At 35.9% G+C, this 57,671-nt stretch carries 53 protein-coding genes and 1 pseudogene (2 of these 54 cut by a window edge); 8 read left to right on the top strand and 46 right to left on the bottom strand.

Annotation, left to right across the window (positions count from 1 at the left end):
* The 3 genes in view from FD31_RS02245 to FD31_RS02235 are tightly spaced (at most 55 nt apart) and all read right to left on the bottom strand, a layout consistent with a single transcriptional unit that may run on beyond the window.
* A protein-coding gene (locus tag FD31_RS02245) for a lactose/cellobiose PTS transporter subunit IIB (protein WP_057891144.1) crosses the window boundary here: on the bottom strand, nt 1-1,268 show its 5' portion. It extends 472 nt beyond the left edge of the window; 1,268 of the gene's 1,740 nt are visible here — the first part of the coding sequence; it begins with the start codon at nt 1,266-1,268; its stop codon lies off the left edge, out of view.
* A 55-nt stretch (nt 1,269-1,323) separates the two neighbouring features.
* Nucleotides 1,324-1,674, bottom strand: a complete 351-nt coding sequence (locus FD31_RS02240) for a PTS lactose/cellobiose transporter subunit IIA (protein WP_057891143.1) — start codon at nt 1,672-1,674, stop codon at nt 1,324-1,326.
* 13 nt (nt 1,675-1,687) lie between these two features.
* On the bottom strand, nt 1,688-2,542 hold the full coding sequence (locus FD31_RS02235; protein ID WP_057891142.1) for a PRD domain-containing protein: 855 nt from the start codon (nt 2,540-2,542) through the stop codon (nt 1,688-1,690).
* Nucleotides 2,543-3,131: 589 nt separating this feature from the next.
* Here FD31_RS02235 and guaD point away from each other — a divergent pair.
* Entirely contained in the window at nt 3,132-4,469 is a 1,338-nt protein-coding gene (gene guaD / locus FD31_RS02230) for a guanine deaminase (protein WP_057891141.1), read from the top strand.
* Entirely contained in the window at nt 4,459-5,802 is a 1,344-nt protein-coding gene (locus FD31_RS02225; RefSeq protein WP_057891140.1) for a uracil-xanthine permease family protein, read from the top strand. Before guaD ends, FD31_RS02225 begins: the two co-directional genes overlap by 11 nt.
* A gap of 171 nt (nt 5,803-5,973) precedes the next feature.
* Here FD31_RS02225 and FD31_RS02220 read toward each other — a convergent pair whose 3' ends face one another.
* The 16 genes and pseudogenes from FD31_RS02220 to FD31_RS02140 form a co-directional block, all read right to left on the bottom strand.
* Nucleotides 5,974-6,720: a CPBP family intramembrane glutamic endopeptidase gene (locus FD31_RS02220; protein ID WP_057891139.1), complete on the bottom strand. Its 747-nt coding sequence runs from the start codon at nt 6,718-6,720 to the stop codon at nt 5,974-5,976.
* Nucleotides 6,720-6,932 (bottom strand): hypothetical protein, encoded by a 213-nt coding sequence (locus FD31_RS02215; RefSeq protein WP_057891138.1) that lies wholly within the window; start codon nt 6,930-6,932, stop codon nt 6,720-6,722. Before FD31_RS02215 ends, FD31_RS02220 begins: the two co-directional genes overlap by 1 nt.
* Nucleotides 6,933-7,237: 305 nt before the next feature.
* A complete protein-coding gene (locus tag FD31_RS02210; RefSeq protein WP_057891137.1) occupies nt 7,238-8,365 on the bottom strand; it encodes a GGDEF domain-containing protein in 1,128 nt (375 codons plus the stop codon).
* A gap of 134 nt (nt 8,366-8,499) precedes the next feature.
* A pseudogene (locus tag FD31_RS14360) lies at nt 8,500-9,303 on the bottom strand (GGDEF domain-containing protein).
* Nucleotides 9,304-9,809: 506 nt separating this feature from the next.
* Nucleotides 9,810-10,760, bottom strand: coding sequence for a GNAT family N-acetyltransferase (locus FD31_RS02200; RefSeq protein ID WP_057891136.1), 951 nt, complete (start codon nt 10,758-10,760; stop codon nt 9,810-9,812).
* A gap of 297 nt (nt 10,761-11,057) precedes the next feature.
* Complete coding sequence (locus FD31_RS02195; protein WP_057891135.1) at nt 11,058-12,143, bottom strand: DUF871 domain-containing protein; 1,086 nt, start codon at nt 12,141-12,143, stop codon at nt 11,058-11,060.
* 25 nt (nt 12,144-12,168) lie between these two features.
* The gene (celB, locus tag FD31_RS02190; protein ID WP_057891134.1) at nt 12,169-13,470 is read right to left on the bottom strand and encodes a PTS cellobiose transporter subunit IIC; all 1,302 of its coding nucleotides are present in this window, start codon (nt 13,468-13,470) and stop codon (nt 12,169-12,171) included.
* 139 nt (nt 13,471-13,609) lie between these two features.
* Nucleotides 13,610-14,383, bottom strand: a complete 774-nt coding sequence (locus FD31_RS02185; protein WP_057891133.1) for a MurR/RpiR family transcriptional regulator — start codon at nt 14,381-14,383, stop codon at nt 13,610-13,612.
* A gap of 618 nt (nt 14,384-15,001) precedes the next feature.
* Nucleotides 15,002-16,459 carry a 6-phospho-beta-glucosidase gene (locus tag FD31_RS02175; protein WP_057891131.1) on the bottom strand — a complete coding sequence of 486 codons (1,458 nt, stop codon included), beginning with the start codon at nt 16,457-16,459 and terminating at the stop codon, nt 15,002-15,004.
* Between the two features lie 22 nt (nt 16,460-16,481).
* The gene (locus FD31_RS02170; protein ID WP_057891130.1) at nt 16,482-17,927 is read right to left on the bottom strand and encodes a 6-phospho-beta-glucosidase; all 1,446 of its coding nucleotides are present in this window, start codon (nt 17,925-17,927) and stop codon (nt 16,482-16,484) included.
* Nucleotides 17,928-17,932: 5 nt separating this feature from the next.
* A complete protein-coding gene (locus FD31_RS02165; RefSeq protein WP_057891129.1) occupies nt 17,933-18,268 on the bottom strand; it encodes a PTS lactose/cellobiose transporter subunit IIA in 336 nt (111 codons plus the stop codon).
* Between the two features lie 96 nt (nt 18,269-18,364).
* Nucleotides 18,365-18,673: a PTS sugar transporter subunit IIB gene (locus tag FD31_RS02160; RefSeq protein WP_057891128.1), complete on the bottom strand. Its 309-nt coding sequence runs from the start codon at nt 18,671-18,673 to the stop codon at nt 18,365-18,367.
* A 531-nt stretch (nt 18,674-19,204) separates the two neighbouring features.
* Nucleotides 19,205-20,032 carry a Cof-type HAD-IIB family hydrolase gene (locus FD31_RS13860; protein WP_083483564.1) on the bottom strand — a complete coding sequence of 276 codons (828 nt, stop codon included), beginning with the start codon at nt 20,030-20,032 and terminating at the stop codon, nt 19,205-19,207.
* Nucleotides 20,033-20,112: 80 nt separating this feature from the next.
* The gene (gene aroA / locus FD31_RS02150) at nt 20,113-21,417 is read right to left on the bottom strand and encodes a 3-phosphoshikimate 1-carboxyvinyltransferase (RefSeq protein WP_057891127.1); all 1,305 of its coding nucleotides are present in this window, start codon (nt 21,415-21,417) and stop codon (nt 20,113-20,115) included.
* Nucleotides 21,418-21,595: 178 nt separating this feature from the next.
* Nucleotides 21,596-22,930: a M20 family metallopeptidase gene (locus FD31_RS02145; RefSeq protein WP_057891126.1), complete on the bottom strand. Its 1,335-nt coding sequence runs from the start codon at nt 22,928-22,930 to the stop codon at nt 21,596-21,598.
* Between the two features lie 30 nt (nt 22,931-22,960).
* Complete coding sequence (locus FD31_RS02140; protein WP_057891125.1) at nt 22,961-24,466, bottom strand: YfcC family protein; 1,506 nt, start codon at nt 24,464-24,466, stop codon at nt 22,961-22,963.
* 166 nt (nt 24,467-24,632) lie between these two features.
* Between FD31_RS02140 and FD31_RS02135 the strand changes: the two genes are divergently transcribed.
* Nucleotides 24,633-25,175: a hypothetical protein gene (locus FD31_RS02135; RefSeq protein WP_057891124.1), complete on the top strand. Its 543-nt coding sequence runs from the start codon at nt 24,633-24,635 to the stop codon at nt 25,173-25,175.
* Nucleotides 25,176-25,214: 39 nt separating this feature from the next.
* On the opposite strand, the gene FD31_RS02130 is transcribed toward FD31_RS02135, so the two are convergent.
* The 3 genes from FD31_RS02130 to FD31_RS02120 all read right to left on the bottom strand — a co-directional run bounded on the left by FD31_RS02130 (nt 25,215) and on the right by FD31_RS02120 (nt 27,541).
* Nucleotides 25,215-26,567: a DUF4097 family beta strand repeat-containing protein gene (locus tag FD31_RS02130; RefSeq protein WP_057891123.1), complete on the bottom strand. Its 1,353-nt coding sequence runs from the start codon at nt 26,565-26,567 to the stop codon at nt 25,215-25,217.
* Complete coding sequence (locus tag FD31_RS02125; RefSeq protein WP_083483563.1) at nt 26,560-26,910, bottom strand: PadR family transcriptional regulator; 351 nt, start codon at nt 26,908-26,910, stop codon at nt 26,560-26,562. The genes FD31_RS02130 and FD31_RS02125 overlap by 8 nt, the downstream gene beginning before the upstream one ends.
* Before the next feature lie 133 nt (nt 26,911-27,043).
* Nucleotides 27,044-27,541 (bottom strand): acyl-CoA thioesterase, encoded by a 498-nt coding sequence (locus tag FD31_RS02120; protein WP_057891122.1) that lies wholly within the window; start codon nt 27,539-27,541, stop codon nt 27,044-27,046.
* Nucleotides 27,542-27,822: 281 nt separating this feature from the next.
* Between FD31_RS02120 and FD31_RS02115 the strand changes: the two genes are divergently transcribed.
* From FD31_RS02115 to FD31_RS02105, 3 genes are all read left to right on the top strand, one after another.
* Complete coding sequence (locus FD31_RS02115; protein WP_057891121.1) at nt 27,823-28,086, top strand: hypothetical protein; 264 nt, start codon at nt 27,823-27,825, stop codon at nt 28,084-28,086.
* Between the two features lie 105 nt (nt 28,087-28,191).
* Entirely contained in the window at nt 28,192-29,778 is a 1,587-nt protein-coding gene (locus FD31_RS02110; protein WP_057891120.1) for an L-lactate permease, read from the top strand.
* Nucleotides 29,779-30,232: 454 nt separating this feature from the next.
* Nucleotides 30,233-30,604: a hypothetical protein gene (locus tag FD31_RS02105; RefSeq protein WP_057891119.1), complete on the top strand. Its 372-nt coding sequence runs from the start codon at nt 30,233-30,235 to the stop codon at nt 30,602-30,604.
* 16 nt (nt 30,605-30,620) lie between these two features.
* Here FD31_RS02105 and FD31_RS02100 read toward each other — a convergent pair whose 3' ends face one another.
* The 8 genes from FD31_RS02100 to tyrS all read right to left on the bottom strand — a co-directional run bounded on the left by FD31_RS02100 (nt 30,621) and on the right by tyrS (nt 39,037).
* Nucleotides 30,621-31,400, bottom strand: coding sequence for an ABC transporter permease (locus FD31_RS02100; RefSeq protein ID WP_057891118.1), 780 nt, complete (start codon nt 31,398-31,400; stop codon nt 30,621-30,623).
* A gap of 9 nt (nt 31,401-31,409) precedes the next feature.
* Entirely contained in the window at nt 31,410-32,303 is an 894-nt protein-coding gene (locus tag FD31_RS02095; RefSeq protein WP_057891117.1) for an ABC transporter ATP-binding protein, read from the bottom strand.
* Between the two features lie 164 nt (nt 32,304-32,467).
* On the bottom strand, nt 32,468-33,619 hold the full coding sequence (locus tag FD31_RS02090; RefSeq protein ID WP_057891116.1) for a quinone-dependent dihydroorotate dehydrogenase: 1,152 nt from the start codon (nt 33,617-33,619) through the stop codon (nt 32,468-32,470).
* Nucleotides 33,619-34,257, bottom strand: coding sequence for an orotate phosphoribosyltransferase (gene pyrE / locus FD31_RS02085; protein WP_057891115.1), 639 nt, complete (start codon nt 34,255-34,257; stop codon nt 33,619-33,621). The genes FD31_RS02090 and pyrE overlap by 1 nt, the downstream gene beginning before the upstream one ends.
* Nucleotides 34,257-34,949 carry an orotidine-5'-phosphate decarboxylase gene (pyrF, locus tag FD31_RS02080; protein ID WP_057891114.1) on the bottom strand — a complete coding sequence of 231 codons (693 nt, stop codon included), beginning with the start codon at nt 34,947-34,949 and terminating at the stop codon, nt 34,257-34,259. Before pyrF ends, pyrE begins: the two co-directional genes overlap by 1 nt.
* A 17-nt stretch (nt 34,950-34,966) precedes the next feature.
* Nucleotides 34,967-36,238: a dihydroorotase gene (locus tag FD31_RS02075; protein WP_057891113.1), complete on the bottom strand. Its 1,272-nt coding sequence runs from the start codon at nt 36,236-36,238 to the stop codon at nt 34,967-34,969.
* Nucleotides 36,198-37,145: an aspartate carbamoyltransferase catalytic subunit gene (locus FD31_RS02070; RefSeq protein ID WP_057891112.1), complete on the bottom strand. Its 948-nt coding sequence runs from the start codon at nt 37,143-37,145 to the stop codon at nt 36,198-36,200. The genes FD31_RS02075 and FD31_RS02070 overlap by 41 nt, the downstream gene beginning before the upstream one ends.
* Nucleotides 37,146-37,792: 647 nt before the next feature.
* Nucleotides 37,793-39,037 (bottom strand): tyrosine--tRNA ligase, encoded by a 1,245-nt coding sequence (tyrS, locus tag FD31_RS02065; protein ID WP_057891111.1) that lies wholly within the window; start codon nt 39,035-39,037, stop codon nt 37,793-37,795.
* Nucleotides 39,038-39,370: 333 nt separating this feature from the next.
* Between tyrS and FD31_RS02060 the strand changes: the two genes are divergently transcribed.
* On the top strand, nt 39,371-39,946 hold the full coding sequence (locus tag FD31_RS02060; protein WP_057891110.1) for a histidine phosphatase family protein: 576 nt from the start codon (nt 39,371-39,373) through the stop codon (nt 39,944-39,946).
* Between the two features lie 127 nt (nt 39,947-40,073).
* On the opposite strand, the gene yihA is transcribed toward FD31_RS02060, so the two are convergent.
* The 7 genes from yihA to rpsO form a co-directional block, all read right to left on the bottom strand.
* Complete coding sequence (gene yihA, locus FD31_RS02055; protein ID WP_057891109.1) at nt 40,074-40,658, bottom strand: ribosome biogenesis GTP-binding protein YihA/YsxC; 585 nt, start codon at nt 40,656-40,658, stop codon at nt 40,074-40,076.
* Nucleotides 40,659-40,706: 48 nt separating this feature from the next.
* Nucleotides 40,707-41,954, bottom strand: a complete 1,248-nt coding sequence (gene clpX, locus FD31_RS02050; protein ID WP_057891108.1) for an ATP-dependent Clp protease ATP-binding subunit ClpX — start codon at nt 41,952-41,954, stop codon at nt 40,707-40,709.
* A 138-nt stretch (nt 41,955-42,092) separates the two neighbouring features.
* Nucleotides 42,093-43,379, bottom strand: a complete 1,287-nt coding sequence (gene tig / locus FD31_RS02045; protein WP_057891107.1) for a trigger factor — start codon at nt 43,377-43,379, stop codon at nt 42,093-42,095.
* A 210-nt stretch (nt 43,380-43,589) separates the two neighbouring features.
* On the bottom strand, nt 43,590-44,780 hold the full coding sequence (gene tuf, locus FD31_RS02040; protein ID WP_057891106.1) for an elongation factor Tu: 1,191 nt from the start codon (nt 44,778-44,780) through the stop codon (nt 43,590-43,592).
* Nucleotides 44,781-44,985: 205 nt separating this feature from the next.
* The gene (locus tag FD31_RS02035; RefSeq protein WP_057891105.1) at nt 44,986-45,927 is read right to left on the bottom strand and encodes a hypothetical protein; all 942 of its coding nucleotides are present in this window, start codon (nt 45,925-45,927) and stop codon (nt 44,986-44,988) included.
* 37 nt (nt 45,928-45,964) lie between these two features.
* Nucleotides 45,965-47,662, bottom strand: a complete 1,698-nt coding sequence (locus tag FD31_RS02030) for a ribonuclease J (protein WP_057891104.1) — start codon at nt 47,660-47,662, stop codon at nt 45,965-45,967.
* A gap of 173 nt (nt 47,663-47,835) precedes the next feature.
* Nucleotides 47,836-48,105, bottom strand: a complete 270-nt coding sequence (rpsO, locus tag FD31_RS02025) for a 30S ribosomal protein S15 (RefSeq protein WP_057891103.1) — start codon at nt 48,103-48,105, stop codon at nt 47,836-47,838.
* A 705-nt stretch (nt 48,106-48,810) separates the two neighbouring features.
* Between rpsO and rpsT the strand changes: the two genes are divergently transcribed.
* Nucleotides 48,811-49,059 carry a 30S ribosomal protein S20 gene (gene rpsT, locus FD31_RS02020; protein ID WP_057891102.1) on the top strand — a complete coding sequence of 83 codons (249 nt, stop codon included), beginning with the start codon at nt 48,811-48,813 and terminating at the stop codon, nt 49,057-49,059.
* Between the two features lie 108 nt (nt 49,060-49,167).
* Here the strand turns inward: rpsT and holA are convergent, their stop codons facing one another.
* The 9 genes from holA to typA all read right to left on the bottom strand — a co-directional run.
* Nucleotides 49,168-50,190, bottom strand: a complete 1,023-nt coding sequence (holA, locus tag FD31_RS02015; protein ID WP_235805318.1) for a DNA polymerase III subunit delta — start codon at nt 50,188-50,190, stop codon at nt 49,168-49,170.
* Nucleotides 50,156-52,411, bottom strand: coding sequence for a DNA internalization-related competence protein ComEC/Rec2 (locus FD31_RS02010; protein ID WP_057891100.1), 2,256 nt, complete (start codon nt 52,409-52,411; stop codon nt 50,156-50,158). Before FD31_RS02010 ends, holA begins: the two co-directional genes overlap by 35 nt.
* Nucleotide 52,412: 1 nt before the next feature.
* On the bottom strand, nt 52,413-53,027 hold the full coding sequence (locus FD31_RS02005; protein WP_057891099.1) for a helix-hairpin-helix domain-containing protein: 615 nt from the start codon (nt 53,025-53,027) through the stop codon (nt 52,413-52,415).
* Nucleotides 53,028-53,387: 360 nt separating this feature from the next.
* The gene (locus tag FD31_RS02000) at nt 53,388-54,443 is read right to left on the bottom strand and encodes a SepM family pheromone-processing serine protease (RefSeq protein ID WP_057891098.1); all 1,056 of its coding nucleotides are present in this window, start codon (nt 54,441-54,443) and stop codon (nt 53,388-53,390) included.
* Between the two features lie 6 nt (nt 54,444-54,449).
* Nucleotides 54,450-54,941 (bottom strand): pantetheine-phosphate adenylyltransferase, encoded by a 492-nt coding sequence (gene coaD / locus FD31_RS01995; RefSeq protein WP_057891097.1) that lies wholly within the window; start codon nt 54,939-54,941, stop codon nt 54,450-54,452.
* 1 nt (nt 54,942) lies between these two features.
* Nucleotides 54,943-55,494, bottom strand: a complete 552-nt coding sequence (gene rsmD / locus FD31_RS01990; RefSeq protein ID WP_057891096.1) for a 16S rRNA (guanine(966)-N(2))-methyltransferase RsmD — start codon at nt 55,492-55,494, stop codon at nt 54,943-54,945.
* Nucleotides 55,494-55,757: a DUF2129 domain-containing protein gene (locus FD31_RS01985; RefSeq protein WP_083483562.1), complete on the bottom strand. Its 264-nt coding sequence runs from the start codon at nt 55,755-55,757 to the stop codon at nt 55,494-55,496. The genes rsmD and FD31_RS01985 overlap by 1 nt, the downstream gene beginning before the upstream one ends.
* 4 nt (nt 55,758-55,761) lie before the next feature.
* A complete protein-coding gene (locus FD31_RS01980; protein ID WP_057891095.1) occupies nt 55,762-56,940 on the bottom strand; it encodes an FtsW/RodA/SpoVE family cell cycle protein in 1,179 nt (392 codons plus the stop codon).
* A 494-nt stretch (nt 56,941-57,434) separates the two neighbouring features.
* Nucleotides 57,435-57,671: the 3' end of a translational GTPase TypA gene (gene typA / locus FD31_RS01975; RefSeq protein ID WP_057891094.1), read on the bottom strand. Its footprint extends 1,605 nt past the window's final position; only the last 237 of its 1,842 coding nucleotides appear in the window; its start codon lies beyond the right edge, outside the window — the gene reads right to left on this strand; the stop codon is at nt 57,435-57,437.

Genomic DNA, 57,671 nt, shown 5'->3' with positions numbered 1-57,671 from the left:
TCAGCAACTTTTTGCATATCATAAGCCTTAAAGAATGGGTAATAAACAACTGTATCCATAGCTAGCAATGCAACAACCAAAATCAAAGCTTGAATTGAGAATCCGACACCCATGTACAATCCGATAGGACCTGGTGTTGTCCATGGCAAGTTATAAATGAATCCATTCATTCCAAAATGATCAACAAATATCTTGAATAACCAAACGTTCAAAATAGGAGCACCAATAAATGGAATGAAGAATACAGGGTTCAAAATTAATGGAGCACCGAACAAAATAGGTTCGTTAACACCAAATGTAACAGGAATTGCTGCGGCACGACCAACGGCCTTCAATTCTTTTGATTTTGCCCAGAGAGCAAACATGTAAGTAATAACTAATGTAGCACCAGTACCACCTAATGTAGCAACGAAATATTGTGTACCTTGTGCAAGGATATTTGTAGCGTGTCCACCGGCTTGGAAGACCTTCATATTTGTTTCAACGTTTGTTAAGTAGATAGCTGTAACAGCAGGTTCAACAATTGATGGTCCTTGAATACCAATGAACCAGAAGAATGCCATAGCACCATAAACAATTGCTAATCCAAAGTAACCATCAGCAGCTGTGAACAATGGTGCAAGAACTTGGATAATCCATGCAGCTAAGTTAGTACCAGTTGCCATTCTGAAGAAGACATCAAATAGTCCAAAGAATGATGTTGATAATGCGAATGGAATAATATTAGCGAAAGCTGATGAAATATTCTGTGGTACTTGATCAGGCATCTTAATAGTGATGTGATTCTTGAAACAGAAGTAATAAAGGTTTGGAACAATAAAGCCAACTAAGAAAGCGGCTAGCAAACCTTTTGTACCCATGTAGCCTTCTGTAAAGTATAGACCTAATTTATTTGTAAATGGGTCTACAGCAACAAGCAAGAAAGCAATTTGTGAAGCAAACATTACAGATGCCGTTGGAATTTGATTAATCTTTGGCAAGCGTAAGTTTAAACTCTTAGTTAATGCTCTAGCAACATTGGCAGCAGCCATAAGTGATAGAACACCCATTGAGTAGTTGTAAATCTTCATCAATCCATCATTAACATTTGTAGGCCAATAAAAACCCCAAATATTAGGAACAGCCGAAACAAGAATGAACAATGACGAGAAGATGATGATTGGCATTAGAGAAATGAAACCATCACGAACCGCTTGTAAATAAATGTTGGCTGAGAGTTTCTTAAAAAACGGTTGTGCTTTTTCAATTTGTTTAACGATCGTATTCATAAGTACTAACCCCCCAGAGTTTGTTTTATTCGAATACTAAAATATTTCTAAATAATTAACGCTTGATATCTAATTTCTTTTCAATATTATTGATACGTTCATACTCATCGATAAAGAATTTGCATTGATCCATCAACATCATTGTTGTCATTAAAGTATCTTGACCATGAACCATGATGAATGTAACGTCCATATCCATACCACCTGCTTCATTAGCAAGTAATTTAGTTTGTTCATTGTGAGCATCGACAATTGATTGGTTAGCTTCTTCAACTAATTTCTTTGCTTCTTCAATCTTTCCTTCACGAGCATTGTCCAAAGCTTTAATCAAAGCTGTCTTAGCATCCCCCGCGTAAGCAACAATTGCGAATCCTGTCATTGAAATTTCTTCTTTTGTAACTGCCATAATAATTTACCTCTTACTTCGTAGTTTTTTCTTGTGTTAATCGTTGAATGTGAATTATGAAATACAACAGTTCATTACTACTGAGATTGGTACCTAACTTTTCTTGCAGATTGCTATAAATCTCCTTAGCAATCTTTGACGAACGTGGATACTCTTTTCTCATTTCTGATTCCAACTTATCGCTGAAATCTCTATCTTCACTGTCCTCATTATCAAGGCGTCCTGCTAAATACTGTAAATGAATCATAAAACGATCAAAATAATTTCCATTTCCGTCCATTCGGTAAATCTTATTCTTATTTAAAATCGTTGTAACAATATCGTTAACTTCTTTGGTGGTGTCTTCTTTTAAGTCACCAGCCGTTGATTCCTCACCTTTAGCATTGATGAAATGTAGAGCAATACTTTTAATTTCTGACTTTGGAAAGTGAACTCGTAAATTATGATTGATTACATCTAGTCCATGACTTGCAATCAAGTATTCGGTTGGATATTGGTCACTCATGTCGGGAATCAAGCTTTCTTGATATGTGTTAGCTAATAACCTTTGATACGATCCAAAAATATGATCACTCAATGTTATGTAGACATAATCTAAAATATTATAATTAAATTCTTTCTTGGCATAATCGATAATTTCGTAAGTAGTAGTAACAACATCAATGGGAATATCTTTGAGCAAAAAATATAAATTTTCCTGCGATGATTTTGTATTTAAATAAAAGATATTCTCAACTTTACTCGAATCAACTTGTCCACCTTTGGTCTTCTTAAAAGCGATTCCTTTGCCCTTTACAATTGCTTGGCGATTATCTCCTAGGTTGACTAACGCACTGTTATTGTTAAAGACTTGGGCAATCTCTACCATCCCATTACCCCCTTTCTGACAACAAAAAAGAGACCACCAACGTTTTTCTCCAAGATAGTCTTTTGACATATCATGGAAGAAAATACGTTGAGTGATCTCGCCTAATTTAATAGTAACAATTCACTGAAAATATATTCATCTTTCAACACAAATTAGTATATGACAGATATTTCATTTTGTAAACGGTTTCAGAGAATTATTTTCTAAATCATTTATTTATGATTTTCGAACCTCTTTGATAAACAGCTTAGGAGTACGCTTTGGATTGCTTTTTAATTACAAATATTTTTTATTATTTTTGAACCGTTATAACGGTATATTTTCTTTATTAAGCTTAGACATTTTATCGTTTCATCAAAATATTCTGCCTCATTTTTATAAATCATTATTTTAAAAGTACTTTTTACTAGATACCTATACATTAGATAATGAAACGGTTTCACAAAATACAGTTCCCTCAAATTAATAATTTTATCCATCAAAATTTAGCATCAGTTTTAAATAGTCAAGCAAAATACGAACTATTTACTATTTATTTACATAAACATTCATGTTATTCTTAAACATATAAAATTTAAGGAAGTGTTAGATTATCACCTATCAATTAGTTATTGAGGGAAGTTATTTTTCTTCAGCTAGCTTTGACAAGGCGGATTTCACACCAGAATCACTTATATGTGTAGACCAGTCAGGCATTATTGACCGTGTTATATCCGTTTCTGAGAACGATTATCAGACCGTCAAACAAGCTGCAATAGATAATGACATCCTCAAAAAAGTTCCATCAGGAAGTTATCTTTTACCAGGATTTACTGATTTACATATTCATGCGCCCCAGTGGCCTCAAGCTGGATTAGCCTTGGACAAACCATTGAACGAATGGCTCAACACTTATACATTCCCATTGGAGGCTAAGTTTAAAGATTTAAACTATGCCAAAAAATTTTACCAAAGTTTAATCAAGGAACTACTTGCCAACGGAACAACAACCGGTTTGTTCTTTGGCTCAGTCGATACCAATGCTAACTTAGTTTTAGCTAAAATCTGTGCTAAATTAGGCCAACGTGCCTTTATTGGAAAAGTTGCGATGGATAATCATGATCAAACACCTGATTATTATCGTGACGAAACATCTCAAGCTGCTTTATCTGAAACAGAGAGTTTTATCACGCAACTTCAAAAATTACAACAAGAAACTGGTGCTGACTTAACTCCTGTTATCACACCTCGTTTTGTCCCTAGTTGTACTGACGAAACATTACAAGGTTTAGGGGATTTGGCTCAAAAATATAATCTTCCCATTCAATCACATTGCAGTGAAAGCATTTGGGAAGATCAATATGCCATTGACCGATTTAACTTACGCGACGCTGAAGTTCTCGCTAAGTTTGGCCTTTTAACTGACAAAGCTGTCATGGCTCACGGAACACAATTAAGTGACAGTGATTTAGAACTTTTTGAACAGAAACAAACAGCTATCGCCCACTGCCCGATTTCCAATGCATACTTTGGAAATTCAGTCATGCGTGTGCAGGCTGCTCAACAGCATCATGTCAAAGTCGGTCTAGGAACCGACATCTCCGGAGGATTTTCTCCTAGTATTTATCGTAATATGCAACAAGCTATCATGTCATCGCAAATGCTACAAGATTCAGGTCAAGCAAATACTCGTTTATCAGCAAGTAATGCTTTCTATCTCGCAACAGTTGGTGGTGCTAAAGCTTTACATATCAAATCAGGTCAAATTAAAGCTGGTTTCAAAGCTGACTTACAAATTGTCCAAGATCAATACTTCGAACTCTCTTCAAATCAAGCGTCAGAAATATTTGAGAGACTTGTGTATCACACAAATAAAGAAAATATCAAACAAGTATATGTAGCCGGTAAATTGGTACATAACAATCAAGGAGAAAATAATGGCAAATAACAAAAGTACCCTTCTAGTTGGTCCAGACGATAAAATTGGTATGGGTGAAGCAGGTTTCTTAGGACTTCAACACGTCTTAGCAATGGATATTTACGTTCCACCAATTATCTTAGCTGGAATGATGGCAATGGGTCTCAGTGACCAAATGGGCTTATTACAATCAACTTTCTTGGCTGCAGGTATTGGTACGATTCTTCAAACCTTTGTTTTCATGAAGATGCCAGTTTCTCAAGGTCCTTCATTTGTTCCACTTGGTGCCGCTGCCGGAGTTGTACTTGCTTCTGGTGGTCTCAAAGGTAACGGTATGGGTACCTTAATTGGCGCTTTACTGGTTGGTTCGGTTATTTTGATTATCTTAGGTGCCACCGGTCTTTTCCAAAAAATCATCAATCGCTTAGTTCCTGCTTTAGTTGGTGGTACGATCATTACTTGCGTTGGTCTTTCATTGATTCCAACTGCTTTAAATAGCAATATCTTCAATGCTCCTGGCAAGATTGATAACAACATTATCTTAGCTTCAGTTACTGCACTAACACTACTTGTTTCAGTCGGAATAAGTTTGAAATTTCCAAGTGTTCGTCGTTTCTTCAGAACTAGTTCAATCATTTTAGCTCTAGGTGTTGGGACAATTGTTTCAACTATGATGGGTCTGTTCGATTGGAAGGCTGTTTCTGATGCTGCTTGGTTTGGTTTACCACAACGTACTGTTTTCCACTGGGGTATCAACTTCAGCCCTTCAGCTATTATTACTTTCATTATCATCTACGCTGTTATTACAACAGAAACAACTGGTACATGGTTTGCCATGGGTGCCGTTACAAATCACGAAATTACTAATAAACAATGGAACCACGGTATTATTGGTGAAGGTTTAAGTTGTATGATAGCAGCATTGCTTGGAACAACTCCTGTAACTGGTTATTCAACTAACGCCGGTGTTATTTCCATCACTGGTGTTGCAAGTAAACGTGTCTTCCTCTTTGCTGGTATCTGGTTCTCAATCTTGGGATTCTTCAGTAAATTATCAGCCTTTCTAGCTGCCATCCCTGCTCCAGTTATTGGTGGAGTTTTCGCCATTATTACAGTAACAATCATGTTGAATGGCTTAAACGTTATCCGTGGATTAGAAACAACTGATCGTGATCTTTACATCATTGGTATTCCAATCATTTTGACACTAGCTTTGGTTCTTCTACCAGCTAACGTCACAAAGAATGCTCCACAAATTTTACAATACCTACTAGGTTCACCAATCGCTATGGCTGCCATTGCGGCAATCATTTTGAACCTAGTAATGCCTAAAACAAAGCAACTCGATACAAAAGCTGCTTAATCAAAATAAAGATAAGTGAAACTTGGCTTAAAAATAACCAGGTCTTACTTATCTTTTTTTGTATCTTTCTGAATAGTAACTATACTAAATTGTTAAAAGTAGCAGGTGGCATGACAACATATGAACCACTCACAATATAAATCTCCTTGTAAAAATCAGCTTAAAAAACAATTAATAATCCACTTTTGTTTTACGTATTTGTAAGTATGCCACTAAACAACTAATCAAGAATAGTCCAAACATAAAAATCACCATCAATGGACGTTGGTTACCCGTCAATTCACTAGCAGCATTAGCCGTCCCTGGACGAGGGAAGAAAATTGGTAAATCGGTTATCACATGCAAAATAATTGGTAAAGTTAAATTATGAGTTTTAACATATAATGCACCATATAGCATGCCAGTTGCAGCAGCCATGAAAACTTGAGCACCAATTAAGTACATTGGAAAATGATTTAATAAATTGATTAAATGAATCGAGCCAAAACCAAAGGCACTAATAATCAGGGCAATAAACAAATGCTGATTAACCAATTTGTACATTACTGGAATCAACAAGCCTCTAAAAACAAACTCTTCAGCAATTGCGACCATCAAAACTGTTGCGATAGCTAAGATAACATTTTTAGCCGTTCCTAACGGAGAAAATTTACCCGTTATAGCAAGCATAACGATGCCAGGAATCATATTTAAGAATTGTGATACTGGTTTTTTCGTGTTAAATGGATCAACCTTCACCTTTATCCAATAATGATTTAAGACAAAAGCCACCATAAACATTGCCGCATCAACTATTAGTTGACTGTAAGCCGCGTCTAATCTGAAAAGGGTATAAACAGTATTTTCACTTAAAATAACTGCAATTGGTAATAAAACTAAAATTACAGCCGTTCCAATTTCCAGTCTTTTCTCCCTCATTATGCGAATGCTCCTTTAACAACCATTAAGTAAATTCCTACTAAAAATAAAATCAATCCGATAACAAAACCGTCCCAAATAGCATACCCGACGAAATAAGACGTCGATTTGCCACCATGTTTCTGAGTCGTTCGTAAATATTTATATGAAATAATCATTTGATAAGTCCCTAAGAAAATCGCTACAACTCCAAAAACGTATTTCCAGATCATTTTTAACGCTCCCTTTCGTTCATATCGTCAATATAGCATTCCCAATTTATTTCAAAAAAAAATATCCTGAACGACTATTTTTTAATCCTGAATACGCTTTCAATAACCGATTTGTTCGAGCTCAAGACATTCCTCATAACCACTAGTTCATTCTTTCTTAAATTGAACATAAACAAAACAAAAAATAAGAGTTAATAAATCCTAATAAAAACAGAATTTATTAACTCTTATTTGCTAGGTAACTAAGCATGAGAAAGGAACAGAAATTATTTCGGTTACTTTTTATTAAAAAACTATAAGACCATTTATTTAGCCGTAATTTGCATTCGACCATTTTTCTTAGAGTAATAAAGATTTCCATCTACTCGTGAATAAAAATCATTTGGTTCCAAATCAGCCTTAGAAATCGTTGAAACACCAACTGATATTGTCAATGCAATTGTTTTGTCATTAACTTTAACATCTAAATGATTGATTGCCATAAAGATTTGTCGAACGATGGCTTCTGTTGACTGAAGATCATAGCCTGGGAAAATGACATTAAATTCTTCTCCTCCAGTTCGATAAAGCTTAACATGCGGATCATTCTCGGCAATAACTGTCTGTACGACGTCCGCTACATGACGTAAAACTTTGTCCCCTGCCAAATGGCCATATGTGTCATTAACATGCTTAAAGTGATCGATATCAAACATCATCATGGACAATTGCAAGTTATTCTCGGTACTCAGATCAAACAAGTTTCTAATTTCAGCCACATATGCTGCATAATTCTCAGTCTTGGTCAGAGCATCATGATTGGCAAATTCCAACAAGTGCATTCTCAATTTACTGTCACGAAGAATCATGTCAACGTAACTATACAATAACGTTCCAAAAATGACGAAATATGACAGTTCTTCCCAGTATGTTGACATTGAAAAGCCAAATTTGATTTTCATAAAGAACCAGAGTAATGAGCCGAAGAATATACCACTTAAGATATAAGCTAGGAAGGGATGGTCGTTATGCTGACGCCGACGAATCATGTTCAAAGTACTATAAAAAGCTACCAATGTAACGCCGTGACACCAGGACTCCCAGTAGCCAATTGACCCATTGAAAAGCATATAAACAACCATAATTGGAAAGAAGATATAATACGGTACTCGAATATTCAAAAAATAGGCACAAAAAACTAGAGCTATCAATTGAAAGTTCATAAACTGCCAAGAAATCGGTGTTCCAACTAATATAGCCTGCATACTAATGATAAAGATGCCCATATATGTTACGCCAAAATATGCATTGACTTTATCTTCATCAACTTTAATCTTTTTCGCACGCAATATCGTTTTGAGTTCGTCATACATTACTTGATATAGTGTAAAAACTCCCAAAATGAAGAAGATACCCGTAATAAATGGCGAAACGCGCCAGACAGACCATGTCAAGAATTCAAGCCTCCTATCAAACTTCTTTGTCTTTTTAATAAATTATAATTTTTTTTATAAATAATACTAACCCAGCTATCTTAGCACAAAAAAATCCCACTGTTCCACTTAATTGGTAGAATAGTGAGTTTTGTTTAAATTGCAGTTATTTGCATTCGACCATTCTTCTTTGAATGATACAAATTATCGTCAACACGATTATAGAAGTCATCTGGAGTCTTATCAGTTGAAGAAATCCCTGACACACCCATTGAGACTGTAAAACTAATTTCTTGGTCCTTATTTCTGACTGTTAAATGATTTAACGCATTAAAAATTTGACTGACAATGGGTTCAGTTGCCGGCAAATCATAGCCAGGGAAAACAACATTAAATTATTCCCCACCAGTACGATAAAGCTTAACCTTAGGATCATTATCATCAATTACTGTTTGCGTTGTTGAGACGGCTTTTTGTAAGACTTTATCACCAGCTAAATGACCATACGTATCATTAACTTGCTTAAAGTGATCAATATCAAACATCATCATCGATAAGCCCAAATTATTACGTAAACTATTGGCAAACAAATATTTAATTTCTGAACTATATGCCGCATAATTTTCCGACTTAGTCAAAGCATCATGATTAGCAAAGGCCTCCAAATGACCTTTAAGTTCACTTTCACGCAACAACATCCGGACATAGCTGTACAATAAAACTTCAAAAATCACTAGGTAACTCCATTCTTGCAAGAAGACGCTCATTGTCAAATTAAACTTGAGTGCAACAAAGTACCACATTATTCCACCCCAAATAATACCGACAATGATATACCCGATAAAAGGATGTGATTTTGTTGGATGTCCTTGGATATAGTTGAAAGACCAATAACTAAGCATAATAGTTAAAGCATGGCACCATGATTCCCAGTATCCGATTGAGTGATTAAAAACCATATAGACTAAGATTATCGGAACAAAAAAATAAATTGGAACACGAATATTTAGGAAGTAGGCGCAGAAGATTAAAGCAATAACGATAAAATTCATAAATTCCCAAGAAATGCTTTTACCAACAATCGTGGACTGCATAGTAAAAATAAATACTAGCATGTAAATAACACCAAATAATGATTTGACAGTATTGTCACTAATCGACATCTTTTTCTCATGCACTACTGTCTTCAACCAGTCAAAAACAACTTGATAAAGTGTGAAAACACCTAAAATGAAAAAAATACTAGTAATTACCGGTGAAACGTGCCATACACTCCATGTCATACACTTTTTGGCTCCCCTCTCGAATCAATACTTTCATACAATCGTTTTCACATTTTAGAATACTCTTATTATAATAATATTCAAATAAAATTTTACTATTTTATTTATTATTTTTCGAATATTTTTTGGACTAAGCATAAAAAAACGCTTGGATTTTACTCCAAACGTCCACAAACTTTATTTTAGAAATAATCGATTAATTGGGGCTTTTCTTGAACAAAAACATCATTTAACAGGTTAACTTTTTCGGCAGTACCAGTTATGCGATTATATTTCCATAACGACTTCAATGATCGATAACCAAACATTGCCTTGGTTAAAGTCTGAATCGTCATTTCCATATCTGGTGTTGCCTCATCTGCAATCTCAAAGTTAACAATGCCGTTTTCGATTGAAAGTTTCCAAACATGATTGTTCCAGTCTAAATCATCGGTGATTTTTAAATAAGTTTTTGGCAAAACTGATATTTGTACAGGATAGCGTTTCATGAAGTCATTTAAATCAACAATTCGTGCCATCATATATGGTTTAACAACTATTTCTGCGGAATTAGGATCTTCCAAAATATCAGCCTTGAAGTCTGGATCTGGTACCTCATAGACAAATTTTCGAAAAATTGATTGGTGCTTCGTAACAAGTTTACCGAGTAATTGGCGGCTGAGCGGTGTTTGATTGAACCACTCATGAATGTAAAAGGTTTCCCCATCATTGTAATAAATTAAATAACCAATCAAATTATCGGTATCGTCGTATGCAGTAGCTACTTGATAATTGACGTGTTTATTAATCATATGATCCCACCACCACTTAGCACGAACAACTCCACCACGATGGTTATGGCTGAGATACATCAGTTTGATGTCATCATGTAAATCTTTAATAGCATTCCGTTCAACCCGACCATGTTCACTGTTTTTAATTCGAGGTAAATTAGTATTTTCCATCGAAATAACTGCGTGGTCAAAGACTTGCTCAAAACCAAACTGACGATAATAACCGTATGAGAATGGCGCTAAGTATGAGAGCGTTACGTGATTATGGTACATGTCACTCAAGGCCGCATTTAGTAAAGATCCTGCTCCACCACGGCCACCAAACTCAGGGGCACTCATGACATCGCCGATTCCATTCATTTTAAATCAAATCTATTAAATACACTTCAACCATTTCAAGACATTTATATTTATGTAAAGACTTTAGACGGAAGAATCGAGAATAGTTACTGGCTGTGACAGTGGTGTTAGTGCGGGTGGTTTTCCCGTACTTACAGCACCGGGCGTGTTTGGAGACTCGCTTGCGAGGCTTCAAACCGAGGTCTGAGACCTTGGCTCAGACCGGTCCGCATAGCCAGTTAAAGTTTTCTTGGTTCTGGAGACGGCATATACCCTATAAAAAAATACTATTCAATTGAGAATAGTATTTCTTTATTTTTATTCAGCTAATTTGAAGCTGCTCCAAGGCTCGATGTAATTCAACAAGAAAGCCTCATTAGAATTCAAGTGTCCCACAACGTTACGACGACCATCGTTCTTTATATCTCTAAGGGCAATTTGCGTCTCACCTTTGTATTGACCGTAGCTCTCATTAACAATGATGATATCACCGCGTTTGATATCTTGAGTATCATGGGCGGGAAAGTTCCCATCTTTATAAACAACTCGAGTCATTGTACTACGTAACAAATAGTCAGATGCATCACCACGATATACGTGAGTAGATTTCAAAATAACTTCTTTTTCAAGGTCAGTCGCATTATCTGAGAAATCAACCTTCAATACTGGATATGGTGCAAAGAATGCTTCTGCTGCATCCTTGAGTTCTTCATCAGATGCGTATGTATTACCAATGATGACATCGTCAACTACACCACTTAATAGTAAATGTTTTACTTGAGTAGCAATTGGCAAATCACGATCATCTTCAAGCGTTGGCAAACCATCTTGAACAGGCCAAGGACCAAATGTTGCACTATGTGAGCTGACAAAAGCAGCTGAGTGAATATTGCGATCCTTGAAGAAGTTTGACCACTTAATGAAGAAGTCTTCACCTAAACCAGTATATCTTTGAGGATAAAAGTTATGACAACCTAAGAGGTTATTTGTATCAGGATGATATGAAATAATATTATCTAAGTAGTGTGTACCAGAGCTCATATTAATTTCAATCTTCAATCCATAAGGATTACGAGTCATCTTAGCCTCTTCCATACCTGAGAAGCCTTCATCAAGTCTGACACCGGCAGCTCCAAGATCGTGGAAGAATGATAAATCATCGTAACTAATATCAAGTGCTTTAAATAATCTAGGGTTCATATCAACAATTGTGACAAAGCCTAACTTGTTACCATAGGCAATAGTTTCTTTGAAACGATTGATTGTTTTATCTTTATCATCACCCAATTCGAGTAATGAAGCAAAGATCCGTGAATAACCTAACTTACTAGCAGTATCAAGATATTTTTTATCTTCTTCTAAAGTTGAATGCTCTGGATATAATGACAATCCAAGTCTTCTCAAAACATGACCTCCAAAAAGTTAATTATTATTTAGCAAGTTTTGCTGAATCTAATTCTTCTGCCAATTTTTCTCTATCCATTGACTTGAAGAAGTAGAAGTAAATCAAAGTATCAATAACGATATTAATAATTTGCAATACAGCACCGGAAATGTGACCAGTTGCAATAAATCCTGATAGGATTGGTGGAGTTGTCCATGGAATATAGACACCCATTGGTCTTGCAACTAAGTTAGTAGCCATTGCGATATATGTTGTTGTTACGTTAACAAGTGGAGTTAGAATAAATGGAACAGCCATCTTGTAGTTCATAACAATAGGTAGACCGAAGACGATAGGTTCGTTAATGTTGAACAAAGCAGGTCCAGCAACAAGTTTACCTAATGTCTTTAATTCCTTACTCTTAGCAGCGAATGCTAGAAGCATAGCCAAACCGATTGTGGCACCAGAACCACCCATGTGAACGAAGTTATCGAAGAATGATGTTGTAACGATATTTGGTAGAGCTTTACCAGCAGTAAAGGCTGCGTGGTTTTGGTTCAAAGCTGTTAACCAGATAGGCATCATAACACCAGAAACAACGTTAGCACCGTGAATACCGAATAACCATAGGAATGAAACAAGGAATTCAGCAACTAGAGCACCAGGTAATGTGTTACTCAAGTGACTCAATGGTGTTGCCAAGAAGAATGAGATAATATTTGGAATACTTTGCATAGGTGTTGCTTCAACACCTAAACGAATTACCCAAACAAGAGCTAAAACAATGAAACCTGGGAACAAAGCAGCAAATGAGTTACTTACTGCAGGTGGAACTGTATCAGGCATCTTGATTGTCCAGTTCTTGTGAACCATCCAAACATAGAAGTCGGTGATGAATAGTCCGACAATAATAGCTGTAAATAAACCAGCTGAGTCAAATTGTGTTAAAGGAATCCACAATGCGCCAGCCTTATCTGTCTTCAATGGAATAGTAAGTACGAAAGCACCTAATGAAACAATTGAAGCAGAGATAGGATCAACTTTATAACTCTTAGCCAAGTTATAAGAAATACCAATAACAGCAATCAATCCCATGATATGGAATGAAGCGTTGGTTGGATATTGTAATACTGTTGCCCAGTTCTTACCGAAGATACTAGCCATGAAGTCTAGATAGGCTTGAATTGGAAATTGTGCGATAATCATGAACAATGAACCAATGATGATCATTGGAACGGCTAATGTCATACCATCACGCAATGCAATCAAATGACGAGAAGAAGCAAGTTTACCGGCGATAGGAATAATCTTATCTTGGATAAAGCTGCCGTTTTTCTTTTCAGCCATGTGCAAAACCCCCTCAAATAAAATTTGTTACAAAGCAGAAACACTGGTAACTGCTTACAAGAACCATTGTAACCCTTTTCATTATTAATTGTGTACTTTTATAAAGGAAATAATAAGTTATCATAAAAAAAACACGTTACTAATCCGTAACATGTTCCGTAAATCTATTATCAATTTGGTCTACCATCTTATGGTACGCACAGTTCGCGACTTGTTCCAAGGTATAAACGATTGGTACCTGTGTTGTTACGTTAATATGCCCTTTGCGGTTTTGCGGCGTATCATATGAGATTGAGAAGTCAGTTATTTGGTTCAAGACTGAATATGAATTGGCTGTTAAAGCAATGGTTTCCGCGCCATTCTTCTTATAATAACGTGCTTGTTCCAAGACTTGATCCGTTTCACCTGAAATAGAAACTAACACTAACAGTGTCTTTGAAAAATCACGGTCAGAGAATGGTTCAGGTTGGAAAGGATCAATAATTGGCAAAGAATAAATTCCGTAACTAGACAGAATGCTCGAACCATACTGTGCTACGCGCCCACTGTTACCAACGCCAAAAAACAAAACCAAATCCGCAGCATTTATCATATCTGCAGCTTGATTAATTTTATTATCAAATGGCTCCTCATCAGCAACAAGTTGGAAGAAATTCTTAATTGGTTCCATGCTTGGATCTTGTTGAGCTTTGGTTGGTTGCTTGAGACTTTGTTTCAGAGCAAACTTAAACTCTGAGAAACCACTGTAATCCATCTTTTTGAGGAATCGTAAGATAGTCGTTGTTGAAACATGGGCTGCATCAGCCATCTCACGAATAGTCATATTTTGAACTTCTTTAGTATGACCAATAATGTATTTATAAACAATCAGTTCCAAACGATTTAGTTCATGAACTTTCTGATATGGGAACATAATTTGACCTCCCTTATAATTGGTCTATATCGATTTTTATGAACTTAATTCTATTATATATGTAACAAATTACATAATCTATAACGAAAGCGGCTTAAAGAGTGCCGTCTCCGGAGAGGCGAGCTCATTGACCTGCTGTGCGGACCGGTCTGAGCCAAGGTCTCGTCCCTCGGTTTGAAGCCTTGCAAGCAAGTCTCCAAACACGCCCGGTGCTGTAATGCCGGCAAAAGCGGCCGTCCTAACACCACTTTCACAGCTGGTCAATGACTCCCCTCTCCTCCGACTAGTTTAATGGTTAATATATTATGTTTTGTTTTTTAATAATACGTACATTAAAAACGAAAAGAAACAAACTTGAGTTTTTCAATGAATTTATAAATAAATTTAATATCTACAACTAAAATCATAATGAAAAATATTAATATCCATCCTTGAAATCACACAATATTAAGTAACGACATTTAATATTGTGTGATTATTTTTCTTGATATATCAACAAAACAACTAATACCCTAGCCTATATTTCTCGCTCCCGGAGGCGGCATCATTCAAACCTGTATAAAACAAAAGAAGCTAAGACAAAATAATTTGGTTTTGTCTCAGCTTCTTTTAATTGACTCAGTCTAATTGTGATCCGTTTGTGCGGATTACTTTTTGATACCAGTAGAATGAATCTTTCTTTGAACGTTCAAGTGTTCCGTTACCTTCATCGTCTTTATCAACATAAATGAAACCATAACGTTTAGACATTTGACCTGTTCCAGCAGAAACCAAATCAATGCATCCCCAAGGTGTGTAACCTAGAAGATCTACTCCATCTTCATTAACCGCTGTTATCATTTGTTGAATGTGAGCTCTAAGGTAGTCGACACGGTAATCATCGTGAATACTGCCATCAGCTTCAACTTTATCGTATGCACCAAAACCATTTTCAACAATCATTACTGGCTTGTGATAATGTTCTGTTAACCAGTTCATTGAGTAACGTAGTCCGATAGGATCAACGGGCCAGCCCCAATCGTTGTATTTAAGGTTAGGATTCTTAACTGTTTCACGATCACCAATAAACTTAAATTCAGGATTATCGTCACTGTATTTAACTGTCATTGAATTGTAATAACTGAATCCAACATAATCAACTGTGCCTTCACGTAAAACAACACGGTCTTCTTCAGTAATATCAGGTCTAAGATCATGATTCTTAAAGTAAGCTTCCATACCAACTGGATATTCACCCAAGGCTTGAACATCTGCCCACCAGTAACGTCTCTGCATAGCTTTTTCAGCTAGTAAGATATCACGTGGATCTGATGAAGCTGGATAAACAGGTGTGAAGTTAACCATGTTACCAATTTCAAAATCAGGATTGATCTTGTGACCAATTTTAACTGCCAAAGCACTAGCAACAACTTCGTAGTGTGATGCTTGATACATCAAGGCTTCACGTTCAGCTTCTGATTCGTTGTTTCTAAAAATCAAACCAGAATCAGTTGCAATTGAAAAGTCATTTGTAAATGTAGTTTGGTTATTAATTTCATTGAAAGTCATCCAATACTTAACTTTATCCTTGTAACGCTTGAAGCAAACAGTTGCAAATTTAACAAAGAAATCAATAACTTTACGACTTCTCCAGCCACCGTATTCTTCAACCAAGTGATAAGGCATTTCGAAATGTGACAAAGTAATCACAGGTTCGATGCCATATTTCAAACATTCATCAAATAAATCATCATAAAATTTCAAACCAGCTTCATTAGGTTCAGTTTCATCACCGTTTGGAAAAATTCTTGTCCAAGCAATTGATGTTCTGAAACATTTGAAGCCTATTTCAGCAAATAATTTGATATCACCCTTATATTGGTGATAAAAATCGATTGCTTCATGATTAGGGTAATTTTTACCAGCGATAATCCCGTCAGTAATTTCACGTGGCTTTTGGTAAGCTCCCGCTGTCATGATATCTGAGACGCTGACACCTTTACCGTCAACATTCCAGGCACCTTCGAGTTGGTTAGCTGCTACGGCTCCACCCCATAGGAAGTCTTTTCTCAAACCACTTTTTGTTGTTTCAGTCATTTAAAAACTCTCCCTTTGTTGTTTATTCTGTAAGATCTTGACCGTTTGAGGCAATAACTTTCTTATACCAAGCAAACGAATCCTTCTTATAACGTTTCAAACTTCCGTTACCTTCGTCATCTTGATCAACATAAATGACACCGTAACGTTTCTTCATTTCACCGGTACTTGCTGAGATCAAATCAATGTGACCCCAAGGTGTATAACCGATTAAATCTACACCGTCTTCTTTAACAGCTTTTTCCATTTCTAAAATATGGTCGTGGAAGTAAGAAATCCGATATTGATCATGAATACTGCCATCGTCTTCTAACTTATCGTAAGCACCAAACCCATTTTCAACAATGAACAATGGTTTGTGCCAACGTGTCGTCATCCAATTCATAGCATAACGAAGTCCAACAGGATCGATTTGCCAACCCCAGTCAGATTTTTCAACGTAAGGGTTTGAAACTAAATCATTATGTTCATCATAATCAAAGTGAGTTTCACCATCATTTGCCTTAGTAGTAAATGACATGTAATAACTAAAGCCAACGTAATCAACAGTTCCGGCCTTCAATGTTGAAAGGTCAGCTGCGTTGATATCAAGGTCATAGCCTTTACGAGCCCAATACTTTTCAATCCATTCTGGGTAAAAGCCGAGTGCTTGAACGTCGCCAAAGTAATAACGATATTGCATAGCACGTTCAGCCTTCATAATGTCAGCTGGCTTTGAAGTTAGTGGGTAAACTGGACACATTGCAATCATTGAACCAACTTGTAAACTTGGATCAATTTTATGTGCAATTTGAACAGCACGCGCACTGGCAACAAATTCATAATGAGCAGCTTGGAACATTTCTTTTTCCCAGTTGTCATCCTTACCTAATTCCAAACCAGAGTCTTGCAACAATGGATGTGGATCACGCCAGTCAGCTTGATTATTGATTTCGTTGAAAGTCATCCAATACTTAACTTTATCTTTGTAACGTCTGAAACAAACTTCAGCAAAGCGGTCAAAAAAGTCGATCAACTTACGATTGCTCCAGCCACCATATTCTTTAACTAAGTGATATGGCATTTCAAAATGTGACAAAGTAATTACTGGTTGAATACCATATTTCAGGCATTCATCAAACATATCATCATAAAATTTTAAACCTGCTTCGTTAGGTTCTGTCTCATCACCATTGGGAAAAATTCTTGTCCAAGCGATTGATGTTCTGAAACATTTCAAACCTAATTCTGCGAACAACTTGATGTCTTCAGGATACTTGTGATAGAAATCATTACCCCAATGATTAGGATAAATTTCTCCATCCTTGACACCATCTGTTACTTTACGAGCAACTCCATTAGCACCAGCTGTCATAACGTCAGCAATACTTACACCCTTGCCGCCTTCATTCCAGCCACCTTCTAATTGATGAGCTGCAACAGCGCCACCCCAAAGGAAACCTTCGGGCATTTGAATTCCTTCACTCATTGAGATTATTTCCCTTCTTTAGCAAGTCTCTTGTACAAATCAACAATTTCTCCAGCCAAGTCTCTGAATGTAATAGCATTCATGATGTGGTCTTGTGAGTGAACCATCAATAAAGTAACTTTAGCATGTTCACCATTTGCTTCTTTTGTAAGCATGTCAGTTTGTGAGTTGTGTGCATCAACTAAAAATTGATCTGATTCCTTCAATTTTTGATCAGCAACTGTAAATTGACCCTTCTTAGCAGCGTTGATAGCTTCGAATGCTGAACTCTTAGCGTTACCACCATTGATAATTAGTCCCATTACTGTTTGTAGTTGTTCATCATGTTGTTCTTCAGCCATTTTTATAAATCTCCCTCAATAATTTAAGCGTTTACTTTGCTTTAAATAACTAAAGGGGTGCTAATTTGCGCCCCTTTGTTTGTTTTTTATTAATGATTAACCGATTAGTTTTACAGCTTCGCGTAGAACCTTTTCACCGTTCATCATTCCATAGTCTTGCATGTTGATTACTTCAACAGGAATACTTAACTTCTCTTTGAATTGTCCTTCAAGATATCTTACTTGAGGTCCAAGCATTAATACATCAGGATGTTTTTCTTCCAATTTTGCATCTGCATCAGCAGCAGCGGCAGCAAAGATTTCTGCATCAATGCCATCACTTTCAGCAGCCTTTTGCATTTTTGATACTAGTAAACTTGTTGACATACCTGCTGCACAACATAACATGATTGTTTTTTCAGCCATAATTAAATACCCCTCTTGATCCGTGATTTTATTTATTTGTTTTTTTGCTAAAACGTTTACTAAAAACGCTTTCATAGAACAACTAGATTGTATAACGCTTATTAAAATTTATCAAGATGTTTTTATCAAAAAACAAATATTAATTAATTTTGAGCCTCATTTTGGTTATTTCTTGATATCATTAGACTTTGCGGATTGTGTCGTTTACGAAACAAACTGACATTTATCTGGTTGTCACCGCTTGAAAATATGCTGTGGAGATGGTTGTAGGCCGCCTCCAGGAGCAAGAAATTTAGGTTGATGGTGGGGACAGGTTCGAGCCAAAAAGCGGTCTCGGACCTCGATTTTGAACTTCGCAAATAACAAAAATTGCAAAATTCATCCCGTGGTGTAATGGCTAAAGCCCATTTTAGAAATTTTCAACATTTAGTTAAATATTATAATCAGAACATCAAATAAGTATCAAAAAAGTATCCACTAGAAATATTTATTTTTCCTAGTGGATACTTTTTTTAAAATACACAATAACCTTTACTTTTTTTCTTTCGAAGAATTCAATACTTGATTAATCATTGTTGCAACGCCATCTTGATTGTTGGTACCTGTTATTTTCCACGCTACTGCCTTAACGCTCTCAATCGCATTATCCATAGCTACTCCATACCCAGCCTCTTTAATCATCTCAAGATCATTACCATAATCTCCAAAGCACATAAAATGTGCCATAGGAATACTACTGTAGCCTGAGATATATTGTAAAGCTGACAGTTTCGTGACATCTTGCCCATTTATTTCAAAATAATAACTTCCGGAGCGACTAATTGTTACAGGTAGAGATGTGAACGACTCTAATTTCTTTTGTAGCTCTTTGAGTCTGGCTGGAGCACAACTGAAACAAACTTTATAAACGTTAAAGTCTGCCTTATCATTTAATTTTCTTAAATCATCAATTGAGCGTGCCTTGATATGATGACGACTCATCCCTTCGAAATACGTTGTCCAGCTGTGATTAGGATCATAGACATGAACATCATTTAGTCCATCCAACACGACCTTAAACTTACTGAATTCTGAACGTTTAAGTATTTCCTCCACAATTCCATGATCGAGTGGCTGGTCGATAATTCTTTTCCCCTGCGGATCAACGACAACTGCCCCATTTAAAACAACTCGATAACCAGGAACTTTCAAATCGTTTTCAAAATATTTATTAACTGAATGTAATGTTCGACCTGAACAAATCGCAAACTCCATCCCAGAATTGACCGCATTACGGATAGCTTGGATATTTTTGGATGATATTTTACTGTAACTATTCAGTAACGTTCCGTCTAAGTCAGTTCCAATAAACTCAATCATTAATTACGTAACCCCTTACATCGATACAATTTATAACAATCATACGACACTGCTTGTAAAAAAAGAAGTCCCTTTCACAATTACTTCGTGACAAGGACTTTATTTAAGTCAGCAATGAATCCGGGATATGAAACATCAATGGCCTCAATATTTTTTATTTTAAATGGTGAATCTGTCAAAATTGAAGCAATACAAAGCATCATAGCAATTCGGTGATCGTTATGGCTATCAACATCATCTTTAACATTGATCTGTTGATTACCCTCAATAATAATTTGGTCTTCGTGCACCTGCATAATAATACCTAATTTAGCTAATTCTGTCCGCATATTGATCAGGCGATCATTGATTTGTAAATAGACGTCATGTATTCCATCAATAACTGTTTGCCCATCTGCTTGAGACGCCATCAGTGCTATCAATGGTATTTCATCAATAATAAACGGTACTTGTTTGTCAGAAATAGTTGTCCCGTGAAGTTTTTGCGATTTAATAACCAGGTCCCCAAATGGCTCAATACTGTTGGTTGAACGATTATCAATACAAATATTAGCACCCATTTGTTTGGCCACATTCAATAGACCAATGCGAGTGGCATTTAAACCAACTCTTGGTAACGTGATTTGACTATCTTCAGACAATAAGGCTCCAGCAATATACATCGCAGCAGATGAAAAATCTCCAGGAATCGTCAAATTTTGTCCTTGTAAATGACTGTGACCCGCATGAACGGTAATAACTTCGGGGTCAACTGTTACATCTGCCCCAAAATAATTAGCTAATACTTCAGTGTGATTACGTGTTGGTAACTTACGAATTAATTTCGTATCGCTGTTCGCATAAATTCCTGCCAAAATCAAACTACTTTTTATTTGAGCATTTGAAATATCTTGATGGTACGTGATGCCCTCAAGGTCATTACTACCAGTAATTTCCATTGGTAAAGCATTTTCAGTGGTTGCCTGATAACTAGCCCCCATTTCTTGTAACAAGCTCACCAAGTGATCTGTAGGACGCTGGCTGAGATATTTTCCACCTTGGACTTCATAGTGATTTGTACTACTGGCTAAAACACCAAATAACAAACTTCGCAAGGTTCCAACATTGTCAATTTGCAAGGGATGATCCATTGGCTTGAGCTGATGATCGACACCTTTGATAATCATATCTTTATTGCTGATTTCTGTATGGATCTTTGCACCTAATTCTTTAAAAGCACGAACGGTCACAGCTAAATCATCGGCATACATGAAATTACTGATCTGCGTTACACCACCAGCTAACGCACCAAACATAATAGCTCGATGTGCAATACTCTTGTCGCCAGGTACTGTAACCTCACCTTGAAATTTAAATTTACGTGGTTGCGTATTAAAATCAAACATTGCTCCTACACCTCAAATATGTTTATAAGCTGTTTCTTATAAATTCTCATTACTTCCTACTGCTACGCTACCTAATTTTCAAAAATAAAACAAATTTTTAGTCTTGAATGCGCAAAAAAAATAGGACATCTGCCCTATTTTCTTTTAATCGTTTTGTAAAGTCTGATTTATATAAATTCTAAACACAGAGACGATAAATTGCTTCAGCAAAAATTTCCATGGCTTTTCTCATGTCAGCCTTACTCCAGTTTTCATTAGCTTGGTGCATGAAGTCTGGGGTTGTTGGTAACATTCCACCAAAGGCAACACAATTGTGCATTGTTCTAGCAAAAGTTGCTCCACCAGAAATAGCTGGTTGTGACTTAGTATCACCTGTTAAATCTTGATATGTTTGCATCAATGTCTTAACTAACTCACTGTCAGTTGGAACGTACAATGGTGCAACATAATCAAAGTTTTCATACTTCATATCAAACTTAGCAACTGCATCAGAAACTTGTTGAATCAACTCATCATGATCGATTTTAACAGGAATTCTCATATCAATTTGCATTCTTGATTCTTCTGGTGTGATCTTCAAACTTGAGATATTAAATGTTAATTTACCAGAAACATCATCGGAAACGTCGCCCAATAAGTTAGTAGCATTAGCATCTTCACCAAAGCTCTTCAAGAATTCTAATACTTTGATATCTGGGAAAACTTCTGCCAAAGCCATGCCTAATCTAACGACAGCATTAACACCTTCGGGGGCATTCATAGCGTGAACTGACTTACCATGAACTTCAATTTTACCGTCTTTTTGATCAGCATCAAAGCCTAATTTTTGCAATGCTGCATAAACTTCAGCTTGTTTAGGACCATTATAGATAGCTTTACCAGGAACAGCATTAAAGGCATTTTCAAGGTCAAGATTCAATTCAGTTGAACCAGGGCCTGTTAAATATGATTGTTGCAAACCTTTTTCAGCATAAATCAATGGGAATTCAGCATCAGGAGCAATCCCCATATCAATTGGGTCTTCCTTCTTGTTATATTCAGCTAAACATCTCCACAAAATTTCTTCATCAGTACCAAAGATAACACGAATCTTTTTGTTAAATTTATAACCTTTGTCCAAAATTGATTTGATAGCATAAATAGCTGAAATTGTAGGTCCTTTGTCATCTTGAGTTCCACGACCATACAACTTGCCATCTTTGATAGTTAGTTTATAAGGTTCAACATCCCAAGCCTCCAAATTTCCAGCAGGTACTTCATCCAAGTGACCAACGATACCAAAGGTTTCATCACCTTCACCAATATCAGCATAACCGTAGTAGCCATCAGGATCTTCGTGAGTAGTGAAGCCTAAGTTGTCCATCAATTCCATTGTTTTATCAAGGGCTGCTTTAGGTCCTTTACCAAATGGTGCATTAGGTTCAGCGTCACCATTGATTGAAGCAATTCCAATCAATTCGCCTAAATCCTTAATAGCTGCATCTTGAATTTCATCTGTAATAAATTGTTCCATTATTCAAACCCCCAGAATTATTTCGAAATATTATTTAAACATCGAACAAATAACTAAGAATACTGCGATAACCACGAATAAAATTGCGACTAGTTTCCACATGTACTTCCACCATTTAACGATATCAACGTGACCAATTGCCAAAGCACCCATAACGATACCTGAAGTTGGTGTTATCAAGTTAACTAGTCCAGAAGCTGATTGATAAGCCGTAATAACAAGTGAGCCGTCAACGCCAGAGAACTTACCAAGTGGTCCCATAATTCCCATTGTAGCGGCAGCAAGACCGGAAGTTGAAGGAATCAAGAATGACATTGGAATATAGAAAATATATGTCAAGACGATGAAGACACCGGCAGAAAGATTTTGCAAACCAGTTTCACCAGCATGCAAGACTGTCGCAGTAATGTAACCATTGTTCATGATAACTTGAATACCACGAGCAACAGCAACGATAATAGCAACACTGATAAATTCTGTCATACCACCCATGAAGGCACTGATATAATCTGATTCCTTCATACGGAAAACAAACATAATAATAACTGACATCATAAAGAACAATGTTGTGATTTCTGTAAAGTACCATGTACCTAGTGGAGCAATATCCTTACCAACTAAAGCGCCAAGGAATGGGATATTTGTTAACCATTTTGTAAACTTGTCAAAGAATGTCCAACTAGAATTCAAACTTGTCCAAGGAATCAAACTAGTGATCATAACAACGAATGTCAAAGCAAATAGCCAAAGAACACTCTTTTGTTTCTTAGTTAGTTTTTCACCAACTGATCTGTCTTCCATGTTGAATTCTTCAAGGTCCTTCTGACGACGCTCAAACACAACCGACTGTGAAGGATCTTTCTTAACTTTGTCAGCGTAATGCATAACATAAGCGATACTGATACCGGTTACAATTATCAATAAAATAAACCGTGGAATTAAACCATCACCAGGTGAAATATTAATTGTTTGTGAAGCAACACCTGTCGCAAATGGATTAACTGTTGAAGCCAAACATCCAACTTGTGAACCAATCAAAGCTAGTGAAATTGCAGTGATTGAATCATATCCAACACTGATCATAACAGGGATCAAAATTGGATAGAACGCAATCGTTTCTTCACCCATACCGTAAGTAGAACCACCGATTGCAAATAAGGTCATTAAAATTGGGATAAGAGCTTTTTCTTTACCATGGTATTTACGAACTGTCGCACTAATTCCGTCATCAAGTGCTTTCGTTTTATTGACGACCCCTAAGAAACCACCAATAACCAAAATAAAGAGTGAAACTGAAATGGAACCTTCAGTTATATCAGTACCAACCATCCCATTGATTGGTGCTAGAAATACATCCCAGATACCCTGAGGACTACTGGCACGTGCTTTATAAGTTCCGGCAATAATGTTTCCTGCTTTCGTGGTTGCATATTCACCTGCAGGTATAATCCAAGTTAAAATAGCAACTACGATGATTAGAAAGAACAAAATTGTATAAGCCGATGGCATTTGCCATTTTTTTGCCTTTTTTTCCATAAATCAACCCTCCTATATTTATAATATAGTTTCAGGATATACGATAAAATAAACTATTACAATGCTTTCCAAAGAAATATTTTTAAATAAATTTTCCTTTAATATCAGTTGTGTAAACGCTTGCAGAATATTACAATATTATTAGATTCAAGAGGGAGATATTAGAATGATCGATACGATCGAGTTTGGAAAAAAGATCAATCATCGTCCAATAATTGTAAGTTTTTTAGTCAGCTTTTTGGCTGCTGGCTTAGGATTAATCGTTAACATAAAGACTTCAATATTGTCATTTTTAGTAGTTTTATTTTTACTACTTTGCGTTTATTTCCCAATTTATTTGCCAAAATTATTTGGTCACTGGCAATTAGAAAATCATGGGATTTCTTACTATAAAATGACCACTTATCGCGATAAATTAAAATTAATTATCTTTCCTAATCGAGCAGACTTCCAATTTATCAGCTATTCACAAATTAAAAACTTTGTTGTTCACGAGGAAGATAAGCAATATTCAAGTAAAGATATTTTAACAATCAAACCGGCCAAACAATCAATTTTTCCATGGGTACGCAAACCATTTTTCTTAGAATTGAAAATGAACCAAACTTCAGCTAATTTAGACATTTCCTTTGATCAACTCCATGATCCAAAACATACTATGTACCGTTTATCCAATGTTTTACAAACACTTGATAAAAAAACCAATTAAAAACTGAGGCGAAAATTATAATTTTCGTCTCAGTTTTTTTTAATTTACTTTAATTGTTCCAGAAATAGCACGTACTGACAAATTATACAGTGGATCAGTACCGACAGTACCCTCTTTCAAACTTTGAACATCATGTTTGTAATTGGCTGCATGGTTCATTTTAACTGTTCCACTCTTAGCTTCTAGGTCAAAATTATAGGAATCATGTTCCGGCATCGTTAATCTAACTGTTCCACTATTATTTGTCACAGCTACATTAGAAGTTATTTTCGCAAATTCCAGTTTAATTGTCCCTGATTTAGCAGTGATTTTACCACCACCACCAAGATCAATTCCTTTGATAGTGCCACTTCGAGCCAAAATATTATAATTTGGACTATATACATTATCTAATTTAATTACGCCACTTCTTGATTCGACTGATAAATCATTGGAAATATTCAAATCTTCCATAACAACTTTTCCAGAGCTAGCATTAATTAAGAGTTGATCCAGCTTGAGATTACGAATATTAACTATTCCACTCTTAACGTTGATTAGAGCTGAATCCAATTGGCTGAGATTTTGCATTAACAAATTACCACTGCGGTTATTAACACGTACTTTTCCAGCAAAACTTTCAGGTAATAAAATTTGCACTTTAACTTTTAATGGTAAGAAATGGGGCCAACGACCTTGTTTGATAACTAAAGTGTCGTCCACTAAATCAGTTTTTACTTGATAGTCAGGATTGGTTCGTGACATATATTCGTGAATCATAATTTTAGTACCTTTGGTTGGCAAAATTTTAACATCCGCATTTTCATAAGTCACATCTACTTTGTTGATGTCCTCAACTGCAAATTCACTTTCATCAGTTAATGGCAAAGATTCGACATGGACTTCGGTATCATAAGCATTATTGTTAAATTTAGCATTAAATTCATCAAAGGAAGTCTTAGGCTGTGACTGACCATGGAAATTGATGCCATTTTCATTGATGACCATATTGCCTAATTTAACGCCATCACCATCAATTCGAACGGTTTTGCCATTATTAATAGTGAGACCATCTTCATCGATATTTAAAATTTTTCCATTATCAATACGAATACCATCATCATCTAAATCAATATGATGTTCATGAATTGTTTTATGATAATGATTTTCCGTCTCATTGTCGTCATGTTCATCCAAAACTTGGCTGATAACCTCATCAATATCACCGAATTCTTGAAAAGCTTGGTCAACGGCTGCTTGTTCTGTCGTTTCGGCTGTTATTTTATCCTCAGCCGAAGCAATCAAATCAGAGGATAATTCTTCTTGTAATTCTTTTAAATCGTCAGTTGTTGGATAATCCGCAAAAATCTTTGTTAATTTTTCATCTACCAGTTTATTTATCATTTCACTCATGATTTCGTATCCTTCCTAATATCAAATCATCGATAACATCTTTGGCAAAATTCCAAGCTTTGATATTTTCAACCAATGTCTGTTTGCCCTGGTCCGTTATTTGATAGTACTTACGTCGGCCGCCTTGGCTTTCATCGCCCCAATAACTGGCAATATCGCCATTTTTTTCTAAACGCCGAAAAACAGTGTACAAAGTAGCCTCATTTAATTCATACGCGTCGTGACTCAAAACCTTTACCATTTTAGCAATCTCATAACCGTAGCTATCGCCTTGATTGAGAATATTCAAAACAATGGTTGTCGTATGTCCACGAATAATATCTTTAGAAATTAGTGGTTTCACATTTATCCCTACCTTCTATTTCCATGACAATAATGTAACACCAATTACTATGTGTGTCAAAGTAATTTACTCAAAACAGTATTTTAGAGTAAAAAAACAGGCCAGCAATCTAAAATCGATTACTACCCTGTTTCTAATCAAGTGTTAAATGACTTAAAAATTCATCTTTTTGATTACGTTCCTCTTGTCTAACTGCTAAACGATCCGCAAAACCTGCACAAAGATACTTCTCTTCGTCGGTTTCAGGAACTAACTCTGGTAATTCTGCTTGGTTAGCTGAACGCAAGACAACTAATGTACAAAAACTTGTAAAAGCAATTTCAGTAATATCAGTCTTCAAATCATGGCTAATTATTTTAGTAAAGACTTCAATCTGACGACCAGACAAACCTGTCACCATTGATTCAAATTTAATATACTTATCAGTTGTAATTGGACGCCAGAAATTTATATGGTCATAACTAGCAGTCGCAATCTTGGCATGAACCAATTTAAAACTAGCTAAACCAGCATTTTCATCTAACAGACTCAACGTCTTGCCCCCAAAGAGCGTTTGCTTATCATTTAAATCACCATCAAAAATAATCCGTTCACTAACGGTACGTGTTTGTTGACATGTTATTTGTTTCATAATTTACCCCACATTTTAATTCTAACTAGTTTAAATTTAATTGCCTACTAGTTTTTTCAAATAAAGTTAACCTGATTAAATCATAATGATAGTTAATCCTTTTATTATCAATTTGAAATATACTTTTCTTACAGTTCCTCCGAAAACATAACAACTGCAAAAAAACTGAATTCAAAAAAAATAATCGAAAGAACTAAACATTTAACTAACACAACACGATAATTGATTAATTTTATCAAAAATATTATATGATAAGGATAACAAAATCTGGGAGGAAAATTATGGCATTTCAACTTTGGTATACAAATTATTTCGTCGATATCGCTTCTGATAAGGTCGTTGATCCAAAAACACTCGATGGTATTAGTGAATTAGGGGATGTTTCAGCTAATGGTAATCTATCAGCTTGGCACGTCAAATCACAATTGCATGAGGACGACTTTAAGCGTCATTTAAATCAATTATTAAGTGAACAAACGGAAATCAATGCTGATGATGTTACTGTCACAAAAGGTATCAACGGCGGTCCATTATCAATGCTTTAATATAAATTATGTCATTTTCTAATAAATTATTTTCAGGAATCTTATTCACAACTATAAGTCAAAAATTATATAATGTATTAAATTGATTTAAGAGGGAGTTATTTTATGATTCTAATTGCACTATCTGCGGTCATCTTGCCACTAGTTTTATTAGGCATCCTCAACATGCCAGCTACTAAGGGTATGTCGATCAGTGCATTCATTGTTTTATTAGAAGGCTATTTCTTCTGGAAAATGCCGACAAATGTCTTGCTAGCATCAATCTTTCAATCGATCCATAAAGCCTTACCAATCTTATGGATTTTGTTTGGGGCTTTAATGATGTTAAATATTTTGCAACATACTGGTGCTATTGAGCGTATCAATGCTGGATTTCACACAATTTCAGCTGATATGCGACTTCAAGTTTTATTGGTTGCCTTTTTGTTTGGTGGCTTGATTGAAGGTGTTTCTGGTTTTGGTACTCCAGCAATGGTCACGGCACCGTTGATGATTGCTTTAGGTTTTTCACCTATGGCTGCTGTCACACTAGCTTTGGTTGCTGATTCAACTCCTGCTTCATTCGGAGCTGTTGGTACTCCATTAACCGTTGGACTAAGTAACGTCAGTGAGAAAGCTGATTTCCTCAATGCCATCGGCCAACGAATCACTCAACTAGACTTATTTGCTGGAACATTTATGCCATTAATTTTAATTTTGATGCTGACATTTTTGTTTGGCAAAAAGAATAGTAATCATCTGAAAGACTTTCTAACACTAGTACCATGGTCATTATTTATTGGTATCGTCTACAGTCTCTTTGCATTGCTAGTCTCATTCACTATCAGTTATGAATTCGTAGCAATCTTAGCACCATTTGCCACAATTATTATTGCTATTATTTCAATTAAATTTAAATTTTTATTGCCCAAATCAGTCTTTGAGCATCCCTGGACAACTTCCACTCAAACGGTTAAATCAGATAATAAAATGTCACTTTTAACTGCTTGGTCACCATATATCGTCGTTATCCTGATGTTACTAGCAACACGGACAATCATGCCGTTGAAGAGTTTCTTAGTTAATAACGTGAATTTATCTTGGAAAAACATTCTAGGCTTTTCACAGATTAACTCTGATTGGGAATTTCTTTATTCACCTGGAACACTTTTGACAATTGCTGTTTTGATTGGACTTTTGATTCAAGTTAAATCGCTTAAAAGCTTTTTACCAACTGCTAAAAAAGTAGTCTTTTCCATGAAATCAACTGCCTTAGCTTTAATTGTCACTTTAATAATGGTGCAAATTTTTACTAACTCCGAGTTAAATAGCGCTAATCTACCAAGCATGCCCATGTACATTGCCAAAATAATTTCTAAGTATCTCTCATCTGTTTGGATTATTATCGCCCCATTCCTAGGTCAACTAGGATCATTTGTCACTGGTAGTACAACCGTTTCAACATTGACATTTGGCCAAATTCAAGCTGATATTGCCACTAAAGCAGGTGTTGGAACCGACCTTGTTCTAGCAGCACAGCTAATTGGTGCAGCTGCCGGAAATATGATTTGTGTTCACAATATTGTTTCTGTCAGTTCAGTCGTTGGATTATCTGGTCAAGAAGGTAATATCTTAAGAAAGACTGTTGTTCCAGCTTTAGTTTATGGTTTATTAGTTGGTATCGTTGGTTTTATCTTTACGTTATTTATGTAAAACAAGAGAGTGCTCAAAAACATGGTCAGCTTCCGAGCATTAAGGAAAATAAGAGCCGTAATCCGATTTTGGATTGCGGCTCTTATTTGATTTAAGCGGAAAAAGCTATGTTTTCTTGCACGTTTATGCTGCATATTTAAGGTAAAAGTAATTATGTCACAATCCCCTTTTTGTTGGTTTAAAAAAAAGTGCCCTGTTCACTGCAAACAAGACACTCTTTCAAATAATATTTTTTGATTTCCATAATCTATTATAGTTAGATTTGTGCAAACATGTTCAAATTAAGAATCTTTTGTCATTCACAATACTCAATCACATATTTCCTATCAATAAATTCAGAAAATCGTTTTTGAATACGATACGTATTTTATTTAACAATTTATTATTAAGTTCATTCGTATGAATGTTATTATCCATTAAGATTACACAAGTAATACCCTTTGGAGGTAACATCATGGAAATTGGTTCACTTGCAGAATGGGTCGAAGGTTTAGGAGAATTATTAGCAGTTTCAGTTGCTCTCTTCTTGCCTTATTATCAACAACGTCAGGAAAACAAGAAGAAAAATCAACGTGCTAAACAAGTTATTATCAGTACGGCAGGCACCTTATTGGATCAAACTGAAATCCAAAAGTCTCCCAATTTTGTTGAATTACAACAATTTGTCTCAATTTATGCTGTGTTATCGACTAATAGTAAAACAATCAACATTATCGAACTAGGTGATAACATTCTGGATACCATTGCCGATAATAATGTTTTGAATCACGATCAAAAACAAATCGTCAAACAAAATATTAATGATTTAAAGAAATTGAAAATTTAAAGGACACGAAAATTCATTAAATTTCCTTCTTGGAAAAGAAATATAACCCAACTCCCATAAACAATACAATATAGGATAAGTTTCCAATTAATAATTGCGTATTACTCAAATGGGTCAATTCTGAAAGAATCCCTACGTTAGCCAACTGACCAGGATAATTTAAGAAATTCAATGGATTCCATTTCAAGAATTCCCATCTTTCAATCAGAACAAACATCATTGAGCCTATGATATTCATCGCAAAGTAGCCCACAACACCAACAATGACCGCAACCGCCCCTTTTTTCATCACAGAAGCTAATAAGAAAACGATACTTAAAATTAACCACAAGGTAATAAAGTTGGCACCATTAACAATTAACCAATCTTGCCAAATCATATTCTCCTTGCCATTTAGCCTATCAGTCAATGAAAAACTGTTATTAAAGAAAATAAATTTATTCATAAGACTCATTAGTATGGATAACAAATAAATTCCAATTGCATATGTTAAAATCGTCAGCCATTTACTGATTAAAATCATTGTCCTAGAGTATGGCTGCATCACGATATTTTTAATCGTATTGTATTCATATTCAGTTGAAATAATTGTAGAACTGGCCGCAATCAAAATTAAAACAGTAAATGATAGTGATGCAAAATCATATTTGAACAGCTCTGGGACATTGATGTATTTTGGATATGCATTTCCCAAAATAGCTACACCAATGTTTTGTAAAATGATGAACAATAAACAAAACCAGAGACTCTTTTTCTTGAGCAACTTAAAGATTTCTTGTTTGTATAAAAAAAACATTATTCTCTCCTAATCAGCAATTAATTTCAAAATAGATTCTTCTAAATCAGCATCTTCATGCTGAACGTCATTAATCGTAATTTGCTGTTTCATTAAAATACTCATTATTCGTTCAACGGTATTTTCTTCCGTCAGCACAATCCGCAATGGTGATGTTGCTGAAATTTCAAAACCGACAATTTCTAACAACTCGCGTGCCTTTTGATTATCATTTGTTTTGAGAACCACAAAATGCTGATTATTAGCCAACAATTGTGTCATTGTAGTCTTTTTAATTACTCTCCCATGATCGATAACAATTAAATCTTCAGCCAATTTTTGAAGTTCACCTAAAATATGGCTCGATATAAGAACTGTCATCCCTTGATTTTTATAATTCAAAATCAACTCGCGAAGATCTTTAGTAGCTTGAGGATCCAGTCCATTCATCGGTTCATCCAAAATAACTAGCTCAGGTTGATTTACTAATGCCATCGCAATCCCAAGTTTTTGTTTCATTCCTAAAGAATACAATTTAGCCTTTTGGTCAACGTACTCATTCAGCTTTAATTCATCAATAATTTCTTGTACTCGTTCCTTTTGATTGGATGTATCAGCGACAAATAATCGCAAATGATCACGACCACTCAAATAAGGATAAATCCCTGGATATTCAACTAACGCACCAACTTTTTGTAAAGCTTGATGACTGTTAAAACTACTTGTCTGTCCAGCAATTTTAATTTGTCCGTCACTTTTGATTAAGCTCAAAATAGCTTTCATAATGGTTGTTTTACCAGCACCATTAGCTCCAATAAGACCAACAATACGACCTCTTTGGCATTCAAAACTAACATCATGCAAAATTTGTTTTTTACCAAATGTTTTATTTAAATTTTTCACAGTTAAAATTGTTTCTTCCATCGCAAACCTCCACGAATTTTAATTCCCAAATATCCCCGTTTAATCCGATAAATAAAGTTTAGCGAAAATCATTATTTTTAGATATTGAATAAGCCATTCGTGTTTCAAAAATTTTTCTGGAAAAGCAAAAACACCCTATCAACCGTCGATAGGGTGTTTTTTAGTTATTCTTCATGAAATGAGGCACCAGAACTAGCATCTAATTCCATTTTTTTTGCAGCCTCAATATCGGTAACGACAATATCGTCATCACTGTGAACTGGTAAAGCTTTAATATTATCCGAACGTTGCAAACCAGCAATAACATCATGTGCTGATAAATGACGATTAATTTGGTTCAACAGCGTGGGGCCGTTATAAATGAAGCCAGTATAAACTTGAACTAAACTTGCTCCAGCCTCTAGTGCTACTTGAGCATCTTCAGGTGTGAAAACACCGCCAGAGAACATAATTGGTAAATCTGGGAAAGCTTGATGAACGGCTTTTGTTAAGCTCAATGATTTTTCAAAAATTGGCTTACCACTGAGTCCGCCACCCTCAGTTTTATGAGCTGACTGTAAATCAGCATGAATTGGACTCGGATTAGAAGCTGTATTGGTCAAAATAATTCCATCCATCAGATCACCAATTTCAGCCAATAAATCTAGCATTTGTTCTGACGTAACGTCGTTACCAAACTTACAAAAAACCGGTTCCTTGATATGTAAGTTATGAATTTTTTGAAGTAATCTTTTGGCAACAGGAATTTCTTGTAACGTTGTAACGCCCTTTTGATTAGGACAACTTTGATTTAAAGCAATATAATCACCAAAGGAATGAATTTGCTTGATATCCTCGACCATTTCGTCAATCATGCTCTCAGTATCAAGGCCGTGTCCTGGAGCAACGCTGATACCAATTTTAACGTGCTTAGGAGTGTTGGCTAAATGAGTTCTTGTTTCTTCGATACCTAAGTTATTTAAGCCCATTCGATTAATAATTGCTTGATCTTCTGGTAGACGAAAAATTCGCTTTTTCTTATTTCCTGGTTGGTTATCTTTAGTCACACTACCAATTTCAACGAAACCAGCCCCTAGTGCACCGAGACTATTGTAAAATTCAGCTTTTTTATCGAAGCCGGCAGCAATACCGATTGGTGAATCAAAGGTAATACCTTTTACAGTTACTTTTAAATTTTCATAATTTTTAGTTTGAAACATTGTTCGTAAAACTTGTGGTGTCTGGTTAAACATTTTTAGACCAGTCGCAACGATATGATGATCCACTTCAGGATCAACTTTAAAAATTGCCGGACGAACTAATTTGTATAAGTCCATTATTTACCCCAGCTTTCTGGGTCTTGATACCATTGTTGTAATAATTCCATATCATTTTCTTCAACATAAGCTTGTTCTTGAGCGACTTCAATCATGGTTGGATAATCAGTCAAAGTGAACAATTGTGTGTCATAGTCAGAAAAGTTTTTGGTGCTCTCTGGTAAGCCATAAGAGAAGATAGCGACCGTTCCAATCACATCCCCACCTTCTTCACGAACGGCTTTAACAGCTTTCAAAATACTACCACCAGTTGAAATGAGGTCATCAATCAATACGACTTTATCACCTTTTTGACAGCGACCTTCAATTTGACTCTTTTTCCCATGATCCTTTTTTTGTGGACGAACATAATTCAATGGTAAATTCAAAATGTTGGCAACACCTGTTGCATGAGGGATACCGGCTGTGGCAACTCCACCAATAACTTCGACGTCTGGGTAGTGTTCTTTGATCAATGCAGCTAAATCATGTGCAATTATTTGGCGGAAATCTGGATAAGCAATCGTTAAGCGGTTATCAGTATAAATTGGCGATTTAATTCCACTAGCCCAAGTAAAAGGTTCTTTGGGACTAAGTGTCACCGCCTTAATCTTTAATAATTGTCCTGCGATATTGTTTGCAACTGCTAATTTATCCATTATTTATTCCACTCCTTACAAATATTCATGTATGCTTGATGACCATCTGCTGCTTGGGTAATCGGACGACCGACAACGATAGCGTCACTACCTAAACTACGAGCATGTGCTGGGGTTGCGACACGTTTTTGATCGCCAACTTGTGCTGATTTAGGTCTAATACCTGGGGTTACACATAAGAAATTTGTACTAGTAGCTTCTTTAATTAAAGGTACTTCCAAAGCTGATGAAATAACGCCGTCAGCACCATTTTGATAAGCTAATTTTGCTAGATGTGTGACATAATCTTGTGATTTTAAAGGTACTTGTAATTCGTTAGCCAATTCCGTTTGACCAAGTGATGTCAATTGAGTAACTGCTAGTAACTTAGTAGCGGAACCATCTAAACCCTTCTTAGCAGCTTCAATCATTTCAGCTCCACCAGTTGCATGAACTGTTAACATTTGCACATCCCATTGGGCAATCATTTCACATGTTCGTTTAACCGTATTGGGAATATCGTGCAATTTCAAATCTAAGAAAATGTTATAACCACGTTCTCTTAAATTTCTAACGAATGGATAACCAAATTGACAAAACATTTCGAGGCCAATTTTTAGAAAAAGTTTATCATCCTTAGGAAATTGGTTTAAAAAATTGATACATTCAAAATCATCTGCAAAATCTAGCGCTACTATTACTGGTTTACTCATTTTTACCCCTCATTTTCTTATTTTAAACAGACACATTCTCCGTTAACATATGTCTGTTCAACTTGACCATAAACTTGTTGTCCGATAAAAGGACTATTTTTACCCTTTGACAAGAAATCACTAGTTTGAATTTCGTATTCATCAGCCAAATTGATAATTGTAAAGTCAGCTGGTTGTCCCAACTGAATGACCCCAGTATGCTCTAATTTAAAGAGTTGTGCTGGCTTTTCAGTCATTAATGCTAATAATTGTTCCAAACTGATAATTCCAGTCTTAACTAAGCGACTATACATTAGTGGAAATGACGTTTCGATACCCGTGATACCGAAAGCACTCTTTTCAAAGCCTTGATTCTTCTCATTTTCAGCATGTGGTGCATGGTCAGTCGCAATCATATCTATTGTTCCATCTTGTAAGCCAGCAATTAAGGCAAGGCGGTCGACTTCACTGCGTAATGGTGGATTCATCTTGAAGTTAGCATCATCCGTTAAAATATCTTGATCACTTAACAACAAGTGATGTGGTGATACTTCACAAGTTACGTTAATACCGGCATCCTTAGCCATTCTAACTAATTCAACACCATCTTTAGTCGAAATATGGCAGACGTGGTAATGGACACCTGTTTCCTTGGCTAAAACTAAATCCCTTGCCAATTGCGACGTTTCTGCTACTTGTTGAATTCCTGGCAATCCTAGACGTTGTGATGCTGATCCAAAATTAATTACACCATGATTGAATAAGTTTTTGTCTTCAACGTGAGCTGCTAAGTGACTATCAATGGCTGCGATGCGTTCCATAGCAGTAAACATTGATTGTGCATTCATAATTCCGTGTCCATCGTTGGAAAATGCGAAGGCACCTAATTTAGCTAAGCCTTCGATATCAACTAGCTCGTCACTTGTTTCATCCTTAGTAACTGGTGCGTACTGCAACGTATGAATTAATGAATTTACTTGATTTAATGCAACCTGCTTAGCAAATTTCTCGGCATCATCAGGCACTGGTGTAACATTGGGCATTGCTCCAACAGTTGTAAAACCACCATGTGCAGATGCTAACGTACCAGTTTTAATGGTTTCCTTATGAACTTGACCTGGTTCCCTGAAATGGACGTGGATATCGACCAATCCCGGAGTAACCAATTGAAATTTAGCATCAATGATTTTAGCATCTGTCGCAACAATATTTTCAGCAATTTGTTGAAACTTGCCATTTTCAATCAAAACATCACAATTAATTAATTTGTTAGTGTAAAACAACTTGGCGTTTTTGATCAGAAGTTTCATTGTCAGCCTTTTCTCCTTCCAAAACGGCTTCGATCATAGCCATTCTCATGAAGACTCCGTTAGCCATTTGTGGGAAGATATATGATTTTTCACATTCAACAACATCGTCCGCAATCTCAGCTCCACGGTTAACTGGTGCGGGATGCATGATCATGGCGTCTGGTTTCATCATCTTGACACGGTCACTATTTAAACCATATTTAGCAAAATAATCTGCTTTCGAGAAATTCTTATTTTCTTCTGCTGACAAACGTTCATGTTGAACTCTTAGTAACATGACAACGTCCATTTCTTGGCAAAGATCATCAACACTCATATGTTGTCCCATTTCAGCAAACTCTGGTGTATACCAAGCATCTAGTCCACCAAAACTTACTTGTGCGCCTAGACGTGTCAAAATTTCAGCATTTGAATGTGCTACACGTGAGTGGCTTAAGTCACCGATAATACCAACCTTGAGTCCTTCAAACTTGCCAAAGTGTTCGTAAATTGTCATCAAGTCTAGAAGTGATTGTGATGGATGTTGACCAGTACCGTCGCCACCGTTAATGATGTGGATGTTTAAGTTGTGGTTATTAACTAAATCTTCATAATATTTATCTTGGCTATGACGAATGATTGCGACTGAAGCACCGATACTTTCTTCAGTTTTAATAGTGTCATAAAGGCTTTCACCTTTGGTTGTTGATGAAGTTGATGCTTCAAACTCAATTTCTTTCATGCCAAGCTTCATTTCAGCTACTTGGAAGCTTGATTTAGTTCTCGTACTATTCTCAAAGAAAAGGTTGATGGCAAATTTGTCAGCACCAATCGCTGATTTCTTGCCTTCCTTAAATTCCATAGCTGAATCGATTAAGCTATAGACCTCTTGATTTGATAATTGTGACATAGAAAGTATATTTTTCATTGTTTTCCTCCAAATTAAAAAGGGTTAGCTTTCATCCAGCTAGCCCCTAAAAGTTTGGAATTATTCCGACCTTCTAGACCTCACTGGATCCATTTAAAAGTTCCCTGATTTTTCTTTAAGTAAACAAAAAACTTCCTATCCCACAAGGAAAGGAAGTTTACACTTTTTGCGTCATATGTGTAAGTAACCTTCCAAGCCTCACAGGACTTGATTAAAAGTTTTCGTTGCAAATAATATAAACGATTTTGAGGTGGTCGTCAATAGTTTTTTCTGTTTTGGGGTTGCCGTCTGCAGAGTTGAGAAATAGTCATTGGCTATGCGGACCGGTCTGAGCCAAGGTCTCAGACCTCGATTTGAAGCCTTGCAAGCAAGTCTCCAAACTCGCCCGGTGGTGTAAGAGCTAAAGCTCTAACGCCACTTTCACAGCCAATAACTATTTCTCAACTCTTCCGACTAATTTATTTTTTGTTACATTGTGTGCTTTCTTTCGCATAATATTTAATATATACAATTTGATAATTTTGATGAAACACATTCCAAATTGACAATATTTCACTTCAAATAAAAAGAACTAGGGTCCTAATACATCCCCAGTTCCTCATATCAATTATCTTTATTTAAAAACAAATAAGTAATTATCATTAATATTATTTAACAGTTGCCAAGAAATACTTCTTCTTACCACGACGGATAACAATGTACTTACCGTCAAATGAATCCTTTGGAGCAATTTCCATTGTTGTATCTGTCAACTTTTCACCATTGATTCTGATAGCACCATTTTGGATGTCTTCACGTGCTTGACGTTTTGACTTATCAACGTTTGTAGCAATCAAAAGGTCGACTAAGTTGATTGGATCGGCTGAAATTTCGGCACTTGGTACACCATGGAAGGCTTCGGCTACTTCTTCTGTAGTTAATTCTTGGATTTCACCAGAGAATAATACTTCAGTAATCTTTTCAGCTGTCTTCAAAGCTTCTTCACCGTGAACAAACTTGGTAACTTCTTCAGCCAAGGTTCTTTGTGCTAAACGTTTTTCTGGAGCTGTCTTAACTGATTCAGCTAAGTCTTCAATTTGGTCTTTTGTTAAGAAAGTAAATTTCTTAAGTAAGTTGACTACGTCTTTATCATCTTGGTTGAACCAGAATTGATAGAATTCGTAAGGGGATGTCTTTTTAGGATCAAGCCATACAGCACCACCGGCTGTCTTACCAAATTTAGTACCGTCTGATTTCAACAATAATGGAATTGTTAAGGCATAAACTTTAGCTTCTTGACCTTCGGCTTTGTGAATCAAGTCAAGTCCAGCCGTTAAGTTACCCCATTGATCACCACCACCAACTTGCAATTGCACATTATGCTTGCGGTAAAGTGTCAAGAAATCAAGTGATTGAAGGATTTGGTATGTAAATTCAGTAAATGAAATACCAACTTCCAAACGGCTGGAAATAATTTCCTTGTTTAACATTGTATTAACGTTGAACAACTTACCATAGTCACGCAAGAAGTCCAAGATACCAATTGGTTCTGTCCAGTCATAGTTGTTAACCATTGTGAAACCACTGAAAATCTTGTTAGCTTGGGCACTCAAAGCATCAACGTTGTGGTTGACTTGGTCCATTGTTTGCATTGGACGTTCAGCCTTTTTACCACTTGGATCACCGATTGAACCAGTAGCTCCACCAATAACAATATATGGATGGTGACCAAACTTGCCAAATCTTTCCAATGTCATAAATGGCAACAAATGTCCAATATGCATTGAATCACCAGTTGGATCCATACCACAGTATAGTGAAATATCCTTTGAATCAACTAAATCACGTAAACCTTCTTCGTCAGATTGTTGATTGATCAAACCACGCCATGATAATTCGTCAATAATATTCATAAAACTTCCTCCTAATTTTGTCCCCGTTACAGAAATAAAAAGAGCGCCCCTGCGATTATGCAGGGACGCTCTTTGCGCGGTACCACCCAAATTCAAGTTAATTAACTTGCTCTTTACTCCTATAACGTAGGACACGAATTTCAGCCTCGTATTTCACAATTTACCCTGCTTGACTCACACCAACCGTCAATTCTCTGTACACTGAAGTAAACCCCTACTTAAATTAAAACTAAAATCTTATTATAAGTATGATGATACACAGAGCCTCAATATTTTTCAAGGTCTTTTTCGAAGTTATTGTATAATTAAAGTGCTTTGTTTTAGGGGGAAATTATGAAAAAGACACTTTATATCATGCGCCATGGACAAACTTTATTTAATGTTCAACATAAAATTCAAGGTTGGTGTGACTCGCCTTTGACAGACGTTGGGGTTCAACAAGCTAAAGTTGCTGGTCAGTACTTCCGAGATAATAAGATAACTTTTGATGCGGCTTATTGTTCCACTGCTGAACGTGCCAGCGATACACTTGAACTTGTTACTGACATGCCATATACGCGCTTAAAGGGCCTCAGAGAGCTCTCATTTGGCAAATTTGAAGGTGCTCCTGAATATCTACATCCTAAAGACGACCCTAAAAAACACTTTGGGGATTATTACGTCCAATTTGGTGGTGAAGATAATCAAGCTGCTCAACAGCGCGTTGGAAAAACTTTGACAAATATTATGCAACAAGATAACAATTCCGTTTTAGTTGTTAGTCATGCTGGGGCAATTATGATGTTTTCAGATTTATGGACAAATATGCAAAAATTACGGCAAAGTGGTTTCACTAACTGTAGTATCTTGAAGTTCGCTTATGAAAATAATAAATTTACTTTTGAAAAGATTATCAATTTCAAAGATTAGTATCATCACCTATATAACAATTTTTTCAGCTAATAGACTCAAAAAAGTGCTCAAATTCCAACTTACGGAATTGAACACTTTTTATTTACGCTTAATGTTTGAAAACAAATTTAATTATGAAGAAGTTTTACTTCATGTGATCTTCAATCCAAGTCCAAACTTCTTCCTTACCTTTTTTAGTTTCTGCGCTAAAAAGTTGTAATGAATCAGTTTGATTAATTTCCATTGCCTTGGTAACTTGACTGATTGTTTTATTCCATTGATTACCCTTAATTTTATCCATCTTCGTTGCAACAACTAATGTTGGAATGTGGTAATAACTGACAAATTGGTACATCGAAATATCATCGTCACTAGGAGCATGGCGGCCATCAACTAAAATAATAACCCCTTTTAATGGTTCCCTAGTTGTTAAATATTCTTCGATCATAACGCCAAATTCTTCACGTTGTTTTTTGGAAACTTTGGCAAAACCATAACCAGGTACATCAACTAAATATAACAAGTCTTCGATATTATAAAAATTCAATGTTTGTGTTTTACCGGGCGTACTAGACGTTCTCGCAAAGCTTTTACGATTGATCAACGTATTTATCAATGATGACTTTCCAACGTTTGAGCGGCCTAGCAAAGCTATTTCCGGATAACCTTCACTCGGATATTGCTTTGAACTGACAGCACTTAAATTCATAGATACATTATTTACCTGCATAATTCACCTCAATGAAGTAATTTTACCATATAAAAAAAAAGCTGCCAATTAGGCAACTTCTCCATTTTTCAAAATCAATTCTGGTTCCTTAACTTTTCTGACAGCATCTTTAGTGACTTTGACACTTTCAACGTCATCACGTCCTGGAATATCGAACATCGTATTGAGCATTGTCTCTTCAACGATTGATCTCAAACCACGAGCACCAGTATTTCTTTCAATTGACATCTTTGCGATTTCTCGTAAAGCTCCATCAGTAAAAATCAAATTAACCCCATCAAGAGCCATTAATTCCTTATATTGCTTAATCAAAGCATTCTTAGGCTTTGTAAGGATATTAACCAAATCATCCTCTGTAAGCTTCTCAAGCGCTGTGACGATTGGAATACGACCGATGAATTCTGGAATAATACCGAACTTCATTAAGTCTTCAGGGATGATTTGTTGCATCAAACTCTTTTCTTCAGCAATATTTGCCTTTTGTTCAGCACCAAAACCAATTGTCTTATCACCAAGACGGTTCTTAACAATTGTTTCAATACCATCAAAAGCACCACCGACGATAAAGAGAATATTGGTTGTGTCGATTTGAATAAGTTCTTGTTGAGGATGCTTTCTTCCACCTTGTGGTGGCACACTGGCAATTGTTCCTTCAAGAATCTTCAAAAGTGCTTGTTGAACACCTTCACCAGAAACATCACGTGTGATTGAAACATTCTCACTCTTCTTAGCAATCTTATCAATTTCATCAATGTAAACAATACCGTGTTCAGCCTTGTCAACATCAAAGTCAGCATTTTGTAACAACTTCAATAGAATATTTTCAACGTCTTCACCAACGTATCCAGCTTCTGTAAGTGTTGTTGCATCAGCAATTGCAAATGGAACCTTCAAAATACGAGCTAAAGTTTGAGCAAGGAAAGTCTTACCTGAACCAGTAGGTCCAATTAAGGCAATATTACTCTTTTGAAGCTCTGTCTCACCGTCTTTAAGGTGTTCCATTTTGTTAATTCTCTTATAGTGGTTATAAACAGCAACCGACAAAGCACGCTTAGCGTCAGTTTGTCCGATTACGTAATCGTCAAGGATCTTCTTGATTTCAATAGGTGTAGGGATATTGTCTAAATCCAATGGTGTAGCTTCGTTTAATTCTTCGTCTATGATTTCTTTGCATAAATCAATACATTCATTACAAATATAGACTCCGGGTCCGGCAACTATCTTTTTAACTTGATCTTGTGTCTTACCACAAAATGAACAGCTAATTGTGCCAGTATTTTCTGTACTATCAAACATATGCGATTTCTCCTTCAATAGTTCCAATACTTTAGAAAGTCTAGCATTGTCATAATTAAGAGTAAAGTAATTAGTTTCTAACGTCCAGTTATAAAAAAAGGAAGCCTTACGGCTTCCCTCTTTTAATAACAGAATCGCTTATTTTTCAACAGCTGAGTCAACAATCAATTCGATTGCTTTCTTAGCAGCGATATCGTGAGCCAACATGTCATCAGAAAGTGCATTTCTAACAGCTGATTCTTCCATCTTGTATTCGTCAGCAAGTGACTTGATTTCTGCTTTAATTTCGTCTTCAGAAGGTTTGATATCTTCCTTAGCAACAATTGCTTCGATAACTAAGTCAGTCTTAACACGTTCTTCAGCATCCTTAGCAAATTGTTTCTTCAAACCATCTTCGTTTGTACCAGTCATTTGGTAGTACAACTTAGGATCGATACCTTGACGACGTAAGTTAGCTAGGTATTGGTTCAATTGGTTTTCAACTTCTGTATCAATCATAGGTTGAGGAATTGAATCGATCTTAGCATTCTTAACTGCACCAGAAATTGCTTCTTCTTGAATGTTTTCTTCAGCAGCTTGCTTCTTTTGATCTCTAATTTCATCGTGAAGCTTTGTTCTTAGTTCTTCAAGTGTATCAACATCTTCATCAACGTCTTTAGCAAAATCATCATCTAACTTAGGTAATTCTTTTGTCTTAACTTCGTGAAGTTTTGTAGCAAAGACAGCCTTCTTACCAGCTAATTCCTTAGCTTGGTAATCTTCTGGGAATGTAACGTTAACGTCAACATCTTCGCCAGCAGCGTGACCAACTAATTCGTCTTCGAATCCAGGAATAAATGAACCTGAACCAAGTTCTAGTGAGTAGTTTTGTGCGCTACCACCATCGAATTCTTTACCATCAACAGTACCAACGTAATCAATGATTACTGTATCGCCGTTTTCAGCCTTACCGTCTTTAAGAACAAGTTCAGCTTGTTGTTTTTGTAATTCAGCAAGACGATCTTCAACATCAGTCTTCATAACATTACGTTTTTGTTTCTTAACTTCGATACCCTTGTAATCGCCCAATTCAACGTCAGGTTTTACAGTAATAGTAGCTGTAATTGCCCATGGTTGATCTTTTTCCATTGATTCAACAGAAATTTGTGGTTGGTCAACAGGTTCTACTTTTGTGTCATCAACAGCGTTTTGGTAAGCAGTTGGTAGAACAGCATTAAGTGCATCTTCGTACAATGCTTCTTCACCGTACATACGGTTAAAGATTTGACGAGGTACGCGGCCTTTTCTGAAGCCAGGTACGTTCAAGCTCTTCTTAACACGGTCGAATGCAGTATCCAAACCTTTTTTGATTGTATCTTGGTCAATTTCAAACTTCAATTCACCAGTATTGTTTTCTTTTTTTGTAAATTTAGCCTTAGCAGACATTTATATTATCCCTCCGGTATTTCAACGATCTCATACTTTGTAATATTACCTTAAAATGGCAATATTGTAAACATTTGACGTGATTTATAGGTATTTCAAGACATCATGTTTTCTATTATAAAATACTTTTCACTATTTTTGAACATTATTACATAAAAAAAAGAGCTGGAATTTATCCAACTCTTTTTAATTATCATTACTACTTAGAAATTAGTCTAAGATTTCTGTAACAACTCCGGCACCAACAGTACGGCCACCTTCACGAACAGTAAATCTTGTACCATTTTCGATAGCAACTGGAGCAATCAAGTCAACTTCAAAAGTAACTTGGTCACCAGGCATAACCATTTCTACACCTTCTGGCAATTCAATAACACCAGTAACATCAGTTGTATGGAAGTAGAATTGTGGACGATAGTTTGAGAAGAATGGAGTATGACGTCCACCTTCTTCTTTACTCATAATATAAACTTCACCCTTGAACTTGTTGTGAGTCTTGATTGAACCTGGCTTAGCAAGAACTTGTCCACGTTCGATTTGGTCACGGTTAATACCACGAAGAAGAACACCAACGTTATCTCCGGCTTCACCAAGATCCAATGTCTTACGGAACATTTCTAGACCAGTAACAGTTGATTTTTCAACTTCTGGCTTAAGACCAACGATTTCAACTTCGTCACCGATCTTAACTTCACCACGATCGATACGACCAGATGCAACAGTACCACGACCAGTGATAGTGAAGACATCTTCAACAGGCATCATGAATGGTTTTGTATTATCACGTTCTGGTGTTGGGATATATTCATCAACAACATCAAGTAATTCTTCAACGTGTTTGATTTCTTCTGGGTCACCTTGAAGAGCCTTCAAAGCTGAACCACGGATAACAGGAATGTCATCCCCTGGGAAATCGTATTCTGATAGAAGTTCACGAACTTCCATCTCAACTAGATCAACTAGTTCTGGGTCATCAACAAGGTCAGTCTTGTTCAAGAAGACAACGATGTAGCCAACACCAACTTGGCGAGCAAGCAAGATGTGTTCACGAGTTTGTGGCATAGGACCATCAGTTGCAGCAACAACAAGGATGGCACCATCCATTTGTGCAGCACCAGTGATCATATTCTTAACGTAATCAGCATGTCCTGGGGCATCAATATGTGCATAGTGACGCTTTTCAGTTTCATACTCAACGTGAGCAGTGTTGATAGTAATCCCACGTTCTTTTTCTTCTGGGGCTTTATCGATATCAGCGTAATCTTCAGCCTTAGCTAAACCTTTGTCAGCCAAAACCTTAGTGATTGCTGCTGTTAAAGTAGTCTTACCGTGGTCAACGTGACCAATTGTCCCAATATTTACATGGGGCTTTGTTCTCTCATAATGTTCTTTTTCTGCCATTACAAAGAATCCTCCTAAAATTTCATTTCATAAGATTGATCCAAAGAAAATGTTCTTTAGACGACTCTTTACTGAAAAATTATACTACTTTCAGAGGTGAAAGCAAACTAATTCATAGCAAATCACCGACTAAAAATATACTCTTTGGAGTATACAGGCCGTAAACGTAATTGTAAATACTCAAAGTGAAAAAAGTTTAAAAATTTCACTCCTGAAAGGTATTTATCAGCTCATCGAACCTCTTTAACCAAGTTTTTACATCGTCTAAACCTTGATTATCACTTACTTGTGAATCATCTACTAAACCATACCTTAAAAGCATTGCTTTTGTCCAGAGTTCAGGTGTTTTTATTATTTCATCCCCAAAAGGATAGACAAATGCGGCGTATAGTGACAACTCACCTTTGAAGTTCTCAATTTGCGTTTCGTTCTCATCGGTCAATAATTTTTCTAATTCGTCACACATTTTCAAATAGACATCAGTTGACATAATAGGCATTAGCTTACTGGGAATGCAAGCTTTATTTTCACCATAGAACGAAATATCGACTTTTTCATCGACGCCTAACTTTAATAAATTCTCCAGTGCTTCGCTCTTTAAAAGCGGGTGCAGCAAGGGATTACCTAATAAAAGCTTGGCATTTTTTATATAATCTGCCCTATTAAACTCTCTTAACTTTCTCAGCAATTGAATTTGTTCAGTTGTCGATTCCGTCACGATTGCCAATAAGCGAGCCGATATTTTATCCTTTTCTGGCTTAAATGATCGTTCATGTCTATCTTCAGCAATGTTGATTCGTCTAACAAAATCGTCAATAGTATCCTGTTGGATATGTGGTGACGGATTGGTTGCATAATAATTCAACATCTGATTGGCTAGCAAAAAATCATTATTTTCCAAAATGACATCTAAAGCCAATTCAGCTGTTTCCGGTTCACTGAGGTAATAGTTAAAATAATCTAAAATCACAGCTTCGGCATCGCCCGGTCTTTTTTGATTCAATAAAGAAGCAGCAAGCCCCCTGTTAATATCAAAGGATTGCTGCATCGAATATGCCTGCGTATATAAATCAGTTGCTTCGACCCAATTACCTTGGTCATAGGCCTCTTCAGCCTGTTCAATGATTTTTTTTAGATTATCGTCCATACAATACCTCAACAATATTCGAATAGATTAAATTACTCTATTTCTTTGCTTTTCTATGTCTGTTTTGATTAACTTCCATAATCACTGGCAAAATAACTGGATGTCTGTTTGTTTGTTCATACAAGAAGTGGTTCAACTTATCACGAACACCTTGCTTCAAGTCTGACCAATCAAAATCTTTATTATCTTGCATATAATCAACAATCGTATTAACGATAATATCGGAACTTTCACTCAATAAATCACGACTAGCACGCATATAAACGAAGCCACGTGCCGTTATTTTTGGCTTAGCAACGACTTTCTTCTTCTTACGGTCAATTGTAGCCACTGCGATAAAGACCCCGTCCTCGGCCAATAATTCACGATCACGGAGGACAATACTACCGATATCACCGACACCAATACCATCAATCATGGTATCTCCTGCGTCAACACCTTTGCCTTGGTAGAATTGGTCATTTTCATAGTTCAAAACGTCACCCTTCTTTGTAAGGAAGATATTTTGATATGGAATGCCAGTTTCATGGGCAATCCGAGCATGTGCGTCCAAAAGACGATATTCCCCTTGAATAGGAATAACATTCTCAGGATTTAGCAAGTTGATCATCAATTGCAAGTCAGACTTGTTAGCGTGACCAGATGAATGCTTATCATCACTTAAAGCCTTAACTTCAGCACCAGTACGATAAATAGCATCACGAGCTTTCGCCACGGTTGTATCCATTGCGTGTGAAGGTGTTGTAGCGATAAATACTAAATCACCCTCTTCAACTTGAAACTTCGTCTTAGCAGCAGGATTAGCCATCTTTTGTAGTAATTTGACAGGTTCGCCCATCTTACCAGTTTCGATAATAACTAATTTATTATTATCAACATTCTTCAAATCCTTAGGCTTAACTAACAATTCTTTATTGTTGATCTTCAAATAGCCTAATTTCATAGCCGTCTTCAAAATCTTTTCAGCATCAGTTCCAGAAAGGAAGACACGACGGCCAGTCTTATCGGCAGCATCAACAACTTGTTGCATTCTTTGAATGTTAGAAGCAACTTGAGCCACGATAATACGGCCATTGTGATAGTTGAAAGTATCTAAAATATATTCATAGATATCTTTTTCACTTGAATTTTCGTATGGTGATTCCGCATTTGCTGAGTCGCTCAATAGTGCTAGGACACGTTCACTACCAATTTTAGCAATACGACCATAGTCAGTCTTATACGTTGGTGCAGCAGCTTGATCAAACTTGAAGTCACCAGTATAAACAATTTGTCCCTCACTAGTTTTGATAACTGTTCCTAGTGAACCAGGAATTGAGTGCGTTGTCTTGAAGAACGAAACAGATGCTTCTTCAAAGTCGATGGCAGTATTCTCATCGATAACGTGGAAATTATTGAATTTCTTACTGCGACGATCATTTGAACAAACGATTTTAGCCAATTCAATAGTCATTTCCGATCCAAAGACTGGAATATCATAGTCACTGATTAGATATGGCAAAGCACCAATAGCATCAGCATGTCCGTGTGACAAGAAAACACCGACAACTTTATCAATGTTTTGTTTAATATAAGTCATATCTGGAACAACGACATCAATTCCGTAAAGGTCATTATCAGGGTATTGCAAACCAATATCCAAGATATAGATCTCATCATTTACTTCAACCGCGTACATATTTTTTCCATTTTCACGTACGCCACTTAACAAAATTATTTTAATTTTTTTGCTCATTTTCATCTCTCATTTCATTAAAATAGCATAGATCATAATATTCTATTGTGATTTTTAAGTCTTGTAAGACTATTTAAGCTATACCTGTTTTTTATTCTACCATATCAAACGAGATTTAGAGAAATTAAGCAAAAAAAATAGGAGTACCCTGATGGGAACTCCTAAAATTATTATTAACGACGTAGACCTAATGACTTGATTAGTTCACGGTAACGTTGAATATCTTTACCACGTAGGTAACCTAAAAGATTACGACGGTGACCAATCTTCTTTAGTAGACCAACATATGAATGGTGGTCTTTCTTGTTAACTTTCAAGTGATCGTTAAGTGCATTAATATCATAAGTTAATACAGCAATTTGTACTTCTGGAGAACCAGTGTCTCCATCTTTACGTGCATATTGTTTAATAATTTCGTTTTTCTTTGCTTTTGAAATAGCCATTTCAATTCACCTTTTCCTTATATATTTAGCCAAACTATGTCTGCGTTGGTGATTCGACAAACAGAGCATGGTTAACACAATTAATTAATTTACTACAAAACGTCGCATTTTGCAACATGTTATCCTGACTATCAATGAAAATACGATTGCTCTTTGCCCTTTAAAGAAAAAAATAACTTGGAAAATTTGTTAAAACAATATATTTGTTGGATTATACTCGTTCCAACATTATTAATAGCAAACACTGATACTATAAATTTGTTTTCTATATAATTTGAATTCCAAAAAATATGCCATATTTCAACATATCTACCAAAATAAATCAACCAAGAAACTAGTCGGAAGGACCGAGAAACTTTAACTGGCTGTGAAAGTGGCGTTAGTGCTTTAGCACTTACACCACCGGGCGTGTTCGGAGACTTGCTTGCAAGGCTTCAAACCGAGATTCGAGACCTTGGCTCGAATCGGTCCGCATAGCCAGTTAAAGTTTTCTCGGTTCTGGAGGCGGAATATTTAAACATCTCACAGATTATTTAATAAAAAAACTCTATACAAACGCTCAAAACTGCTTATAATTGAAAATGTTCTACTCACAAACCGCATAATACTGAAAAAAAATTGACATTTCATTGCATTGTGAAAATGAATTATGTATAATTCTATGTATTGAGTTTTTAGCTTACTATGTAATCGGAGGTGAAATTAATGCCACAAATTAAATCAGCTATGAAACGTGTAAAGACTGCCGAAAGCGCAAACCTTCGCAATGTTGCACAAAGAAGTTCAATGCGTTCAGCAATTAAGAACTTTGAAACTTCAGCTGCTAACAACGCTGACAACAAGGAAGACTTGTTCAGAACAGCCGTTCGTGCAATTGATATGGCTAAGTCAAAAGGCCTAATCAAAGCTAATAAAGCTGCACGTGATAAGTCAAGACTTGCTAAATTGAATTAATGATAAGCAGCCAATTGGTTGCTTTTTTATTTTGCCATTTTTAATGGATCAAAAAAAGAGTATCTATGGGAAACTTTTGTATTCAAGTTTCCCACAGATACTCTTTTTTTAAGCATATTTAGCAATAAATAAGTCAAACAGCAATTCCTTATCTCCTTGCCCTGACTTGATCTGGTAATCCAAATTAACAATATCATCGTACATAACTTGCAATCTTAAACGTTTCAACGTTCGTGCTTGTCGATAAGCATACTTAACTCGATATGGATTTAATCGTAAATTTTTAGCAATTGATGATTCTGACAACCCTTTTTCAGATAATATTTTAACCTGAATCAATAATCTTAATTGTGAAATAATAATTGCCACTAATAAAATCGGATCAATCTTCTGTAAAAGGAATTGATTATATAATTCCTCAGCCTTATAAATGTTTTTATTTAGAATTTCGGTCATTAAATCAAAGACATTATCTTCTAACGATTGTGGAACTAATTCCGAAACAGCTGCTTGATTTATTTTTTTAGAATTTAAAGCATATAACTTTAATTTATCTAGCTGATTTGTAATCAAAGAGTAATTACCCTTTGTTTTGTTAATCAACAATTCTAGAGCAGCAGGTTCAATTTGATAACCAGCATTTTTTAGATCATTATTGATTGTCCGACTTAAAATTGGTCCTTCCATTTGTCCAGCATCTACTACCGCGGCTGTCTTTTTAAGTTCCTTAACAATTTTCTTTCGTGCATCCAACTTATCATACGATGCAAAAATAACTAAAATTGTCGATGGCGTGGGATTTTGAATATACTTCAATAATAAATCAGTATTTTGGTCAACCGTATTTTTTGTTCTTTCACCAGTTAGAAAAAATGGATGTTCCGCAAAAACAAGTCGTCTTTCTCCAAAAAACGGAGCAGAAATTGCTTCATTGATTAGGTCTGCGAGTGAAACTTCTTCTAAATCGAAATTTGAAAAGTTCATTTCACGTTCTTCCGGCGACATGATATTTTTAAATGATTTTTGAATATCTTTGATAAAGACGTGTTCTTTACCAGTTATTAAATAAACGTTGCTTAAATTGCCCTGTTTTAAATTATTTTTGAGTTCTGTTATTTTCAACCAAGTCACCCTTTAAAAAAGTTGTTATCTTCTCCTCATTACTATAGGAAAAATAATACCAAGTAATCATACCATATTCAGCCGTATTAAAATATCGGACCTGATGCTTCTCTAAGCGTGACAAAGTCTCTCGATTAGGATGACCGTAACGATTATTAACACCTGACGAAATGAATCCAATCGTAGGTTTAACTCGTTCCAGAAATGTATCACTAGTGGCAGTCTTCGAGCCATGATGTCCAACTTTCAAATAATCAACCTTAAAATTATGATTTTTTAAAATCGCTTGTTCCCCTGCACTGTCTAAATCTCCAGGAAACAGCCAGTTCTTATTTTTTATTCGTGCCAGCAGCGTTAACGAATCACCATTTTCACCAACACTTGCTTGCTTTGGCCACAAAACATGCCACTTGATAAATCCAGTATCAATCACATCACCTTGTCGTAAATTTTTAAATCTCACTTCTGGATGTTGTTTAATTTCCTGCTTAATACGTTGATTATGCTCTAACCCGACGCCAAAATTAACCTCTTTGACTGGAAATTTTGCTAAAATCGTACCTAAATTTCCAATGTGATCAACATCCTTATGTGAGACAAAAATTTTATCAATTTTGCTAATACCTTGTGACTTTAAAAATGGAATTATACTAGTCTCCACTTGATTACTGCTTGTGGTTTGCGCCCATGTTGGCTTTGGAAACGATAATTTTCCAGCCACATCAATCAAAAATGTCTGACGGAACAATGGCGTTGTAATCAAAATACTATCCCCCTGTCCAACATCAATCAGACTAACTGAGCCAAAGAGTGGAAATTTATTCATCATTAAGCAGATTCCAAAAATCAAACTATACTGCCATAAATATTTATTCCAAAAGGTTTTACTTTCTAAATAAAACAAAACAACGATTATTAAAATAACTACAATTCCAGCAGGAAACCTACCTGTCACAAAAGTAAAATTAGGATCAGCTGCGACTATATCCAAAAATTTATAGAGTTTGTCGAAAAATTGATTGAAACTACTCCAGATTGACCAATCAACAGTTAGTGAAGAAATCAATGTTACCGGTAAAATAACATAAGTAAACAATGGCACAAATAAAATATTTGCTAACAAGGTTAACCAATTGAACTGGTAAGTATAAAAACAAATAACTGGCAAACTGACTAAATTCATTTTAAATACCGTCAGTAAAAAATGTGCTTCTTTATACAAATAAAGAATTGCAAATGATAGTAAAAAGCTCAGCTGTCCGCCCATCTCAGTAATCGCAAATGGATAAATAAACACACAAATTATGATAGTCAGACTAAAAACATCTAAGCGGCTCCAAGATAAATTTAATTTTGCCAAAACTATCCCCACCATTGCTAAGACAATTGCCCGCCATATCCCACTTTTAGAACCTACTAACAGTCCGTAACAGGGCAATAAAATCAACATCACATCATTGACCCATTCTAAAGGAATCCGCAAGTAAGACGTTATTTTACGGATAATCGTTAATAAAATCAGAACATGTAGTCCGGATAAACTAAAGAGATGAATTACCCCAAGCACACTCAAAATTTTGAGAAAATCTTTATTAGAACTAGCTGTATAACCAACAATCAAACTCTGAGCATGGATATTTAACCATTTTGGTAACCTACTGAGATGTTGAATTATATGTATTCGTAAAACATTTATTTTTTCTAACAAAGTTACAGGTTGATAAAGTTGGCCAGCACCAATTTGTTGTAACTCAACCGAATAATGGACATTTTTGTGCATAGCATATTTTTTGAAATCAAATTCTCCGGGATTACGTGGTCCTTTGAGTTCTGTAACTTTCTTTATTTTTACCGGAGCTTGGATAATTTCCGTTTGCCTAAGCCATTTAGTCTGTTCAGATTTAGATTTTAAGCGATAAATAAACCTTACTGTTTGCCGTCCCGTTTGAATTTCACCACTTAACACATCACCATTGACTGAATACGCATCTGGGGCAAAAATTGCAGATGAAAATGCCGGTACTACTGGTTTAAGATTCCTTTCTAGTTGCTGACATCTAAAAAAGATTCCTAATCCAACCAATCCCAACAATATTAATAAGCGAATATTTTTCAAAAATAAAACTCGAAATAGCAACAGCATCAAAAAGATGACAAAAAAAGCTGATTCAAAGTAAATTGTTACCACTAAAATAACTAGCAAAGCGGGAAAAATCAGTCGATCCTTCATATTACACAGTTAATTGATCTTTAAGAGATTCTAAACTTTTCTCACCAATACCAGAAACTTTCGTTAAATCATGCAACTGTTGAAACTGTCCATTTTTTTCACGGAAAGCAATAATCTTCTCAGCCTTCTTAGGACCAATCCCAGAAACACCTTTAAAATCATCAACTGTCGCAGTATTAATATTGACAACCTTTTTATCACCATTATTACTACTAGAAACAGATCCGGTATTACCCTTCTCTCCAACTACTGGCACATATATTTGCATCTGATCAGTCAATTTCTTAGCTTGATTTAATTGCTTAGTATCAGCCGTTTGAATTAATCCCCCAGCCATCTTCAAAGCATCTTGAACAATTGCACCACTTTTTAGTCGATAGACACCAGGAGTCTTAACAGCACCTTGAATATCGACCACAATCACACTAACTTTCGCTGTTTTAGGGGACTTACCCGCGTTTTCAGTTGCCTTAGACTCCACCTTAATATCATTCTTAACCGGAGCTTGTGACACTGATTTATGCGTCAAAAAGTAACCAGTTCCTAATCCAAATATAATTAAACCAAGCACGATCATCATCTTATTGCGTTTACAATAATCAAAAATTCCTTTCATTTTTATCACCTCGAAAAAAAGTACGCAAAAAAACTGGATAAACTTTAATAAAAATTCATCCAGCCTTTTAGTATTACACTCTTTTTGATAGTTTATTTTCCTTCCGCAGCAAGTTATTTACCAAGTTATTAATATTAAAAATTATTAGAAAAAACAAATAAACTAGCCTCTGGGTGCAAGAATCTTTGGCAGCAGTGCAGGTGGCGTTGGTGCTTTAGCGCCTACACCACGGGACGAGTTTTGAAACTCGCGGTCCATGCGAGGTTCAAAATCGAGGTTGGAGACCTTGGCTCCAACCGGTCCAGCGCACCAAAGATTGTTGCACCCAGAGGCGGACCCCCAAAAACAAAAAAACAGCCCTTATTTGGACTGTTTTGTCTTCTCAAGATAATTAATCGCATCATTTAAATTCTTAACAGGAACAATCTTCATCTTTGTGTGTAGCTTCTTAGCCGCACGTAAAGCTAAATGATAATTATTGACGTAGTTTGGCTCATACTTCTTAATTTCCTTAGTAACGGGGTCATCTGGAGCAAAGAAAACCGTAGCTCCTTCTTCAGATGCAGCATAGACTTTCTTCTCAATTCCCCCAATAGGACCAACTGTTCCATCTGGATCGATTGTTCCGGTACCAGCAATCGTTCGACCAGCCTTTAGGTCCTTATTAGCAACTTGTGAGTAGACTTGGAGCGTAAACATCAAGCCAGCTGAAGGGCCACCGATATTTCCGGCATTGATCTTCGTTGGTGGATTACCCTCTGCTTCTGTGTTATCAGTCAAGGTAATACCTAAACCAAAACGCTTAGTGGTAGCTAATTTAACTAACTTACCAGAGGCTGTCTTTTCCTTACCATCACGTAAAAAGCTGATTTTCACGGTTGAATGTTTATCTTGTTTCTTAACATAACTAATAAACTGATTGGCATTCTTAAAATGATAACCATTAATAGATGTAATTGTGTCGCCCATTTCCAACTTATTCTTAAAATCAGAGTTATCCATGATATCCATTACATAAACACCTAGGTATTTCTTAGTAAACGGTTTATCAGCCCTTGAATAGGCAGCCTGAATGGCATTATTCTGAGCTGACTTCATGTAATACTGTTGAACTTGGAAATATTGTTGACTATTTTCATCACCCATTAAGTCTTTTTGCGAATAAACTGTTTCAAAATTATTCCCTAATGATTTCAACATAGTAAATGGAGTTCCAGTAACAATCCCAACTGTCGTTAAGAGTAAATTACCCTTTTTCTTATCATGTTTGCCATTAACCTTAACAAATTGCGAGGTATCCTCAGCAGTTCCCGGAACTTCCAAATAATAACCCGTTGGCATGACGAAAAATGCTACTACAACAATAAATATAAAAATGGCACCAAAAACTTTGTTTCTTGTTTTATTAAATTTCAAAATAGGCTAGTCCTTCCTATACTTCTCTATCAATGCCTTAGCCACTGCCGGAGGAACGTACCCTGAAATATCTCCGCCAAAACTTGCAACTTCTTTCATCATCGATGAAGATATCGTAGCATATTTGCTATTTGCTAGCAGAAATATTGTTTCAATTTTTTTATCTAGAATTTGATTAATTGCTGATATACCAGATTCATATTTAAAATCATCAGCAGTCCGCATGGAACGTACTAAAAAGTTGACATCCAACTGCTGAGCCAACTTAACTGTCAGCTGTCCCTTGGCATCAACAACTTCAACATTATCAAGATCAGTTATTTCCGCCTCAATAAAAGCTTTTTTTTCTTCATAAGTAAATAAATACTTTTTGGAAGTATTAGTCATCGGTGCCACATATAATTTATCAAACAATTTGGCAGCTCGATGAATAATATCCAAGTGGCCATAAGTAACGGGGTCAAAACTTCCCACAAATAGTCCAATCTTTTGCGACATGTTATCCTCCAAATTGATACAATGCAACCTTTGTATCTTTGTAACGTTTTTCCTTGAGCAATTCAATCCGTTCGAAATCACTCAAATCAATATCATAATCAGTTTCATCAACGATAATGGCGTCAGGATTCAATAAATCTAATTCAACCATATCTTTAATAATTTGTTCAGTAATTTTCATTCGGTACGGTGGATCTAGGAAAACTAAGTCAAATTTCACACCATCAGCTGCAAATTTCTGCAAAGCTTCCGTAGCTGCTGTTTTCATAACAACAAAACTATCTTCAGCATGAGTTTTTTCAAGATTCTCTTTAATCGTGTTAATAGCCTTATAAGCTTTGTCTACCAAATATGCCTTCTCATAGCCACGGGAAACAGCCTCAATTCCAAGACTGCCAGTACCCGCAAAAAGATCCAAAGCGACCCCATCAACCATGTATGGTGAAATCATACTGAAAACTGCTTCCTTGACCTTAGACGATGTGGGACGAGTATTGTTAGTTGGTACTGCCTTTAAATTTAAACCACGGAACTTGCCTGAAACAACCTTCATTAATCTTCCTCTTCACTACTGTTTGATTTTAAAACAAAATGTTCGTCTAATTCCTTGCGATGAGCCAAAGCAACTCGTTTGACATAATTTTTAGCAATCAATTCTTTTCTAATTTCTGGAACCTTACTGGAATTAACGTATAACATCACATATTTCATTTTGGGAGAAGTGTAATAAATTGTACCGTAACGTTGCAATTTTTTTCTCCACTTTAATGAGTAGACCCAGACATAAAGTGCCTGACGCTCTACTTTTTTATACATAGGATCACCCTTTTTTCATTTTTTCAAATTTAGCTGTTGTCTCCAAATTTAAGACAACTCCCAAAGCAACAGACAACACTAACATACTGGAACCACCATAACTAATAAATGGCAATGTAACACCAGTCAGAGGAATCAAACCTAGCAATCCCCCGACATTTAAAATAATTTGTGCCAAAATCATTGTAGCTACGCCGTAATAAACTAATGAATTATATGTTTTTTTTGATCTAAAGCCTAACGAAATCATTCTCATAATAATGATAAACAATAATCCTAAAATGAACGCAACGCCGATAAATCCCAACTCTTCACTGACAATTGACATAATGAAATCAGTATGAGGTTCAGGTAAATAACCACGTTTTTGAATACTATTACCTAGTCCAACTCCAAAAACACCACCATTACTAATTGCATAGAAGGAATTAACTAACTGAGCCCCAGCCTTTTGTTCCAATTGGAATGGATGCTGCATAGCTAAAAATCGTTGATAGGCATAATTGTGCTTCACAAAAGATGGTGGAAATTTAGTAATCATAACGATTACACCCGTGAAGACAACTAAAAGTGCACCACTCAGTTCAGCAATCAAACGACCAGGAATCGTTGATGACGATATTAAAACAAGCGTAATTAACGATAAAATCAAGGCACCACCAATATCTGGTTGCAATAAAACCATGACAATAATGGAACCAACAATGACTAACGGTTGAAAGACTTCACGAAAGACTTCGCGCCAACCTTGTTTCTTGAGTAACCGATTTTGTTTATTTGTTAACACTAATGCTAAAAACATTATCAAAAACAATTTTGCCAATTCAAGCGGTTGAAAGTTAAAGAAGCCCAAATTGATCCAAGCTGAAGCACCATTAACACGACTACTAGGAACTAAATATGCTCGACCCAACAAGTAAAATAGCGACCCTAAAGTGACAATCATGACAAAACTTAAAATTCGCTGATTTTTGAGTATCCTTTCTTTCAGCATAAAGGTTATATAACACAGAAAGAGTCCCAAGACAGCATAGAGAGCTTGTTTAACTAAATATTGATTAGTTTTACCACCAACAACTAAAGCATTGTAGAAACTGGCTGAGTAAACCATGACAATTCCAATACCCAAAAGCAAAATGTATGGAATGACTATCCATAAGTCGATTTTCCTTAATTTTTTCACATTTGAACTCCTAAAATCTGATAATAAGATTATACCACCAAACAAAACGATAAAAAAACAGTGAGGTTCTTTTATAAATATGCCGTCTCCAGAGCTGAGAAAAGATTCACCAATTTTTAAGATTTATTAAAAATAAATAAGCTTGTTATAGTGAATGCATTGTTCTTATTACACCATTTACGGACTAGTGAAATAGCTTATAAAACTTGTTGCTCTTACAGTTTGGAATGATAAAAGCAACAATAAACTAGCCGGAAGGAACAAGAATTTAGGTCGCTGTGAAGGTGGCGTTAGTACTTTAAGCTTACACCACGGGACGAGTTTTGAACTTCGCGCACTTTGCGAAGTTCAAAATCGATAGGCGAGACCTTGGCTCGACTCGGTCCCCACAGCGACCTAAATTTCTTGTTCCTGGAGGCGGCACACTCAATTATCATTTTAACCACAAAAAAAGAGGTCCGGACTTTCGTCCACGACCCCTTCTTAATAATTAATTATTTTGTGTTTTTCTTTGATTTGTCAAACTTCTTACGTTCGTTTGTGTTCAAGATCTTCTTACGTAATCTAACACTTTCAGGTGTTACTTCACAAAGTTCGTCTTCGTTTAGGAATTCGATTGATTGTTCAAGTGACATATCCTTAGGTGTCTTGATAGCAGCAGCGTGATCTTTACCAGAAGCACGAGTATTTGTAAGGTTCTTACCCTTTGTAACAGTAACAGCGATATCTTG

This window comes from Companilactobacillus nantensis DSM 16982, from assembly GCF_001435815.1.
GTDB classification, from domain to species: domain Bacteria; phylum Bacillota; class Bacilli; order Lactobacillales; family Lactobacillaceae; genus Companilactobacillus; species Companilactobacillus nantensis.
This window is presented reverse-complemented; position numbering and strand designations above follow the sequence as displayed.

Bases quoted from the DNA above. Each gene is read 5' to 3' on its own strand.
- clpX (WP_057891108.1), bottom strand. From the start codon at position 41,954: ATGTTTGATAGTACAGAAAATACTGGCACAATTAGCTGTTCATTTTGT.
- FD31_RS02030 (WP_057891104.1), bottom strand. From the start codon at position 47,662: ATGAGCAAAAAAATTAAAATAATTTTGTTAAGTGGCGTACGTGAAAAT.
- tyrS (WP_057891111.1), bottom strand. From the start codon at position 39,037: ATGAATATTATTGACGAATTATCATGGCGTGGTTTGATCAATCAACAA.
- FD31_RS02200 (WP_057891136.1), bottom strand. From the start codon at position 10,760: ATGAATGGAATCGGCGATGTCATGAGTGCCCCTGAGTTTGGTGGCCGT.
- FD31_RS02225 (WP_057891140.1), top strand. From the start codon at position 4,459: ATGGCAAATAACAAAAGTACCCTTCTAGTTGGTCCAGACGATAAAATT.
- FD31_RS02185 (WP_057891133.1), bottom strand. From the start codon at position 14,383: ATGTTCCCATATCAGAAAGTTCATGAACTAAATCGTTTGGAACTGATT.
- FD31_RS02120 (WP_057891122.1), bottom strand. From the start codon at position 27,541: ATGAAACAAATAACATGTCAACAAACACGTACCGTTAGTGAACGGATT.
- FD31_RS02075 (WP_057891113.1), bottom strand. From the start codon at position 36,238: ATGAAACTTCTGATCAAAAACGCCAAGTTGTTTTACACTAACAAATTA.
- FD31_RS02135 (WP_057891124.1), top strand. From the start codon at position 24,633: ATGATCGATACGATCGAGTTTGGAAAAAAGATCAATCATCGTCCAATA.
- FD31_RS02115 (WP_057891121.1), top strand. From the start codon at position 27,823: ATGGCATTTCAACTTTGGTATACAAATTATTTCGTCGATATCGCTTCT.
- aroA (WP_057891127.1), bottom strand. From the start codon at position 21,417: ATGTTTGATTTTAATACGCAACCACGTAAATTTAAATTTCAAGGTGAG.
- FD31_RS02005 (WP_057891099.1), bottom strand. From the start codon at position 53,027: ATGAAAGGAATTTTTGATTATTGTAAACGCAATAAGATGATGATCGTG.
- rpsT (WP_057891102.1), top strand. From the start codon at position 48,811: ATGCCACAAATTAAATCAGCTATGAAACGTGTAAAGACTGCCGAAAGC.
- FD31_RS13860 (WP_083483564.1), bottom strand. From the start codon at position 20,032: ATGATTGAGTTTATTGGAACTGACTTAGACGGAACGTTACTGAATAGT.
- FD31_RS02170 (WP_057891130.1), bottom strand. From the start codon at position 17,927: ATGAGTGAAGGAATTCAAATGCCCGAAGGTTTCCTTTGGGGTGGCGCT.
- tig (WP_057891107.1), bottom strand. From the start codon at position 43,379: ATGTCTGCTAAGGCTAAATTTACAAAAAAAGAAAACAATACTGGTGAA.
- FD31_RS02215 (WP_057891138.1), bottom strand. From the start codon at position 6,932: ATGATCTGGAAATACGTTTTTGGAGTTGTAGCGATTTTCTTAGGGACT.
- FD31_RS02060 (WP_057891110.1), top strand. From the start codon at position 39,371: ATGAAAAAGACACTTTATATCATGCGCCATGGACAAACTTTATTTAAT.
- rpsO (WP_057891103.1), bottom strand. From the start codon at position 48,105: ATGGCTATTTCAAAAGCAAAGAAAAACGAAATTATTAAACAATATGCA.
- FD31_RS02110 (WP_057891120.1), top strand. From the start codon at position 28,192: ATGATTCTAATTGCACTATCTGCGGTCATCTTGCCACTAGTTTTATTA.
- coaD (WP_057891097.1), bottom strand. From the start codon at position 54,941: ATGTCGCAAAAGATTGGACTATTTGTGGGAAGTTTTGACCCCGTTACT.
- FD31_RS02090 (WP_057891116.1), bottom strand. From the start codon at position 33,619: ATGGACTTATACAAATTAGTTCGTCCGGCAATTTTTAAAGTTGATCCT.
- FD31_RS02175 (WP_057891131.1), bottom strand. From the start codon at position 16,459: ATGACTGAAACAACAAAAAGTGGTTTGAGAAAAGACTTCCTATGGGGT.
- FD31_RS02010 (WP_057891100.1), bottom strand. From the start codon at position 52,411: ATGAAGGATCGACTGATTTTTCCCGCTTTGCTAGTTATTTTAGTGGTA.
- FD31_RS01985 (WP_083483562.1), bottom strand. From the start codon at position 55,757: ATGTATAAAAAAGTAGAGCGTCAGGCACTTTATGTCTGGGTCTACTCA.
- celB (WP_057891134.1), bottom strand. From the start codon at position 13,470: ATGGCTGAAAAGAAAAACGGCAGCTTTATCCAAGATAAGATTATTCCT.
- yihA (WP_057891109.1), bottom strand. From the start codon at position 40,658: ATGCAGGTAAATAATGTATCTATGAATTTAAGTGCTGTCAGTTCAAAG.
- tuf (WP_057891106.1), bottom strand. From the start codon at position 44,780: ATGGCAGAAAAAGAACATTATGAGAGAACAAAGCCCCATGTAAATATT.
- FD31_RS02095 (WP_057891117.1), bottom strand. From the start codon at position 32,303: ATGGAAGAAACAATTTTAACTGTGAAAAATTTAAATAAAACATTTGGT.
- FD31_RS02160 (WP_057891128.1), bottom strand. From the start codon at position 18,673: ATGGCTGAAAAAACAATCATGTTATGTTGTGCAGCAGGTATGTCAACA.
- rsmD (WP_057891096.1), bottom strand. From the start codon at position 55,494: ATGAAGGTTGTTTCAGGCAAGTTCCGTGGTTTAAATTTAAAGGCAGTA.
- FD31_RS02130 (WP_057891123.1), bottom strand. From the start codon at position 26,567: ATGAGTGAAATGATAAATAAACTGGTAGATGAAAAATTAACAAAGATT.
- FD31_RS02165 (WP_057891129.1), bottom strand. From the start codon at position 18,268: ATGGCTGAAGAACAACATGATGAACAACTACAAACAGTAATGGGACTA.
- FD31_RS02220 (WP_057891139.1), bottom strand. From the start codon at position 6,720: ATGAGGGAGAAAAGACTGGAAATTGGAACGGCTGTAATTTTAGTTTTA.
- FD31_RS02070 (WP_057891112.1), bottom strand. From the start codon at position 37,145: ATGAAAAATATACTTTCTATGTCACAATTATCAAATCAAGAGGTCTAT.
- FD31_RS02145 (WP_057891126.1), bottom strand. From the start codon at position 22,930: ATGGAACAATTTATTACAGATGAAATTCAAGATGCAGCTATTAAGGAT.
- FD31_RS02235 (WP_057891142.1), bottom strand. From the start codon at position 2,542: ATGGTAGAGATTGCCCAAGTCTTTAACAATAACAGTGCGTTAGTCAAC.
- pyrF (WP_057891114.1), bottom strand. From the start codon at position 34,949: ATGAGTAAACCAGTAATAGTAGCGCTAGATTTTGCAGATGATTTTGAA.
- FD31_RS02240 (WP_057891143.1), bottom strand. From the start codon at position 1,674: ATGGCAGTTACAAAAGAAGAAATTTCAATGACAGGATTCGCAATTGTT.
- FD31_RS02140 (WP_057891125.1), bottom strand. From the start codon at position 24,466: ATGGAAAAAAAGGCAAAAAAATGGCAAATGCCATCGGCTTATACAATT.
- pyrE (WP_057891115.1), bottom strand. From the start codon at position 34,257: ATGGATAAATTAGCAGTTGCAAACAATATCGCAGGACAATTATTAAAG.
- FD31_RS02035 (WP_057891105.1), bottom strand. From the start codon at position 45,927: ATGGACGATAATCTAAAAAAAATCATTGAACAGGCTGAAGAGGCCTAT.
- FD31_RS02100 (WP_057891118.1), bottom strand. From the start codon at position 31,400: ATGTTTTTTTTATACAAACAAGAAATCTTTAAGTTGCTCAAGAAAAAG.
- FD31_RS02105 (WP_057891119.1), top strand. From the start codon at position 30,233: ATGGAAATTGGTTCACTTGCAGAATGGGTCGAAGGTTTAGGAGAATTA.